The organism is Microbulbifer sp. SE14, from assembly GCF_059834885.1.
In genome coordinates this window covers 1-44,191 of the sequence record NZ_JCBAJA010000040.1, presented here as the reverse complement: position 1 = coordinate 44,191, position 44,191 = coordinate 1, and the positions used below count along the sequence as shown (strand labels likewise).

Here is a 44,191-nt window from a genome sequence, read left to right as displayed (position 1 = left end):
TGAGCGACCACGTAGAGAAGCCTGAAACTCAGTAATGGTTGGACAGCGGAAACCAGATTAGTGGTTGACATCAGGAGCCGCTTTAGAGAAGCGGCCCATGGCCGCGATCGACGGTCGGCGAACCCGATCGCGGCCAACGGCCGCTCCTACAGGGGCTGTGTTGCAACTGCGGCGATCAGGCGACATTCTCCCCCAGCGCCCAGTCGCCGACCGTATTCGCTCGCAACAGGGACGCAATCTCCGGCTTGCAGGAGCCGCAGTTGGTGCCGCAGCCGAGGGCTTCGCCCAGGGCTTCGACCGTGTCGACGCCCCCGGCGATGGCCTCCTCAATCTGCTGCCGCGACACCTGCATACAGCTGCACACCATCTGCACCCCCGGGGCTATATTCTGCAGCAGCCGCGCTGGTGCCGCCGGCAGCGGCTGCACCAGGTGCTCCTCCAGCGCGCGCCTGTCCGGCAGTGTACGCCAGTCGCTGCCGGTAAAGATCAGCAGTTCCATCCTGTCCGTGTGCGCCAGCCAGCGTTGGCCCTGCAGCAGTTGCAGCTGTTGCCAGTGCAGATCCGCGGCGCGACCTGCGAACAGCTGTTCGCCAAGGGCGCGGCCGTCCAGCGCCTCGCCCGTGGTTTCGCCGAGGGCCAGCTCGTAGCGGTAGCCACCCTCGCAGGGCACCCGGTACCAGTGCACCAGGGCATCGCCCTGCTGCTCCAGCCACATTCGCACGGCTGCGGCCATCTCCTCCCGGCACAGCAGGGTGGCGTAGCCGCGCGCCGGCAGCGGGCACAGCTGCACCGGCAGCTGCTTGAATTCCGGCTGCCCCGAGTGGGGGTCCGTGGCCGGCCCGGCCAGGGCGCTGACGCGGGCATTCCGTGCCAGGGTCTCGCTCCAGTGGATGGGCGCGAACAGCTCGCCGGGCTTCTGCGCACCGGTAAGGGCGGCGCGGCCGCACATGCTGCCGCGGGGGCTGCGCACCTCCAGCAGCTGGCCGTCGTCGATCCCGTAGCGCGCCGCGTCCTGCGGATGAATCTGTATCTCCGGCATCTCGCTGTGGTCGAGCAGGTTGCGCGCACGGCCGGTGCGGGTCATGGTGTGCCACTGGTCGCGCAGGCGGCCGCTGTTCAGCCACAGGGGGTATTCCCCGCTGCGCTGCTGTTCCGGCGTGCGCGGCTGCACCGCTATAAAGCGCGCGCGGCCGCTGGGAGTGAAGAATCTGCGTTCGGTAAACAGTCGCTTGGTGCCCGCGGGATTTTTTTCGTTTACCGGCCACTGTACCGGCTGCAGGGCGTCGTACTCGCGCAGGCCGATCTCCGCCAGCGCGGAGATATCGAAGGCGCGGCTGCCGCCGTTCTCGAAGCCCGACAGGGCCGCGTGTTCGCGGAAGATTTCCACCGGGTGGGAATAGGCAAAGTGATCGCCGTACCCGAGGCGCGCGGCCAGGTCGCAGATAATCTGCCAGTCGTGGCGCGCCTCGCCGGGGGGCGCCAGGAAGGCGCGCTGCCGGGAGATGCGGCGCTCGGAGTTGGTGACAGTGCCGTTCTTCTCCCCCCAGGTAGTGGCCGGCAGCAGCAGGTCGGCACAGCGGGCGGTATCCGTATCGGCCACGCAGTCGGATACCACCACCAGCGGGCATTTTTCCAGTGCCGCGGCCACTCGCCCGGCGTCCGGCATACTGACCGCCGGGTTGGTGGCCATGATCCAGATGGCCTTGATCTGCCCGCGCTCGACCGCCTCGAACAGGTCCACTGCCTTGAGGCCCGGCTTTTGCGCCACCGAATCTGACCGCCAGAAGCGCCCGACCCGATCGATATCACCCGCGCTGAAATTCATATGGGCGGCGAGCATATTCGCCAGCCCGCCCACTTCGCGCCCGCCCATCGCATTGGGCTGGCCGGTAATGGAAAAGGGCCCGGCCCCCGGCCTGCCGATCCTGCCGGTGGCCAGGTGGCAGTTGATGATCGCATTGTTCTTGTCGGTGCCGCTGCTGGATTGGTTGATGCCCTGGGAATAGAAGCTGACGGTCTTCTCCGTCTCGGCGAAGAGACGGAAAAATTCCAGCAGTTGCTGCTCCGCAATTCCGCAGGCCGCGGCGGTCTTTGCCAGTGTCCAGTCCCGCGCTATTGCGACGGTCTCCTCAAAACCTTCCGTATGGTTCTGAATAAATGCAGGGTCCAGTTTGTCCTGTTCGACCAGGTAACCGAGCAGGCCGTTGAACAGCGCCGCGTCGCTGCCGGGCGTAATTGCCAGGTGCAGCTCCGCCATCTCACTGGTGGTGCTGGCGCGGGGATCTATCACCACCAGCTTTGTGCCGGCGGCCTGCATGCGCTGGAACAGGATCGGGTGGGTCCAGGCCGCGTTGGAACCGACCAGTACCACCAGCTCCGCCAGCTCCAGGTCCTCGTAGCAGCAGGGCACCGCGTCGGCGCCCAGGGCGCGCTTGTAGGCGGCCACCGCCGACGACATGCACAGGCGCGAGTTGGTATCCACATTGCCGCTGCCGATAAAGCCCTTCATCAGCTTGTTGGCGACATAGTAGTCCTCGGTCAACAGCTGCCCGGACAGGTAGAAAGCCACCGAATCCGGACCGTGCTCGACGATGGTGCGGGCGAACTGGCGGGCCATGAAATCCATGGCGCTGTCCCAGTCGTGCTCGCGGCCGTGCAGCCGCGGCTGCAGCAGCCGCCCACGCTCGCCGAGGGTCTCCGCCAGCGCCGAGCCCTTGACGCACAGGCGGCCGAAATTGGCCGGGTGCCGCTCGTCGCCGCTGACCGATACGGCCTCCCCGTCACCGCGGCGCTTGACGGTTGCGGACACGCCGCAGCCGACGCCGCAGTAGGGGCAGGTGGTGCAGGACCTGTGCGCGCGAAAGCGCTCCGTCAACGACATCTTCAGGCGGCGTCTGTCGCGATGCACACTGTGTCGCCGTCGAAGGCAACCGGGTAGCTGGCCAGCTGCACACCGTCGTCCTCGAGGCAGGCGCCGTCCGCCAGGCGGAAGTGGTGCTTGTACAGCGGGGACGAGACCGTCAGTTCGCCGTCTATCTCCGCAACGATGCCGCGGGCGATAACACCTGCTCCGGCTATGGGGTCCCAGTTGTCCAGGGCATAGAGCTGTGGCTCTGCGCCGGGAATAAAAAAGAGGGCGATACTTCTCTTGTCAGAGGCATCGCCCACAAGGGCACACACTCCGGAATCGGCAACCAGATCTGATCGCTGGCAGATCGGCTGCCACTGGGTGTGGGTTATGGCAACTTGGTTCATGGTTTGCTCCTAAAATACGGGACTCGGGACTCGGGACTCGGGACTCGGGACTCGGGACTCGGGACTCGGGACTCGGGACTCGGGACTCGGGACTCGGGACTCGGGACTCGGGACTCGGGACTCGGGACCCGGTCGTTGGGCTTCGCTGCGCTCAGCCCAACCTACGCATTTAAAAAACGGCTAAGTTGACGCGAAGGCGCTGGTGCCGGGGGCCGTTCGTGAAAAGCGCCTGCGGCTAGCAAACAGACCGATGAGGCTGTTGAGCGAACGGCCACCGGCAGCAGTGCCGCCACTGAGCCACATCACCTGCAACAACTCAGGCAGGCTCCGCAATCCTGGCGATTTCCTCTTCCCGCGCCGGCCGCGGCTGGCCGCGCTCCTCGACGAAGACGATCTTCTCGTCCGGCTCGTCGCTGTTGACGAACTGGCGGAAGCGCTTGACCATTTCCGGGTCCTCGATGGCCGTCTTCCACTCGCACTGGTAGGTGCCGACCACATTGGCCATCTGCGCCTCCAGTTCGTCACAGATGCCCAGCTTGTCGTCGATGATGACCTCGCGCAGGTAATCGAGACCGCCTTCCAGGTTTTCCAGCCACACCGAGGTGCGCTGCAGCTTGTCCGCGGTGCGCACGTAGAACATCAGGAAGCGGTCGATATACTTGACCAGCGTCTCGTCGTCGATATCGGTGGCGAAGAGATCCGCGTGGCGCGGGCGCATGCCGCCGTTGCCGCACACGAACAGGTTCCAGCCCTTCTCGGTGGCGATCACACCCACATCCTTGCTCTGCGCCTCGGCGCACTCGCGGGTGCAGCCGGACACAGCCATCTTGATCTTGTGCGGCGAGCGCAGGCCCTTGTAGCGGTTCTCGATATCCAGCGCCATCTTGACGCTGTCCTGCACGCCGAAGCGGCACCAGGTGCTGCCGACACAGGACTTCACCGTGCGCAGGGATTTTCCATAGGCGTGGCCCGTCTCGAAGCCGGCGTCGATCAGCTCGCGCCAGATTTCCGGCAACTGCTCCAGCCGCGCACCAAACAGGTCGATGCGCTGGCCGCCGGTGATCTTGGTGTAGAGGTTGTATTTCTTCGCCACCTGGCCCAGCACGATCAGCTTGTCCGGCGTTATCTCGCCGCCGGCCACCCGCGGCACCACCGAATAGGTGCCGTTTTTCTGCATGTTGGCCATGAAGGTGTCGTTGGTGTCCTGCAGGCCCACGTGCGGTTTCCTGTGGATATGCTCGTTCCACAGGGAGGCGAGAATCGAGGCCGCCGCCGGCTTGCAGATTTCGCAGCCGCGGCCGCTGCCGTGTTTCTGCAGCAACTCATCAAAGGTCTTTATTTCCTCCACCTGTACTATGTGGAACAGCTCCTGGCGGCTGAAGGGGAAGTGGGCGCACAGGTGGTTGTTCACCTCCACACCCAGGGCCGCCAGCTCCGTGTCGACGACATTTTTCAGCAGCGCCGCGCAGCCGCCACAGCCGGTGGAGGCCTTGGTCGCATCCTTGACCTCTGCCAGCGAACAGCAGCCGCCGGCCACTGCATCCACGATCTGGCCCTTGCTGACATTGTGGCAGGAGCAGATGGTGGCGGTGGCGGGCAGGGCGCCGGCACCCAGGGCCGGGGCGGCGCCGTCGGCCGCGGGCAGAATCAGTTGTTCCGGGTGTTCGGGCAGATCGATATCGTTCAGGTGGTGTTGCAGCAGCTGGTCGTAGTCGTCGGTATCGCCGACCAGCACTGCACCCAGCAGTTTTTTCCCGTCGCCGTCGGTGATCATGCGCTTGTAGACGCCGCTCTGCTCGTCGACGAAGGTGATGGCCGCGGCCCCCTCTGTGCGGCCGTGGGCGTCGCCGATGGAACCCACCTGCACGCCCAGCAGTTTCAGCTTGGTGCTCATGTCGGCGCCGGTGAAGACCTGGCTGGTTTCGCCGCAGAGCTGCGCCAGTGCGGTGCGCGCCATGGTGTAGCCGGGGGCCACCAGGCCGTAGATGAAATTGTTGTACAGGGCGCACTCGCCGATGGCGAAAATATTCTCGTCGGAGGTGCGGCAGGATTCGTCGACGGCGATACCGCCGCGCTCGCCCAGCTGCAGGCCGGCGGCCCTGGCCAGCTTGTCCTCCGGGCGAATGCCGGCGGAGAAGACGATCAGGTCGGTAAAGAGTTCGCGTTCACCCTTGAACTGCATGCGCAGGCGGCCGTCGACTTCCTCGATCAGTTCGGTGGCGGTGCTGGTGTGCACGGTAACGCCCAGGTCCTCGATCTTGTTTTTCAGCAGTTCCGAGCCGCCGGCGTCCAGCTGCACCGACATCAGGCCGGGGGCGAATTCCACCACATGGGCCTCGAGACCCAGCTCCTTCAGCGCGTTGGCCGCCTCCAGGCCCAGCAGGCCGCCGCCCACGACGACACCCACTGAACCGCCTTCACTGGCCGCGCGGATCGCATCCAGGTCCTCGATGGTGCGGTAGACGAAGCATTTTTCGTGTTCGTGCCCGGGAATCGGCGGTACGAAGGGATAGGAGCCGGTGGCGAGCACCAGGCGGTCGTAGCTTTTGACGGTGCCGCTGGCGGAGGTGACGGTCTTCTTTTCCCGGTCGATTTCGACGGCGGCGTCGTTCAGCAGCAACTCGAAGCCCCAGTCCCGGTACTGGTCGATCTTGCCCATGGCCAGGTCGTCGGCGGAGCGGCCGGCGAAATACTCGGACAGGTGCACGCGGTCGTAGGCGGGCCTGGGCTCGGCGCAGAAGACGGTGACTTCGAACAGCGCTTTCTCCGGCCGCGCGGCCAGTTGCTCGAGGAAGTGGTGGCCCACCATGCCGTTGCCGATAACGATGAGTTTTTGCTTAACCATAAGTCCTGCCATCTTTTTCTGAATTTTTCGGCAGGGGAGGGGAGCGCGGTGGACTGGCACGGGCGCCGCCTCTTCTCTGCCGAAGAGTCCGGGCGCCGTTGCCTCGTTAGGGGGATAAATTGTGTTGGTGGTTATTGATATTCAAGGTTTGTGCCAAGATGAAAACCGCGGGTTTTACGGGGTTTTCGACTCCTGCCTCAGTGCGGCTTGCGATAATCTGGTGCGAGATCGATTCGTCTGCACTCTGTTGGTGCTCGGTGTGACTTCGGTGGCGGCCCTGCTGCCGGTATTCGTTTGCGGGACACGCTGTGAATACATCCCTGTACGCTCTCCACGGTCATCCATGGACGCAGAAGGTCCCGCAAACGAATCCCGGCATCAGGGCCTTCGCCCATAACCTCGATCTTCTTCCTTAAAGCAGATGCAGCAGATGCGATAGCAACAGCAGCAGCGCCACCAGCTGCCAGAACAACAGCGGATTGCGCTCCATCAAAGGCAGCTCCCGCTCGCGGGTGAGCTCCGGATTCGGCGTCTGCAGGTCGTGCACGAATTCCGACAAGGCCGGATAGCGGTTGCGCGGATCCGGCGCGCAGGCCCGCTGCAGGGCGCCGTCTATCCATTCGGGGATATCGTCGCGGTGTTCCAGCGCACTGGTGTACTGCATGCCGGCGTAGCTCTTCAGCTGGTAGTGGCGGAATCCCGCGCGCTCGCGGTAGGGGTAGCGACCGGTGAGCAGTTCGTAGGCGATGACGCCGAGGGAAAAGATATCCGAGCGGTGGCTGGGGGCGTCGCCGAAGAAGTATTCCGGCGCGGCGTAGTTCTTGCTGCCCGGCGGCGCCTCTTCACCTGGATAGCCGCCCAGCTGCAGCTGCTCGCGCAGGCCGGCGCCGTCGGCACCGCCCAGGTCGATCAGTTTCAGGCGGCCGTCTTTCGCCACCATGATGTTTTCCGGCTTCAGGTCGCCGTGCACGATTTCCATGCGCTGCAGCCGGCGCAGCGCGCTGACCAGCTGGCCGATCATTTCCCGCACCTGCTCTATGTCCGGCCCGGGATTCAGCTGCATCCACTGGCGCAGGTTCTGGCCGTCGATATATTCCAGCACATGGTAGAGAAACTGCCGCGACCGTTTCGGCGGAAAGACTTTGATTATGCCCGGGTGATCGAGGCGGCGGCCGGTCCACTCCTCGGCGACGAAGCGCTCGATATAGACGGGGTCGTCGGCGAAGTTGATTGACGGTGTCTTGATTGCGCGCAGCTCGTCGCTGTCTATATCCCGCGCCAGGTACAGCTGGCTGCGGGGGCTGGCGTGCAGTTCCTGCAGAATCAGATAACCGTCGATTTTATTGCCCGGCCTCAGGTCCGGGGGAAAGGGCAGTTGGCGGTTGCGGGCCAGCAGGTCGTCGCCGCTCGGCTGCACCCGGTGGATGCGGCACACCGCTGCGCTCAGGTTGTCGCCGGAGCCGCCGGCCAGGGCCGCGTCGACCAGCGCCTGGGCGGCGGCGTCGCCGCAGTCCTGCAGTATCTCGATGACGGCTTCCGGCGGGAGAAAATCGTGCACCCCGTCGCTGCTCAGCAGGTAGATATCGCCGGCCTGCAGTTCTTCGCGGCGATAGTCCACCTCCACATGGGCGTCCATACCCAGGGCGCGGCTCAGGAAGGTGCGGCCGGGGCCGAGGGTGCGGCTGTGGTCTCGGGTCAGGCACTCCAGTTTGTCGCCGCGCAGGCGGTAGATGCGCGAGTCGCCGATATGGATCAGGTGTGCGGAGGCTCCCTTGAAGACGACGGCGGAAAAGGTGGTGAGCCACCCCTGGCGGATTTCATCGCCGCCGCCCTGGCGGTAGAGCCAGCTGTTCAGCGAGTGCAGCACCCGCGCGGCGGCCTGCTTTACCGGCCAGGTCTCCGGGGTGCTGTAGTAGTCGGACAGGAAGCCGCTGATGGCCGCCCGCGCCGCCTCGCCGCCGGCCTCGGCGCTGGCGACGCCGTCGGCCACCGCTGCCAGGGCGCCGCGGGCGCGCAGTTCGGAGGCATCCGGGTTGCAGACGGCGCAGGCGTCGTCGTTTTGCTGGCGGCGGCCGGCGCTGGAGGCGCTGGAGAATTCCAGGGCTTCGCTTGCCCCCTCCCCCGCAAGCGGGGGAGGGGAGCTTTCTGTCCCAGTCCCCAGTGATTCGTGCCGTCCCTGGCGCTCACCCGTTGCAGGGGCTTCTTCCCGAGCCCCGAGTGATTCGCGCCGTCCCTGGCGCTCACCCGCTGCGCGGGCGCCTTCGGCGTCCAAATCGGCAGTCCTGCCGATTTGTCCCGAGTCCAGAGTCCCGTGATCAGGCAACATCGATCAGCGCCACGCTGCCATCTGGCATGACCTCTGCCATCTGTCCCTCCGGCTCCTCCATCAGCAGCAATACCGCGAAACCGAGCACCGCAGTGGCGGCGATGACCAGGAAGAAGGTCTGGTAGGAGACCAGGCTCAGCACCGTCAGGTAGAAGACGGCACCCACATTGCCGTAGGCGCCGGTCATGCCGGCGATCTGGCCGGTGAGGCGGCGCTTGATCAGCGGCACCACAGCGAAGACGGCGCCCTCGCCGGCCTGCACGAAGAAGGAGCAGAGCATGGCCGCGCCTACTGCCAGGTACAGGGGCCACTCGGCATTGATCAGGCTCATCAGGAAGTAGCCCGCCGCCAGGCCGGCCACCAGGATCAGCAGGGTGGGTTTGCGCCCGAAGCGATCACTGAACAGACCGCCCGCCGGGCGCGATACCAGGTTCATAAAGGCGTAGGCGGAGCCGAGCAGGCCGGCCTTGACCGGATCCAGGGTGAAAGTCTCGGAAAAAAACAGCGGCAGCATGGAGACCACCGCCAGTTCGGAGCCAAAGGTGGCGAAATAGAGCAGGTTCAGTACGGCCACCTGCTTGAACTTGTAGCGGTGAATCGGCGCCGGCGGGTTGCTGAACATCTCGCGGTTGATGCTGAAGGTTTTCTTTGCATCCAGCGCGTAGAGCAGAGCGAGTCCGCAGTAGATCACCACAGCCCAGAATGCGGAAATAATGCCGACGCCGGCGGACAGCTTCCAGGTCAGCAGTGCCAGAGCCGCGTACATGGGGACTTTCATGATCAGCAGCAGCGCGAAGTCGCCCGGGCTGGTGACTTCCATGGCGCCGATCTTTTTCGGCTTGAAGTAGGTGGAGCCCTTGGGGGTATCGGTGACCGAGGCGTAGTAGACAAAGCTATAAATCAGTGCAATGACGCCGGTCAGGCCTATGGCCCAGCGCCAGCCGTCCTCACCGCCGAACAGCAGCGCCACGGTGGGCAGGGTCATGGCCGCGGCGGCGGAGCCGAAGTTGCCCCAGCCGCCGTAGATGCCCTCGGCGGTGCCCAGTTGTTTGTGCGGGAACCACTCGGACACCATGCGGATGCCCACCACGAAGCCGGCGCCGATAAAGCCGAGCAGGAAGCGACCCAGGGCCGCCGCCGCAAAGCTGTCGGCCAGAGCGAAGATAAAGCAGGGCACGCTGCCCACTGCCAGCAGCAGCGAGTAGGTCAGGCGCGGGCCGTACTTGTCGGTGAGCATGCCGATCACGATACGCGCGGGAATGGTCAGGGCCACGTTCAGTATCAGCAGCGTCTTCACCTGGTCCGGAGTCAGGGACAGGCTGCCGGCGATGGCCATCAGCAGCGGTGCGTGGTTGAACCAGGCAAAGAAACTGATAAAGAAGGCCACCCAGGTCAGGTGGAGGATTCTGATTTTCCCGCGGAAGGAAAACAGGTTCAGGGTATCGCTGGACATGCTCGTTTCCTTTTATCGATTTTGCCGCGGGCACAAAAAAAGCCCACGGGTGCGGTTTTTCCGCTGCCGGTGGACTTCGTTGTCCGTTCACTGGTTTTTTCGTAACTACTCCCCCCTGTTGCCGGTAAGAGAGGTCAGGGCGGCCCTGATACCGGTGGCCATTTGGGAAAAAGCCTCATCGGTCTGTTAATCAGCCGCCGGCGCTTTTCCCAAATGGCCCCCGGCATCAGGACCTTCGCATCTGGCTCCGGTATTCTTTACCGAGTCCGGAGAGGGTAGTTACCCATAAATTACATATTCAATTTGCGTGCCATTTTTCAGGGCGCGCCTGCGGCCCGCGCGGGCGAACACAAGGTTCGCCCCTACAGTTCGGCTTTTGCGCCGGTTATTTCTGTTTCTGCAGGAAATCGACCGCCTGCTGGTACAACTCCGGGCGGAAGGCCTTTTCCGCTCCGTCGGTTACCGGGGAGAAGTCGCGGCAGAGTTCCAGCAGCTGTACGGCCTTTTCCCCCGTCGGGCGGCCGTAGTCGTCGTCGCTGTGGGCGAACAGGTGCCAGCCGGGGTTGGCCGCGACCGCGGCGCCGCCGCGGCGACAGAGCTGGTCGCCCAGGGACGGCGCCAGCAGTTCCGCCGGCAGGTCCAGGTACTCTTCCCGCTCCAGCAGCGCCGTGGCCTCCCGGCGCCGGTCGCGCTCGGCCAGCCAGATGCAGGCCTGCAGCAGCGCCGCGCGCAGGGCCAGGTGCGCGATCGGGTTGGCGTCGTGCCAGCTGCCGGTCACCGCCAGCACTTTTTCCGGCATGGCCGGCAGCAGGCTGTTGCAGGGGGTGGCGATTGCGCCTATGCCTTTTTGCGCGGCCAGGGTATTCCAGGGTTCGCCCACGCAGTAGCCGTCGATATCGCCGTGCTCCAGGCTGTCCACCATCTGCTCCGGCGGCAGCACGACCATTTGCAGGTCCCGGTCCGGATCTATGCCCGCCGCGCGCAGCCAGTGGCGCAGCTGCAGTGTGTGGCTGGAAAAGGGATAGACGGTGGCGAAGCGCAGCGGCGCCTCGCCGCCGCGGCTGCGGATATGCTCGGCCAGGGCGCGGCCCACCCCGGCGCCGTCGCAATCCTCGTCCGGTAGCGGCAGCGCGCGGTACAGGGATTCCGCCAGGGTGATCGCATTGCCGTTGCAGCTCAATATCAGGCCGGAGAGCAGTTGCTCGCCGCACTGGGGCAGTGTCTGCGCCAGGGTCAGTGGCATGGGGGCGAGCATGGCGGCGGCGTCGGCGGCGCCGCCGATCAGCTTGTCGCGCAGCGTGGCCCAGGAGGTCTCGCGCTGCAGTTGTACTTTCAGGCCGTAACGGTCAAAGAAACCCATTTCCTGCGCGACGATCAGCGGCGCGCTGTCGGTCAGGCGCAGGTAGAGCAGTTTGATATGGTTCTTTTCCGGGCGCAGCTGTATCGACATGGAGGGCTCATTTTCCGGGCTGAAAGTACTGGATGATCTGTTCCGCCACCGTGCGCATGGTGGCGTTGCTGCTCATGGCCAGGTTGCGCAGTGTCTTGTGGGCGGCGTCCTCGCTGAGGTTTTTCTTCGCCATCAGCAATCCCTTGGCCCGCTCTATGGTCTTGCGCTCGTCCAGCTGTTTCTGGGTGCGCTCCAGGGACAGGCGCAGCTGCTGGTAGCCGCGGAACTGGGCCATGGCGATCTCGATGGCCGGCGCCACCCGCTCGGCGGTCATGCCCTCGGCCATATAGGCGCTGACCCCGGACTCCACCGCGCGGGCGATAAAATCCGCATTGCCGCGGGCGGAGAACATGGCCACCGGGGTGGGCGCCTGGCGGTTGATGATGGCCAGGCTCTCGAGAATATCCCGGTCCGGGGACTCGATATCGATCAACACGATGTCCGGCCTGTGCTTCTCCACCTGGTACAGCAGGCCCTCGGCACTCTCCAGCGCCGCCAGCAGGCGATAGCCGGCCGCGCACAGCTGTTCGCACACCATCTGCGCGCGTTCCGGCTGGTCGTCGACGAGCATAATGCCGAGGGGTTTGTTCATCGCTATTTATCTTTGTGCAGTTCACCGGACAAAAAAGCCCGGCCCCACCAGTCAGTGCAGCCGGGCTTCTTTGCCATTGCCCAATGGATAATCAAGACTTGTGCCAATTGCGATTCGCGGCCGCGGTGTCTATGGGTTGAACCGCTTTCGCGAAAGAACCGTCGGCGAAACCGCACGACGGTGGTGCGCAGGCGGGTGCGCCGGCCTGATTTTGGTGCGCTCTCGCACCTCTCCCCGGTGCGGGCCGCACCCGCCGGTGGCACGATGTTTGCGTCGCTGTATGGCAGGTGCCGTCCCCGGCGGAACCGCCGTTTCCAGATCAGCAATCGAGGCTTGCCATGTCCGAGAATCCGCAACTGCGCGTCTGCCCGGTGCTGCTGGCCGGCGGCCGCTCGCGGCGCATGGGCCGCGACAAGGCGCAGCTGCAGCTGGCGGACGGGCAGACGCTGCTACAGCGGGCCGAATCCCTGTTGCGCGGCCTGGACGACGAAGGCCTGCAATTCCTGCCACCGCTGCTCAGCGGCAACCGCCCCGGCGGCATTGCGGATCGGCTGGCCGACTGCGGCCCCCTGGGCGGCCTGCACTCGGTGGCGGAATACCTGGGCGAGGAAAGAATCCCCTGCGATGCGCTGCTGGCGATTCCGGTGGATATGCCGCTGCTGCAGGCGCGGCAGTTGCAGGATCTCTGCGCGGCGGGATTATCGAGCGGGGCTGCCGCCGCCTGTTTCGGCCGCTGCTATCTGCCCCTGTGGCTGCGCCTGGACGGGCGCAGCCACGCCTGCCTGCGGGAGCTTGTGCGGGAGCAGGCATCGGTGCGCGAACTGATCCGGCGGCTGGACGGGCGGCAGCTGGAGACGCCGCCGGGAGACTGGCATATCAATGTGAACAGGCCGCAGGAGTTCGCCGCACTGATCAGTTGAAGGCGCCATTGCCGCGCAGCCGCTCCACCGCCAGGTCCACGAAGGTGCGCACCCGCGCGGACTTGTGGCGGCCCTCGCGATGAATGACGTGAACCGGCAGGGGGGGCGTTTCATATTCGCTGAGCAGTATTTTCAGGGTCCCCGCCGCCAGGTGCGGCGCCACCTGGTAGGACATCAGTCGGGTGATGCCGAGGCCCGCCACCGCGGCCTCGATGGCGGCATCGTTGGTGGTGGTCGTCAGCCTGGGGCTTACGCGCACCGCGAGCGGTCTCTGGCCATGCATGAATTTCCACTCCACCGAGGGAGTCACGCCGCTGGCGGCGATGACGCAGTGTCGCTGCAGTGCCGTCGGGTCCGCTGGCAGGCCGTGTTTCTCGATATATTTGGGGGCCGCGCACATAACCCGCCGCACCTGTCCCACCCGCAGCGCCTTCATCGTGGAGTCCGGCAGTTCGCCGATGCGCACGCCGACATCCACACCCTCCTCCATCATGTTGACGACGCGGTCCAGGAACAGCGCCGCGACATCCATATCCGGGTATTTGCGCAGGTACTCGACGATCACCGGGGTCACGAACATCTTGCCGAAGAGCATCGGGGCGGTAACCGACAGATGCCCCTTGGGGACGCCGTTGATGCCGATCACCGCCTCGTCGGCCTCGTCCACCTCGGCGATGATCCGCCGCGCGTCGTCCAGGTAGCGCTGCCCCGGTTCGGTGACACGCACATGACGCGTGCTGCGGTCGAGCAGCTTGACCCCGAGGCGCGCCTCCAGCGCCGCCACGCAGCGGGTCACCGCCGGCGGCGACATGCCCAGGCGGCGCGCGCCGCGGGCGAAGCTCTCCTCCTCGGCCACGGCGACAAACACGGTCATCAGGTGCAATCGGTCCACGGAAGGCTCCGGTCAGCTTTTATTCCACTCAAGTTTCGGCGTTCACAGGGATTGGTAGCTCTGAAGGAAGGCACTTTCGAGCGGCCCAGCTCCCGGCGGCCACCTGGCAAAAAACCTCATCGGCCTGTTTACCAGCCGCAGGCGCTTTTGCCAGGTGGCCGCCGGGAGCTGGGCCTCGCGCAGTGCCACCTCGCAGCTTACTGCCTTCTGTGTGAACGCCGAAACGTGAATTATTCCATAGGTCGGAATAATCAATTGACAAATATGAATATTCTTCTTTTTCGTGCAGTTCTGCAATATGCCCCCATTCGCGAGCCACCAGCGAATTCAACCCAAACCCGAGTGAAACGAATGGAGGACTAACCCATGAGCCGTATCCCAACCGTCAACCCGGCCGAGGCCAGCGACGAACAGCGCGCGCTCTTCGACGCTATCCACGGCAAGCTGGGCCTGGTGCCCAACTTCCTCAAGGTCTTTGCCCAGTCCCCGGCCGCGCTGCGCGCCTTCCTGGGCCTGCACGGCATTGCCGAAGAGGGCAGCCTGGAACCGCAGACCCGCGAGCGCATCGCCCTGGCCCTGGCGCAGCAGAACAGCTGCGAGTACTGCCTGTCCGCGCACACCGCCATCGGCCGCAAGGCGGGCCTCACCGGCAACGAGATTGAGGCCAACCGCGCCGGCACCAGCGAAGATGCGCGCGCCGCGGTGGCGGTCAAGTTTGCCCGCGCGCTGGTCGAGCACACCGGCAATGTCACCACCGCCGAGATCCTGGAGATGCGCGAGGCCGGATACAGCGATGGGGATATCGTCGAGGTGATCACCCACGTGGGTATGAACATCCTCACCAATATCCTCGGCAAGGCCAGCCGCGTCGAGATCGACTTCCCGAAAGTCTCCCTGTAACCACAAGCCCCGGCCGCCGGCCGGGGCACGGAGAGCCGTCATGCCACGCGCATTTGCCGATATCACTTTCACCCCCTCGGTGCGCGCCGCGCAGACCCGCTACGGCAGTCGCGAGGCCAACAGCGGCTTCGAGCGGGCGGAGGACAGCCGCAGCCAGCTCAGCGGGCGGGAAGTCGAGTTCATCCTCGCCCGCGACAGCTTCTACCAGGCCACCGTGGCCGAGAACGGCTGGCCCTATGTGCAGCACCGCGGCGGCCCGCCCGGCTTCCTGCGCGTGCTGGATGAGCACACCATCGGCTATGCGGATTTCCGCGGCAACGTCCAGTACCTGAGCGTCGGCAACCTGAGTGTCGACGAGCGCGTCTCCCTGATCCTGATGGACTACACCAACCGCCGGCGCCTCAAGATATGGGGGCGGGCGCGTATAGTGCACGAGGCCGAGGAGCCGGAGCTGGTCGCCAGGCTGGAAATGCCCTCCTATCGCGCTGAGGTGGAACGCGGCATCGTTATCCGCGTCGAGGCCTGGGACTGGAACTGCCCCCAGCACATTACCCCCCGCTTCACCGAGCGCGAGGTCGAGGAAGTAATGCTGGCACCGCTGCGGGCCGAAAACGAGGCCCTGAAGACGCGCCTCGCGGGCGCGCCCGCGGCCCTCCTGTCGCCGGAACTGGGCGACGGGCCCTTGACCCTGGTGGTTTCCGGCGTGCGCCAACTGACACCGGAAATCCGTGCCATAGAGTTGCGCGATGCGGACGGCGGCGAACTGCCCGCGATTACGCCGGGGGCGCACCTGCGCCTGCCGGTGCTGCTCGAGGGCGGCGAACCCGGATTGCGGCACTACTCGATCAGCTCGAATCCGCACAGGCGCGACGCCTGGGAAATCGCGGTACTGCGACAGAGCGAGGGGCGAGGATCGGCCTTCGTGCAGGACGCCTATACCCTCGGGCGGCGGATCCGCTGCGAGGCGCCGCAAAACCATTTTTCCCTGCAGTCGGCCAGCCACCATCTGCTGATCGCCGGTGGTATCGGCATCACACCGATCAAGGCCATGGCCATGCACCTGAAGGCCCGCGGGGAAAATTTCACCCTTCATTACGCCGCCCGCTCCCCGCGCCACATGGCCTACCGCGACCGGCTGCAGCGGGAATTCGGCCCGCGGCTGCACACATGGTTCTCCGACCGCGGCAGCCGCATGGACCTGCGCGCGATCCTGCGGGGCCTGGGGGAGGGCGGCGTCGTGTACGTGTGCGGGCCGGGCCGCCTGATCGATGCGGTGCGCACCGAGGCCGCCGCGCTCGGTATCCCCGCGGACCGCATCAGGGCCGAGCGATTCGACGCCGGCGCGGGTGCGGACGACCAGCCCTTCGAGGTGGAGCTGGCGCGCTCCGGCCGGCGGCTGCGCGTAGCCGCCGGCCGCAGCCTGCTGGAGACACTGGAAGAAGCCGGGGTGCAGGTGCAGTCCGGTTGCCGTGCGGGCAATTGCGGCAGCTGCCAAGTCCGGGTGCTCGGCGGCGAAGCGGAGCACCGAGACAGCGCCCTAAATGAACGCGAGCGCGGGGCAGGCCTGATGTGTGCCTGCGTTTCCCGCAGCCGCTCACCCCTACTGAAACTGGAGTTATAAAAGCCATGGAACTGTATGAGTTCGCCCTATCCGGCCACAGCCACAAGGTGCGCCTGCTGCTGAGCCTGCTGCAGCTGCCCTGCGAAAGAATTGCCGTCGACGGCGGTGCCGGTGAGCACAAGTCCGAGGCCTTCCTGGCACTGAACCCTTTCGGGCAGGTGCCGGTCCTGATCGACGGCGAAACCGTTATCCGCGACAGCCAGGCCATCCTGGTGTATCTCGCGCATCGCTACGGCGGTCCCCGCTGGTGGCCGCAGGACAGTGCGGAGCTGGCGGGCGCAATGGCCTGGCTGGCCGTTTCGGCAAATGAGGTGGCCCGAGGGCCCAACGCCCTGCGGCTGCACCACAAATTCGGCCGCAGTATCGACCTGGACGCCGCCACAAAGGTCACACAGGAGTTGCTCGAGGTACTGGAGCGGACCCTGGCGAGCCGGGACTGGTTGAACGGCGACCGGCTCAGCATCGCGGATATCGCGATGTATCCCTATATCGCGCTATCGCCGGAGGGCCGGGTGGAACTGCGTTCCCGGCCCAATGTGTGTTCCTGGCTGCAGCGCATTCGCTCACTGCCCGGCTACCTGGATATGCCGGGCACCTGGCAACCCGTTTAACGTACAAACAGGAGATCGACATGACCCAGAATGAAACCCGGCCGCCGCTGCCCCCCTTTACCCTGCAGACCGCCACGGAAAAAGTGCGCCTGGCGGAGGATGGCTGGAACAGCCGCGACCCGCAGCGCGTCGCCCTGGCCTACACGCCGGACAGCGCGTGGCGCAACCGTGCGGAGTTTCCCCGCGGGCGCGACGAGATAGTCCAGTTCCTGACTCGCAAGTGGGCCCGGGAGCTGGACTACCGCCTGATCAAGGAACTCTGGGCCTATGGGGAGGACCGCATTGCGGTGCGCTTTGCCTACGAGTGGCGTGACGACGCCGGCAACTGGTTCCGCTCCTACGGCAACGAGAACTGGGAGTTCGATGAGAAGGGGCTGATGAAGCGCCGCCACGCCAGCATCAACGATCGGCCCATCCGGGAATCCGAGCGCCTGTTCCACTGGCCGCAGGGCCGGCGTCCCGACGACCACCCCGGGCTGAGCGAACTGGGGCTGTAGCGGTCAAAGTGGTGCGCGCGGGATCAATGCGGCGCCAAAATGGTGCATCAGGACAGGAGGTATGCACTCTGACGGCTTTGCGCCGTCAGATACGGAGATATCATTTGACGGTGCATCGGAATCTGGGCTGCAATGGCGAAAAACCGCTATCGGGGATGCCGGGCGACGGTTGTGTCGACTAGTGCGGCACGGAAATTGCTGCTATGGGCAGTGTTACTGGCAGTGAAAACCGGGAGCCAACGGAAAAACTGACAACCGAATCACCACAACAGCTACCGAGCCTTTGGGCCTAAGTTCGCCAATCAGCCAAGAGAGAGCGAATAGGGCCCACAGGCCGCAGGCGCCCTGGTCTGAAAGACCCGGAGGCCTGCCAGGGTCGGCGGAGAAATCCTCCGGCCTCCCGAATTTGGAAAGGTAATGCGAAATCACGACACTCAGCAAGACGGCCGCGGCGTCCTGGAAGACGGCCACGGCCGCCGCTTCTATTACCTGCGCCTGTCGGTCACCGACGCCTGCAATTTCCGCTGCGGCTACTGCCTGCCGGAAGGTTACAGGGCGCCTGCCGGCGAACCGGCCCCCCTCAGCGTCGCCGAGGCGGCGACCACAATGCGCGCCTTTGCCCGACTGGGCACCCGCAAGGTGCGCCTCAGCGGCGGCGAGCCGTCCCTGCGCGCCGACCTGCCGGACATCATCGCCGCCGCCCGCAACACCCCCGGCATCCGCCGCGTGGCGGTGACCAGCAACGGCTACAAGCTGCCCAAGGTCATCGACGAATGGCACCGCAGCGGCCTCGACCAGCTCAATATCAGCATCGACAGTCTGGATGCGGCGGAGTTTGCGCGCATCACCGGCCACGACTGCCTGCCGCGCATCCTCACCGGCATAGACCGCGCCCTGGCGCTGGGAGTGCAGACCAAGGTCAACGCGGTACTGCTCAGCGACGGCGCCGGCGAACGCCTGCAACAGTTCCTCGACTGGCTGAAGGACACCCCGGTGACCCTGCGCTTTATCGAACTGATGCAGACCGGCGACAACCGCAACTATTTCGCCAGCAACCACCTGCGCGGCGACACCATAGAGCGGCAACTGATAGAGAGCGGCTGGAAACTGCTGCCGCGGGTCATCGACGCCGGTCCGGCGCGGGAGTATGCGCACCCGGACTGCCGCGGCAGTATCGGCCTGATCACCCCCTATGGCAGGGACTTTTGCCAGAGCTGCAACCGCCTGCGGATCTCGGCCCAGGGCAAGTTGCACCTGTGCCTCTTCGCCGATGCCGGTCTGGATTTGCGCGAGGAAATCCGCCGCGGCGATGAGGCCGCACTGGCGGAGAGGATCCGCGAGCTGGTCGGCGGCAAGGCTGCCAGCCACTACCTGCAGCAGGGACAGACGGGCGCGACCCGCAACCTGTCCGTGATCGGGGGTTAAACGCACTGTTGAGATAGAACTCAGTACCCTGTAGGAGCCTGCTTGCAGGCGAAGAGGAACAGAACTCCGTAGCTGTTCGCCTGCAAGCAGGCTCCTACGAAAGTGATCGGCTCAACAGTATTGCGACTGAACGACAAAACTTTTAATGAGGTAAGGAACAGTGTCCCATCACACAGATAACGGCGGCGCGGCACTCAATATCGCGGTACTGACGGTCTCCGATACCCGCACCGAGGAAAACGACACTTCCGGCCAGTACCTGGTCGAGGCACTGCGCGCGAGCGGGCACCGGCTCGCGGATAAGGCAATCGTCCGCGATGACGTCTACCAGCTGCGCGCCCGGGTGTCCCAGTGGATCGCCGACGAAGGCATAGAGGTGATCATCACCACCGGCGGCACCGGTTTTTCCGGCCGCGACTCCACCCCGGAGGCGCTGGCGCCCCTGTTCGACAAGACCGTCGAGGGGTTCGGCGAGCTGTTCCGGGCGATTTCCTACGGGGAGATAGGCTCCTCGACCATCCAGTCCCGCGCCCTGGCCGGACTCGCCAACGACACCCTGATCTGCTGTGTGCCCGGCTCCACCGGTGCCTGCCGCACGGCCTGGGAAAAGATACTGCGCGAGCAGCTGGACGGCAGCCACCGGCCGTGCAATTTCGTCACCCACCTGCGCCGGAGGTGAGCATGAGCCTGACCCATCTCAACGAGCGCGGCGAGGCCAGCATGGTGGACGTCACCGACAAGGCCGTCAGCGAGCGCAGCGCCCGTGCCCAATCCCTGGTGACCATGAGTGCCGAGGCCTTTGCGCAGCTGCTGGCGGGGCAGAACAAGAAGGGCGATGTGCTGGCCACGGCGCGCATTGCCGGCATACAGGCGGCGAAGAAGACCGCCGACCTGATCCCGCTGTGTCACCCGCTGGCGCTGACCAAGGTGCAGGTGGATTTCGAGCTGGAGCCGTCGCTGAATGGCGTCAGGATTTCCAGCTACTGCCGCCTGGCCGGGCGCACCGGCGTGGAGATGGAGGCGCTGACCGCGGCTTCCGTGGCGGCCCTGACCATCTACGATATGTGCAAGGCGGTGGACCCGGCCATTGTCATCAGCGATACGCGCCTGATGGAAAAACTCGGCGGCAAGCGCGGCCACTGGCAGCGGGGCGGCGAACAGGGGCCAAGTGAAAAGGAGAGAGGTACGCAGTGATACGGGTACTCTTCTTTGCCAGCCTGCGCGAGCAGCTGGACTGCGCCGAACTGCAGGTGGAAGCCGGCGAGTGCAAGACCCTGGCCCAGCTGCGCGAGCTTTTGAGCGGGCGCGGCGAAAGCTGGCGCCGCGCCCTGGCCGACCCCAGCCTGCAGACGGCACTGAACCGCGAGGTGGCCTTCGGTGAAGCCGCGCTCAACAGCGGCGACGAAGTGGCCTTCTTCCCGCCGGTAACCGGGGGCTGACAGTGACCATTTCCATATCCGTGCAGGAAGGAGTCTTCGACGTCGGCGCCGAGTACTCCGGCCTGCGCGCCGGTAACACTGTCGATGGCGCCACGGCGATCTTTGTCGGCTCGGTGCGGGACTTCAATCTGGACAGCACTGTCAGCCGCATGGAACTGGAGCACTATCCAGGCATGACCGAGCGGGTGCTGGAGGATATCGCCGGTGAGGCGCAGCGGCGCTGGGAATTGAGCCGGGTGCGCATAGTGCACCGGGTAGGAAGCCTGGGCGCCGGTGAGGATATCGTCTTCGTCGGCACCTGCGCGCCGCACCGCCAGGCGGCGCTGGACGCCTGCGCCTATGTGATGGATTTCCTCAAGACCCGGGCGCCTTTCTGGAAAAAGGAAACCGGGCCGGATGGCGAGCGCTGGGTGGAGGCGCGGCAGAGCGATAGCGATGCGCTGGAAAAATGGTAGGGCGCAATTCCGATTGCCGGCGTCACCTATAAACGACATCAATCCCGGCTATTGCAACCCGTCTCTTTTCATCCAAGCGGTGTGGGTTTACACTCCATTCTCCTGAATTGGTCAGGCCAATAATAACGAATGCAACTATAACAAATGTAACTAAAAGGATAGATGTAGCAGTAGTCCACTAACAGCAATTGAGAGGGAGCAAAGCGGTGATCATAGCCATACCGAGAGAGACCGCTCCGGGGGAGTCGCGGGTAGCGGCAACACCCGATAGCGTGAAGCGTTTGCGCGATTTGGGATTTTCCGTCGCGGTTGAAAAAGGGGCGGGCGCAGCGGCCAGCTTTACCGACGAGGCCTATATCGAGGCCGGTGCCGAAATCCGCGACGATATCAAACAGTGCCTGGAGGGCGCCGGCCTGGTGTTCAAGGTCCAGGCTCCCACAGATGAGGAACTGGCGCTGATTCCGCAGGGCGCGACCCTGGTCGCCTTCCTCAAGCCGGCGCAGAATGCCGAGCTGCTGCAGAAACTCGCCGACAGGAAGATCAACGCCCTGGCGGTGGAGTCCATTCCGAGAATTTCCCGCGCGCAGAAGATGGATGCGCTCAGCTCCATGGCCAATATCGCCGGCTACCGCGCGGTGATCGAGGCGGCGCACAATTTCGGTCGCTTCTTTACCGGGCAGATCACCGCCGCGGGCAAGGTGCCGCCGGCCAAGGTGCTGGTGATCGGCGCCGGTGTCGCCGGCCTGTCCGCCATCGGTACGGCGAAGAGCATGGGCGCAATCGTGCGCGCCTTCGACACCCGCGCCGAGGTGCGCGAGCAAGTGGAGTCCATGGGGGCGGAATTCCTCACCGTGGAGATCGAAGAGGAGGGTTCCGGTACCGGTGGCTACGCCAAGGAGATGTCGAAGGCATTTATCGACGCGGAGATGGCGCTCTTCCGCGAGCAGGCCAGGGAGGTGGATATCGTCATCACCACCGCCCTGATTCCCGGCAAGCCGGCGCCCAAGCTGTGGCTCGCGGATATGGTCGACAGCATGGCCGAGGGCTCTGTGGTGGTGGACCTGGCCGCGGAGATGGGCGGCAACTGCGACTACACGGTGGCCGATGAAAAGATCGTCAAGAACGGCGTGACCATTATCGGCTACACCAACCTGCCCAGCCGCGCCGCCACCCAGGCGTCCAGTCTCTACGCCACCAACCTGGCGCACCTGCTGAGCGACCTGGCGCCGGAGAAGAACGGCGAGATCAATATCAATTTCGACGACGAGGTGATCCGCGGTGCAACCGCGGTGAAGGAAGGCGAGATCACCTGGCCGCCGCCCGCGCCCAAGATCACTGCGCAACCGAAACCCGCGGAAAAGAAACCCGAGCCGCAGGTGACGGTGGTCGAGGAAAAACCGGCGAAGAAAAAATCGCCGCTTTCGATACTGGCCTTCTGGCTGGTGGCGGGCGGCCTGCTGCTGTGGCTCGGCCGCGTGGCGCCGCCGGATTTCGTGTCCCACTTCACCGTGTTCGTGCTGGCGATCTTCGTCGGCTGGCAGGTGATCTGGAATGTGACCCACGCGCTGCACACGCCGCTGATGAGTGTGACCAATGCGATTTCCGGCATTGTCATCGTCGGCGCGCTGTTGCAGGTTGGCGCGACCGGCTCGGGACTGGTGACCCTGCTCGCCTTCGTCGGCGTGCTGGTGGCCAGTATCAATATCTTTGGTGGCTTCTTCGTCACCTACCGCATGCTGAAAATGTTTCGGCGCTAAGGGAGGAGAGTAATGATGAACGGTATGATTTCCATGGCTTATCTCTTCTCCGCGGTGATGTTCATTCTCAGCCTCGGGGGACTTTCCAGCCACGAGACGGCGCGGCGCGGCAATATCTACGGCATGGTGGGCATGGCGGTGGCCATTATCGCCACCGTGGCCGGTATCGTCGCCGGCGCCTATTGGATGGTGGCCATCGCCATGGCGGTGGGCGCGGCCATTGGCCTGGCGCTGGCCAAGCGCGTGGCCATGGCGCAGATGCCGCAGATGGTGGCGCTGCTGCACAGCTTCGTCGGCCTGGCCGCAGTGCTGATCGGCTGGGGCGGCTTCCTGGATCCGCGGATATCCCTCACCGGTGCCGAGCACTTGGTGCACAATACCGAGATCTACCTGGGCATCTTCATCGGCGCGATTACGCTGACCGGTTCCCTGGTGGCCTTCGGCAAGCTGCAGGGCCTGATCTCCGGCAAGCCGCTGATGCTGCCCGCGCGCCACTGGCTGAACCTGGCTGCGATCATCGGCTGTGTGGTGCTGGGTGCGCTGTTTATTCCTGCGGACCTGAATGCGGGCACGGTAACCAACCTCCTGGTCATGACCGCCATAGCACTGCTGCTGGGCATCCACCTGATTGCCGCCATCGGCGGCGCGGATATGCCGGTAGTGATCTCGATGCTGAACAGCTACTCCGGCTGGGCCGCGGCGGCCACCGGTTTCATGCTCAGCAACGACCTGCTGATCGTGGTCGGTGCTCTGGTGGGCTCCTCTGGTGCCATCCTGAGCTACATCATGTGCCGGGGCATGAACCGCTCCTTTGTCAGCGTAATCCTGGGCGGCTTCGGTTCCGACGGCGGCGAGGTGGCCGAGGGAGATATCGACGGCGAGGTGGTGGCCACCAACTTCGACGAGATGGCGGAGGAGCTGGAAAAGGCCGAGAGCATCATCATAGTGCCCGGCTTCGGCATGGCCGTGGCCCACGCCCAGCAGGCGGTCAGCGACCTGACCGACCGGCTGCGCAAGATGGGCAAGACGGTGCGCTTCGGCATTCACCCGGTAGCCGGCCGCCTGCCCGGGCATATGAACGTGCTGCTGGCGGAGGCCAATGTACCCTACGATATCGTGCTGGAGATGGACGAGATCAACGGCGACTTCCCCAGCACCGACCTGGTACTGGTGATCGGCGCCAACGACACCGTCAACCCGGACGCGGTGGAGAAGCCCGGCTCGCCCATCGCCGGCATGCCGGTACTGGAGGTCTGGAAGGCCGGCAAGGTGGTGATCCTCAAGCGCTCCATGGCCTCCGGCTACGCCGGCGTGGCCAACCCGCTCTTCTACAAGGAGAATGCGCGGATGCTGTTCGGCGACGCCAAGGAGAGCCTGCAGGCGGTGCTGGGTAAGCTGAGCAAATCCGAGCGGCCGGTCGCTGCCGAGGCCTAGGCGCCCTGCGCCCGGCCCGGCTCCTGCCGGTCGGAAAATTCGGTCGAACCAATCGAGCGGCGGTGGTAATCTCCCGGACTTCGAAAACTAATTAGAAAATGGAGTTCGTTGTCATGGGGGCCGGTCACCGCCGCTTGTTCTTATCTTCCATTCTTTCGCTGAGTGCTGTCTGTCTCGCTGCCTGTGGTGGCGGGGGTGGCAGTGGGAATGACGACAACAATAACAACAGCAATAACAACGAGCCTGTGGGTTGGCAGGCCGGCGTCTTCCAGCCTTCGCAAAACTTCGCCAACCAGTGCAGTTCGGCACTGCCGCAGAACAACTGGCTGCGTTCCTGGAGTCACGAGACCTACCTCTGGTACGACGAAATTGAGGATCGCGACCCGGCCGCTTACAGCGATTCCACCGAGTACTTTGAACTGCTCAAAACCGAGGGCGTCACCCCTTCCGGCAGCCAGAAGGACAACTTCCACTACTGGATGTCCACCGAGGATTGGGACCGACAGTCCCAGTCCGGCGTGTCCATGGGCTATGGCTTCCAGTGGGCGGTTTTGAACCGCGACGCGGAACAGGTGTACGCTGTCTACAGCGATAGTGCCGACTGGCCAGCCGGGGTGGAACGCGGCATGCGGGTGGTGCGTATCGCTGATCTCTATACGGCAAGTGCCAGCAGCGAAGCCGATTTCGACTTTATCAACGAAGCCTTGTGGCCATCTGCCGAGGGCGCGAGCTACGAATTTGAGTTCGAGCGGCAGGACGGCACACGTTATACGGTTGAGCTGGTTGCCAAAAAGATAACGTCGGATCCGGTGCAGAAGGTACAGGTGCTGGAAACGGGAACCGCCCGAGTGGGTTATGTGCTGTTCAATGACCATATAGGCACCGCAGAGAAGGAACTGAAGCTGGCGATGGAGCAGTTAAGTGCGGACGGCATCGATGAATTGGTGCTGGATCTGCGTTACAACGGCGGTGGCCATCTGGCCATCGCCAGCCAGCTGGCCTATATGGTCGCCGGCCCGGAGCGCACAGAAGGCAAGACTTTCGAGCAGCTGCAGTTCAACGACCAGCACCCCACCCACGACCCGGTCACCGGCCAGCCGCTGGACCCGATTCCCTTTATCGACGTCACCCTAGGCGAGTGGGAGCTGACTGAAAACCAGCCGCTGCCGAGCCTGAACCTGGAGCGGGTCTTCGTGCTCGCCGGCCCCAATACCTGTTCTGCCAGCGAGGCGATCGTCAACGGCCTGCGCGGCGTGGACGTGGAGGTGGTGTTGATCGGTGCGAACACCTGCGGCAAGCCCTATGGTTTCTATCCCACGCCCAACTGTGGCACCACCTGGTTCACCATCCAATTCAAGGGGGTGAATGAGAAGGGCTTTGGCGAATACTCCGATGGCTTCGCGCCGAACGAGGAGTACGACGATGGCTACGCGCTGGTGAAGGGCTGTGAGGTCTCCGATGATTTCTCCCGGCCGCTGGGTGATCAGAATGAGGCGCGCCTGGCAACGGCGCTGAACTATATTGACAGCGGGACCTGCGACGGTCTATCCGCCAGCGGCTTCTCCGCCGAGCCGCAAATGGGCGCGCGGCTCTCCAGCGGAGAGGGCAAGGTCTCCAAATCCGTGTGGCGGCAGAACCGCATAGTACTGTTGGGCAGGTGATCCTATGAAAAGAGCAAAAATGAGCTTTTTATTGTGCGGACTGCTACTCGGCGCCTGTAACTCGCAGTCGGCCATGGGCGGCGACAAGCCGGCGCTGATCGCCGAAGCCACGCCCGGGAGCCGCGCGGAACTTCAGCGCCTGGTGAGTGAGGCACTGGGGGTCGATAAAGTGACCCTGGCGGACGATGCACTGACCCGCGACAGCGTGCTGATCATCGAGCGCAACCCACCGCGCACCCTGGAGCAGCGCCCGCTGCAGGGGCGCAATCTCGAGCCGCCGAAAAAATTCCAACTGCTGCTCAGCGACAGCCGTTGCTGGCTGGAGAGGGTGTCGGACGGCGAGCGCTGGGAGCTGGTGGAAGCCAGGTGCGTGCCTGCCGGCGGTTAGAGAGTTCTTCCAACTGTGTAGGAGTGGCCCACGACCGCGATCGATATTCGAGGTGGTCCTGGGGGGCACGCGGCCATGGGCGGATGGCCGCCCCGCCCCTCCTGCAGGTAAGGGAAGGCGCTTCAGCGCAGCAGGTTGGATTTCCTGGCGTCAGGCTTCTCTGCAGCCCGGTAGACCAGCGCTATCTTGCCTATCTCCTGCACCAACTCGGCGCCGCTCTTCCCGCAGAGCTCGCCGATCACCTGGTGGCGCAGCTCGCGGTCGGCGATCATCAGTTTGACCTTGATCAGCTCGTGGTCCTCAAGGGCCCGGTCCAGTTCCTCCATGACCCCCTCACTCAGGCCCTTGCCGGCGACTGTCACCACGGGCTTGAGGTTGTGGCCCAGGGTGCGCAGGGCTTTTTTGCGGTCGGCGGTTAAAGGCATACAATACTCCGTTACCACTCTGTGGATATCTATATAGTAGGAGCGGCCCATGGCCGCGATCTCGCCAATTACCGGCATCGATCGCGGCCATGGGCCGCTCCTACGGAAAACTTAGGAAGTATTGTACCCGATGGGCCGATCCAAGAGCAGCCATCGCTGGCTGCGTGAACATTTCAGCGACCAGTACGTCAAACAGTCCCAGAAGGAGGGCTACCGTTCCCGCGCCAGCTATAAGCTGCAGGAACTGCAGAAGAAGGACCGGCTGTTCAAGCCGGGCATGACTGTGGTGGACCTGGGCGCGGCGCCGGGCGGCTGGTCCCAGGTGGCGGCGGAACTGGTGGGTCACAATGGGCGGGTGCTGGCCTCGGACATACTGCCCATGGACCCGCTGCCCGGGGTCGAGTTCGTGCAGGGGGATTTCACCGAGGAGTCGGTGCTGAACCAGCTGCTGGAACGCCTGGGGGAGGACAGGGCGGACCTTGTGATTTCCGATATGGCCCCCAATATGAGTGGTATACGCGATGTGGACCAGCCCGCTTCCATGTACCTGGTGGAGCTGGCGGTGGATATGGCGCGCCAGGTGCTGAAGCCCGGCGGCGCCTTCGTTGCCAAGGTGTTCCAGGGCGAGGGTTTCGACGAGCTGATCCGCGACCTGCGCGGCAGCTACAATAGCGTGGTGACCCGCAAGCCCGGCGCATCCAGGCCCCGCTCCCGCGAGGTCTACGTGGTGGCGCGGGGCTTCAAGGGCTGATAAAAGGCAGTGAATATATCCGGGTCATTTCTGACCAATGCCCCCGATATGGTATAAGCGTGGCCTGTGCCGGAGAGCGCGGGTATAAAGGCATGCGTGCCTATAATGGTGTGAACGCCTGGTGTTAATGGATTTGAACGTGAGTGCGAAAGCGAGAGGGCTATCCCTTTGAACGATATGGCAAAGAACCTTGTACTGTGGTTGATCATCGCGGCGGTGCTGCTGATGGTGTTCCAGAACTTCAAACCGCAGTCACGGGATGAGGCGCTCAGCTATTCCGACTTCGTGCAGGATGTGCAGTCGGGCCAGGTGAAGAGTGTGCTCGTGGACGGCCTGGTGATCACCGGCGAAAAGGCCGACGGCAGCCGCTTCAAGACCATTCAGCCGCAGATCATCGACGACGAGCTGACCAACGAGCTGGTGCGCAGCAATGTGCAGTTCGTCGGCCGCGAGCCGGAATCCCCCAGTATCTGGCAGCAACTGCTGGTGGCCAGTTTCCCGATCCTGATCATCATCGCCGTATTCATGTTCTTCATGCGCCAGATGCAGGGAGGCGCCGGCGGCCGCTCCGGCCCCATGGCCTTCGGCAAGAGCAAGGCGCGCCTGCTGGGCGAAGACCAGATCAAGACCACCTTCGCCGATGTGGCGGGCGTGGACGAGGCCAAAGAGGACGTGCAGGAACTGGTGGAGTTCCTGCGCGATCCGTCCAAATTCCAGCGCCTGGGTGGCAATATCCCCCGCGGCGTGCTGATGGCGGGCCCCCCCGGCACCGGTAAGACCCTGCTGGCCAAGGCCATCGCCGGTGAGGCCAAGGTGCCTTTCTTCTCTATCTCCGGTTCCGACTTCGTCGAGATGTTCGTCGGCGTGGGTGCGTCCCGCGTGCGCGACATGTTCGACCAGGCCAAGAAACAGGCCCCCTGCATCATCTTTATCGACGAGATCGACGCTGTCGGCCGCCACCGTGGCGCCGGCGTGGGCGGCGGTCACGACGAGCGCGAGCAGACCCTGAACCAGCTGCTGGTTGAGATGGACGGTTTCGAGGGCAACGAGGGCGTCATCGTCATCGCCGCCACCAACCGCCCTGACGTGCTCGACCACGCGCTGCTGCGCCCCGGCCGCTTCGACCGCCAGGTGTTCGTGGGCCTGCCGGATATCCGCGGCCGCGAGCAGATCCTCAAGGTGCATATGCGCAAGGTGCCGGTGGACGACAAGGTGTCCGCGCAGACCATCGCCCGCGGTACCCCTGGTTTCTCCGGCGCCGACCTGGCCAACCTGGTCAATGAGGCGGCGCTGTTCGCTGCCCGCGCCAACCGCCGCGTGGTGACCATGGACGAATTCGAGCGCGCCCGCGACAAGATCATGATGGGCGCCGAGCGCAAGTCCATGGTCATGAACGAGAAGGAGAAGGTGAACACCGCCTACCACGAGGCCGGCCACGCCATCGTCGGCCGCCTGGTGCCGGAGCACGACCCGGTGCACAAGGTCACCATCATCCCCCGCGGCCGCGCTTTGGGCGTGACCCAGTTCCTGCCCGAGGAGGACAAGTACAGCATCTCCAAGCGCGCCATCGAGTCGCAGCTGTGCTCCCTGTTCGGCGGCCGTATAGCCGAGGAGATGACCCTGGGTGCAGACGGCATCACCACCGGCGCTTCCAACGATATCGAGCGGGCCACCCAGCTGGCGCGCAATATGGTCACCAAGTGGGGGTTGTCGGAAAAGCTCGGCCCGCTGCACTACGGCGAGGATGACAGCGGTCAGCCCGGCCAGGGCAACCCGGTGTCCGGCAAGACTTCCTACGAGATCGAAGCCGAGGTGCGCCGCATCATCGACAGCTGCTACGGCCGTGCCCACAAGCTGCTGGAGGAGAACCGCGATATTCTCGAGGCGATGAAAGATGCGCTGATGGAATACGAGACCCTGGATGCGGAGCAGGTGGACGACCTGATGGCGCGGCGCAAGGTGCGCCCGCCGCGGGACTGGCACGACAGCGACTTTGGCGGCGGCCCCGGCAAGTCCAGCGGCGAGGCCGGCACCGACGAAGCGGAGAAGCCCATCGGCGGGCCGGTAAGCGGTCACTGACGCCGGGAGCCCACTTTCCTGTAGGAGCGGCCCATGGCCGCGATCGATGTTCGGGGTCTCCCCGCAAGCCCGATCGCGGCCATGGGCGGATGGTCGCCCCGCCGCTCCTACAATTACCATCCGCACGCAAATAACCACTTTTCAATATGCATCTCACCTGCGGCAAGCACACCCTCGACCTAACCCGCCCGGTCGTCATGGGCATCCTCAACACCACCCCGGACTCCTTCTCCGACGGCGGCAGCTACTATGCCGGCGGCGCCCTGGATCTGGACCTGGCGCTTCGGCGCGCCGAGCGAATGGTGACGGAAGGCGCGGCCATCATCGATGTCGGCGGCGAGTCCACCCGCCCGGGCGCGGCGCCGGTATCCGAGCAGCAGGAACTGGAGCGGGTGTTGCCGGTGGTGGAGGCCATCAGTGCGAACCTGGACGCGGTGATCTCCGTCGACACCAGCACCCCGTCGGTCATCACAGAATCCGCCGCCGCCGGTGCCGGCATGATCAACGACGTACGCGCCCTCGAGCGCCCCGGCGCACTGGAGGCCGCGGTATCTACCGGCTTGCCCGTATGCCTGATGCATATGCAGGGACAGCCCGGCAGCATGCAGCGGGCCCCGCACTACGAGGACGTGGTGGCGGAAGTGGGCGCTTACCTGCTGGAACGGATGGGGGCCTGCGAGGCCGCGGGCATCGCGCGCGAGCGGATCATCCTTGATCCCGGTTTCGGCTTCGGCAAGAACGATGAGCACCACCTGGCGCTGATGCGGAACCTGGCGCGGCTGGCGCCGTCACATATCCCGCTGCTGGTGGGTGTGTCGCGCAAATCGATGATCGGCCGGCTGCTGAACCGCGAGGTCCACGAACGCCTGCCTGGCAGCCTGGCCCTGGCCATGCTCGCCGCCCAGCGCGGCGCGAAGATACTGCGCGTACACGACGTGGCCGCGACGGTGGACGTACTCAAGATGCAGCAGTTGGTAGACAACCCGGGGTAATCCCCGGGAGTAGATCCGTGGGGGGCGAAGGCGCCGCGAATACCTGGAGCGGCTGGAACGAACCTTGTGTTCGCCCGTGCCGCGGCGGCCACCGGGAATCCGGGCGAACCGAGGTTCGCCCCACGCAAAAAATGACGAGAAGAGAAGTAAATATGGCGAGACAGTATTTCGGCACCGACGGCATCCGCGGCCGCGTAGGTGAGGGAGTCATCACTCCGGACTTCATGCTGCGCCTCGGCTACGCCGCCGGCAAGGTACTGGGGGGGATGGCCGGCGGCAAGCGCTCCGGCCGCCGCAGCATCCTGATCGGCAAGGACACCCGGGTGTCCGGCTACATGTTCGAGGCCGCCCTGGAGGCGGGCCTGATCAACGCCGGCGTGGATGTCGGCCTGCTGGGCCCCATGCCCACCCCCGCCATCGCCTACCTGACGCGCACCTTCCACGCCCAGGCCGGCATCGTCATCAGTGCCTCCCACAACCCCTACCAGGACAACGGCATCAAGTTCTTCAGCGCCGATGGCAGCAAACTGCCGGACCAGGTGGAGCTGGATATCGAGGCGGCGCTGGACCTGCCGATGAGCACCTCCGCCGACCTGGGCAAGGCCTGGCGCATCGACGACGCCGCCGCCCGCTATATCGAGTTCTGCAAGGCCTCCACCCCCTGGGGCTTCTCCCTGGAGGGGCTCAAGATAGTGCTGGACTGCGCCAACGGCGCCACCTATCACATAGCGCCCAAGGTGTTCCGCGAACTGGGCGCCGAAGTGTCCTCCATAGGCGTCAGCCCCGACGGCCTCAATATCAACCTGGAGTGCGGTTCCACCAAACCCGGGCAGCTGCAGAAGGCGGTGCGTGAGGGGGGCGCCGACCTGGGTATCGCCTTCGACGGCGATGGCGACCGGGTGCTGTTCGTGGACAGCAACGGCGAACTGGTCGACGGCGACCAACTGCTGTTCATGATCGCCATGCACCGCCAGCAGTTCCTCGGTGGCTGCAACGGCGTGGTCGGCACGCTGATGAGCAATTACGGTTTCGAACTGGCCCTGCGCGAGCGCAACATCCCCTTCGAGCGCGCCAAGGTGGGTGACCGCTATGTGCTGGAGAGGATGCACGCCAACGGCTGGACCCTGGGCGGCGAGTCCTCCGGCCACATCATCTGCGCCGACGCCACCACCACCGGCGACGGCATAGTGTCCGCGCTGCAGGTGCTGCGCGCCGTCTGCGACTTCGGCGAACCCTTACACGAGCTGAAGGGGCGCATGAAGATGCTGCCCCAGCACATGATCAACGTGCGCCTGGCGCACCGCGATGGTGTCCTTGACCATGCCGATGTAAAGGCGGCGGTCAGCGAAGCGGAGAGCCAACTGGCGGACAGCGGCCGGGTGCTGCTGCGCCCGTCCGGTACCGAGCCGCTGATCAGGGTCATGGTGGAGGGGCGGGACAGCGCCCAGGTGGAGACGTTGGCGAGGCAGATCTCCACCGTCGTCGAGCGCGTCGGCAACAGCTGACCCGCGGGACCGCCAGCATCGCGGAATGTGGATTTTCTGTTGTATGTTGGCGGCAATATCGCTAAGATTTGCGCCCCTTGAAGGAGCACACATGCGCACACCGCTGGTAGCAGCTAACTGGAAAATGAACGGCAGCCGCGAGTTTGCCGGACAGTTTTTCGCGGCGCTCGATCTCGAGGGCGTTGGTTGCGAGGTGGTGATCTGTCCCCCCTTCCCCTACCTGCCGCTGGTGGCGGAAAAGGTGGGAAAGGGCTTCGCGGCCGGGGCACAGAACCTCAGCGCAGAGGCCTCCGGGGCCTTTACCGGCGAGGTGTCCGCAGCCATGCTGCTGGACTGGGGTGTTCGCTACGCGATAGTTGGGCACTCCGAACGTCGCAGCCTCTACGGCGAGAGCAGCGAGCTGGTAGCGCGCAAGTTTGTCGCCGCCCAGGCGGCCGGGCTGACCCCGATCCTCTGCGTGGGTGAAACCCTGCAGGAGCGGGAGGACGAGCGCACCCTGGGTGTGATCGCCGCACAGCTGCAGGCGGTTATGGATGCCGGGGAAGGCGATATCTGGAGTCGCGCAGTCGTCGCCTACGAGCCGGTCTGGGCCATAGGCACGGGAAGGACCGCGACTCCGGAGCAGGCGCAGGAAGTGCACCGGTTTATCCGCGAGAGCCTGGGCGATGCCGGCGCCGCGGTGCAGATTCTGTACGGCGGCAGTGTAAAGGCGGACAATGCTGAAGCGTTGTTTGCCCAGGCGGACATTGATGGCGCCCTAGTTGGGGGAGCCTCGCTGGACGCGGAAGAATTTGCGAAGATCTGCCGCGCGGCCGGTTAACGGCTCAATCGGCGAAATACAGAGAATACTGAATAACGGGTTTGCGGAACCCAGATAGAGAGTTTCCATACAATGGAAAAGTTGGTTTTAATCCTACACGTCCTGACCGCGCTCAGCATTATCGGCCTGATTCTGCTGCAGCAGGGCAAGGGCGCTGAGGCGGGTGCCTCTTTCGGTGCCGGGGCCTCCCAGACCGTATTCGGCAGCCAGGGCAGCGGCAACTTCTTCTCGCGCCTGACCGCCATCATGGCTACGGTTTTCTTCGTGACCAGTCTCGGCCTGGCGCTGCTGGCCAGGCAGGGTGCCGAGGCCGATATCGATGCGGACCTGCCGCAGATCCCGGAAGCGGTCGAGCAGCCGGGCGAGCTGCCGCAAATCGACAGCGACGTCCCCGGCGATATCCCGCAGCTGGATGCGCAGCCGGAGGCCGACGACGTTCCGGAGATTCCGGCAGCGGAATCCGGAGAGGTCCCGGCAGCGGATTCAGAAGAATCCCCGGCCGAGGGTGACGATCAGTCGTAACAGTTTGTTTGTTTTTTTGCCCAGGTGGTGGAATTGGTAGACACGCTATCTTGAGGGGGTAGTGGCCTCTGGCCGTGCGGGTTCAAGTCCCGCCCTGGGCACCATTCTCAAAGGCACTTCGCGAGAGCGGGTGCCTTTTTTTATGCCGCTATCCCGGCTGACGCCGCGAGCGTGTCGCTATTCGATTGCCCTGCCGGAAGCTCCGCCGAATATTTCTTCTCTCCGGGCTCCGGCCCAGTATGCGCACTGGTTCGAAACGTTCCGCCCAACCCAATTCACATTTTTAGAAAATCCTCCCGGTGAACTGAGCAGGCGATCACTGTTTCGAGTCGTAGTGGATGCCATGTCGCTGCAGATAACACCGCCGAATTTATCTCCCGCTAAAACTTTCCCCGCATGGGCCAAATAAAAATCTATCGCGCCCGGATGCGCGAGATTTGACCTGTCTCACATTTGGCCGTGCCCGGATTGCAATACAATCCCGCTGACTGAAAGTCCCCTGTTTACAGGCTTTTCCAAGCGGCCGGTTCGCGGCCGCGGCGTCGCCGGCGTTCATTGTTAGAGGTAGGGTCAGAGGTAAATAACATGGTCAGAATTCTACAGTTAACAATTTTGCTACTGCTGGCGTGCACCGCAATGGCGCAGGGCGTGAGCCGCGATGAGATCCGCGGGCTCGATGAGCAGATCCAGGATGTCAAAAAGGACGTGATAAACCTGACTGCCGAACTGGCGCAACTGGAGGAAAAATTACTCTTTCCCTCCAACACCCAGGTCTCTTTTTTTGTCTCCCTTGCAGATGCGCAGCCTTTTGACCTGGAGGCGGTGCAGCTCAAACTCAACAATGAGATAGTTGCCCACCACCTCTACACCTTCCGCGAAATCGAAGCGCTGCAAAAGGGGGGCGTGCAGAGGATCTACACCGGCAACGTACAGGCCGGAAGCCACCCGCTGGAGGTGGTTTTTATCGGCAAATCCCCGTCGGGCAGGGAGGTCAAGGCCAATGCCAGCTACCAGGTGGACAAGGAGGTGGGACCCAAATTTGTCGAGATCAAGATTGCCGGAGGCGAGTCCGCGATTAACTTCAAGGACTGGTAGCCATGTATCCCCGACTGGTATCCGCTTTGCGCGGCGCTGCACCGGCATCGCTGCGGGCTGCTCTACCCGCGCTGTGGGCACTTGTCGCCGCGCTGTTTTGTAGCCCCACCGCGGCCGCCGATGGCGAGAGCGACAAGCTCGAGGACCTGTTCTTCGGCGAGGCCATGTTCCAGGCCTATCAGGAGAAGTATTTTGACGCGATTGTCGGGCTGGACACAGAGCTGGACCAGTACCGCCGCCTGGACGAGCCGGGGCTGGATCCCTTCAGCGCGCACCTGGGGCAGGCGGAATTCTCCGTAGGCGACCTGGAGCTCTCCTACCGCATGCACCGCGAGGCGGGTCGGGCCATCGAGGCAGTGCTGAAGGGCAATGTGCCGCAGCCGGTGCGCAACGAGGCCGCCTATCGGCTGGCAAAAATTCACTACCACAAGCAGCAGCCCCGCAATGCCCTGCACGCCCTGGAGATGATCGAGGGGCGGGTGCCCGAGCGCGTGCGCGCCGAGGAGCAGTTCCTGCGCGCGCGGGTTTACATGGAGCTGGGCCGCTTCGACGAGGCGGTGGAGCTTCTAAAGGACCTGAAGGGCGAGGAATCCCTCGACGGATTCGTGCAGTACAACCTGGGTATCGCCCAGTTGAAGGCAGGGCAGGAAGAGCGCGGCGTCCTGGAGCTGACCGCGCTGGGTAAAAACCGCAGCTCCGACACGGCCAAACAGGCGCTCTACGACAAGACCAACCTGCTGCTCGGCTCCTATCTGATGGAAGCCGACCAGCTGGAGCTGGCCAGGCCCTATTTCGACCGTGTGAATCTCGAGGGCCCCTTTTCCAACCGCGCCCTGCTCGGTGCCGGCTGGGTGGAGGCCAGGGCCGGACGCTACGACCGCGCGCTGGTGCCCTGGAAGCTGTTGCAGGGTCGCAAGGTCACCAACGAATCGGTGCAGGAGGCGATGCTCGCGGTGCCCTATGCCTACGGCAAGCTGGACGTACACAGTACCGCCGCAATCAACTACGGCCGCGCACTGGAAACCTTCGGCAACGAGATAGACACCCTCACCGCGTCCATCGAGAGCATCCGCGAGGGGAAATTCCTCGAGGCGCTGCGCCGCAAGGAGGCCACCCAGGTGCAAAACTGGGTGGTGGCGCTGCGCAACCTGCCCGATGCGCCGGAAACCCACTACCTCCTCGACCTGATGGCCTCCAATGACTACCAGGAATTCCTGCGCAACTACCGCGACCTGAACGACCTGTTCGAGCGCAACGAGGAGTGGCTGAAAAGTCTCAGTGCCTACGAGAACATTATCGAGCTGCGCCGCGCCTACTATGAACCGCTGCTGCCGGGCCTGGACCGGAAATTCCGCGAGCTGGACGCGCGCATCAAGCTGCGCGTCGAACAGCGGGACAAATTTGCCAGCCGCATCGAGCAGATGTTGGTAACCCGCCGCCCGGAATACCTGGCCAAAGCCGAGGAGCAGGAAGCGCGCCTGCAACTGCAGGGCATGCGCAAACTGCTCGGCCGTGGACCCCGTCACTACAGCGAGGAAACCGAAGCGCGTATCGCGCGCCTGGAGGGCGTACTCAACTGGCGCCTCGCCACCGAATACGATCAGCGCCTGACGGAAGCCTACAAGCACCTGCAGGAGCTGAACGAGGAAATCGAGCAGCTGCAGACCGTCTACCACTCCTTCGTGCGCAGCCGCCAGGCCGCCACCCACAGCTACACCGGTTACAACGACAGCATTCGCCGCCTGCGCGCGCAGCTGAAGGGCGTCCAGGACAGGCTGGATACCCTGATGGCGCGCCAGGGCAATATGCTGGAAGCCCTGGCCGTCAATGAACTGGACCGCCGCCGCGCACAGCTGGAGAGCTACCAGATCAAGGCCCGCTTCGCCCTGGCGGATAGCTACGACCGCGCCAACGAGCTGCAGGAACAGCGCGCCGACCAGCGGAAAATCGAACAGCACCGCGCCAACCAGCCGGAGCCTCTGCCGCAGGACAACCCGCCGGAACTGGAAGCGCCGGCGGAAGAGGGAGGTGAGCAGTGACAAAGTCTCCCCAGAATAGCCGCTCGGCATTTTCTGTAGAAAAAGCCACCTGTAGGAGCCTGCTTGCAGGCGCAAAGCTGCGGAGTGCGATCGGTTTCGCCTGCAAGCAGGCTCCCACAGGGCGTTCTGTCGCAACATGTGTGCAACGCTGCGCGACGCTGGCCTCCATGGCCCTGCTGCTGAACGCCTGTGCCGTCAACAGCGGCAAGACCATCGGCAGCCTGCAGAAAGTCGATATCGAAATCAGAGAGGAGTACATCGACGGCAGCCTGGAGAAGGCCCTGGCCAGCTACCAGAAATACCTGCAGGAAACCCCGGAAACCAGCCTGACGCCGGAGGCCATGCGGCGCATCGCCGACCTGAAGATCAAGCAGGCCCACCGCGCCGAAGACGCGGCCATCGACAGCGTCGCCGGGGCAACCGCCGACAGCGGTGCCGTGGTTTCCATCGATGCGGATGCCGCGGCTCCATCGAAGAAACTGGATGCACCGACTCCCTCCAGTGCACCCCTGGCCGTGGCATCGGCCGCTGCCGCGAACAATGTTGCCAGCGGTCCCGGGGAGTCGGACCGCGAGTTCGAGGCGCGGGCCACCGCGAGCGCGGATATCGCCGCGGACAGCACCGCGCCGGCGCTGCCCGGCGGCGACGCCGATGCGATGTTGTCCGCCAACGCCCGCGAGGCCATCGACCTCTACCGCGACCTGCTGGCCAAATACCCGCTGTACGATCGCAACGACCAGGTGATGTACCAGCTCTCCCGCGCCTACGAGGAAACCGGGCAGATCGACGCCGCCGTTGACGTGCTGCGACAGCTGGTGGCCAAGTACCCGAACTCGCGGCATATCGACGAGTCCTATTTCCGTCTCGGTGAATACTATTTCACCCGCAGGAAATACCTGGATGCGGAAGAGGCCTACGGCAAGGTCATCGGCATAGGGGAGGTCTCCAGTTTTTACGAACTGGCGCTGTACAAGCGCGGCTGGTCCCTGTTCAAGCAGGACATGTACGAGATGGCGCTGGACGACTATATCGCCATGCTCGACTACAAGGTTTCCAAAGGCTACGACTTCGAGCAACAGACCAACGACGTCGAGCGCAAACATGTCGAGGATACCTTCCGCGTCGTCAGCCTGAGCTTCTCCTACCTGGGAGGCGCCGAGTCGATCGTCGACTATTTCTCCCGCAAGGGCGGGCGCGACTACGAACCCCTGGTGTACAGCAGCCTCGGCGAGTATTACCTGGACAAGCGCCGCTATCAGGATGCGGCCAAATCCTACAACGCCTTTGTGGAGCGCAACCCGCTGCACAAGGTGTCTGCGGACTTTTCCATCCGCGTGATCGAGATCTACAAGACGGGTGGCTTCCCCAAATTGGTGCTGGACGCCAAGAAGGAATTCGCAACCACCTATGCGCTCGAGGCGGAGTACTGGACGGTATTCGATATCAATGAATACGGGGAAGTGGTCGAGTTCCTGCAGAGCAACCTGATCGACCTGGCCAGCCACTATCACGCCGCCTACCAGAATAAAAAGCTGAAGGACAAGAAGGCGGAACACTACAAAGAGGCGATTCACTGGTACCGCGGTTACCTGAAATCCTTCAGCGACAAGCCGCGCGCGCCGGAGATCAACTACCAGCTCGCCGGCCTGATGCTGGAAAACCGTGATTTCCACGGCGCGGCGCTGGAATACGAGCGCACCGCTTACGACTACCCGGCGCACAAGGACTCCAGCGAGGCCGGCTACGCCGCCGTGTATGCCTATCGCGAGCACCTGGCCAATAACCTCAAGGGCGCAGCTGCGGCCCAGCGCGCGCCACTGCTGCGGGAAATTATCCGGTCATCGCTCAAGTTTGCCGACACCTTCCCGGAGCACGGCAAGGCGCCGCAGATCATGGTGGGTGCGGTGGAGGACCTCTACGGCCTGAAGGATTTCCCGCAGACCATACACAACGGCCGCCTGCTGCTGGAGAAATTCCCCGCGGCGGAACAGGAGATTCGCCGCTCTGCCTGGATAATGGTCGCCCACGCCTCCTTCGATACCGAAGCCTTCGTCGATGCGGAATCCGCCTACGGCGAGGCCCTGGCACTGACCGCGGCGGAAGCAAAGGACAAGGCCGGGCTGGTGGACAACCTGGCCGCGTCCATCTACCAGCAGGGCGACCTGGCGCGCAAACAGGAGGATCACGCCACTGCGGCCGGTCACTTCCTGCGCATCCGCGAGGCCGCACCCGGCGCAACCCTGCTGGCCACCGCCGAATACGACGCGGCAGCCTCACTCATCGTGCTCAAGGACTGGACCCAGGCGGCGATAGTACTGAACGGTTTCCGTCGCAATTTCCCCGAGCACAAACTGGCCAAAGACGTCACCAAGAAGCTCGCCGTGGTCTATCAGGAGAGCGGCGAGATACTGTTGGCGGCGGCGGAATTCGAGCGTATCGAACGGGAATCGGAAGACGACGATGTGCGCCGCGAGGCACTGACCCAGGCTGCGGATCTCTACAGCGCGGCCAAGGACAACGGCAAGGCCCTGAATGTGCTGCGCCGTTACGTAAAACTTTTCCCCAGCCCGATGGAGCCGGCCCTGGAAACGCGACAGAAGATCGCCGATCTCTACAAGACCGCCGGCGACCAGAAACTCTATATGGACGAGCTGAGGGAAATGGTGCGCATCGAACTGCGCGGCGGCAATGCGCGCAACGACCGCACCCGCTACCTGGCCGGCAACGCGGCACTGCAATTGGCTGAGCCGAGTTTCGACGCCTTTACCCAGGTGCGTCTCGTTGCGCCCATCGAGCGCAACCTGAACGAGAAGCGCCGGCGCATGAAGGCCGCCATCAGCGCCTACACCGACCTGATCGACTACCAGGTGGCGGACGTGACCGCGGCGACCACCTTCTACCTGGCCGAGATCTACCTCCACTTCAGCCAGGCGCTGAAGGAGTCGGAGCGACCCACCAATTTGAGCGCGCTGGAACTGGAGGAGTACGAGCTGGCCCTGGAGGAGCAGATATACCCCTTCGAGGAAAAGGCCATCTCGGTGCACGAGAAGAACGTCGAACTGCTGGGTGTCGGTATCTACAACGCCTGGATCGACAAGAGCATCGGCAAACTCGCCAGCCTGGTGCCGGCGCGCTACGCAAGGGCGGAAGACGCGGGAGAGTATATGCAGAGCATAGTGCCCCTCCCACCGGCACCGGAAGCGCCGGAACAGGCCAGCGTCGGAGAGCCCCTGTCCGGTACAGAAGGTTGATAAGAAAGCTCCCCTCTCCCGCTTGCGGGAGAGGGGCCGGGGGAGAGGGCGCCGAACAGTGGCACCAAAGAGGATTTATGACCCAATTCCAAAGAACACTACAAGCACTCGTCGTTCTGGCGGTGGCAATGCTGCTGGCCTCCTGCGCCAGCACGCCCACCAGCAGCGGCAAGGCATCCGACTACTCCTCGGTACGCGTCTCCGGCAGCGTCAACCGCGACTTCGAGCGCTCCCTGGAATACCTGCGCGAGGAAAACTTCCCGGCTGCAATCGAGCTGCTGCAGTCCGTCGTCGAGCGCGAAAAGCGCCTGCCTGCCCCCTATATCAATCTGGGTATCGCCTACTACAAGAGCGGCGATGAAAAGAACGCGGAAGAGACATTCCTGCAGGCGCTGGAAGTGGACCCCGCCCATCCGGTGGCGACCAACGAGTTGGCGGTGCTGTACCGCAAGCAGGGCCGCTTCGCCGAGGCGAGAAAAATCTATGTGAATGCACTGGCAGAAAATCCGGAATATCTGCCGCTGATCAAGAACTTGGGCATATTGTGTGATCTGTATCTGCAAGATCTGCAGTGCGCTCTGGCACAATTCGATAAATACCTGAGCCTGGAACCGGACGATAAAGACGTGAGCATCTGGATAGCAGACCTGAAGAGGAGAGCGGGCCAGTGAAAACGCTAAATTCGAAAGTTTCAGTTTTCTTCGCCTTGTTGTTGTCGGGCGCCACCGCGCAGGCACAATCCGAGAGTTCTGAAGAGAAGAAAGTGGATAACCAGGTCAAGGAGCTTTCCGGTATCTCGATCATCGGCAACAAGGAAGCGCCAAAATCTCTCTACATAGTGCCGTGGAAGAGTTCCGAGGTGGGAGTGGAGAGCGACCTGGTCTCCAGCCTGATGGATGACAAGCTGAAGCCCCTGGACAAAGAAGTCTTTATGCGCGAACTGGAATTCTACGAGCTGAGTCTCTCAGGCGATTAAGAGACCCCTGTAGGAGCCTGCTTGCAGGCGAAAAAAAGAGGTGGAAAGGGCCTCAAGGATGTTCGCTTGCAAGCAGGCTCCTACAAAAAATCGTAGCATGGGCAAAGCGAAGCGTGCCCATCAACCAAAGATTCAACAACAAAATTACCGCGGTATTTATAAAGAGGGTTTGTAATGGACTTTTTCAACAGCGTAATCGCGTTCTTCCAGACAGGCGGTACCTTCATGTACCCCATTCTGGTGGTGGCCGCCCTGGGTATCGCAGTGGCGACCGAGCGCTATATCCGCCTGATCTACGAGCGTCACACCAATCGCGCCAAATGGGACCAGCTGCAGCCGGTCCTGGCCTCCGGTGACTTCGATCGCGCGCGCAACCTGGTCAAGCAGGACAACTCCAGCGTCAGCAAATTGCTGTCCATGGGCCTGGCCCGCCAGGGCACGGTGCGCCGCCGCGAGGATATCGAGATCGCGATGGAAGAGAGCATGATGGAAATCATTCCCCAGCTCGAAAAGCGCACCCCCTATGTGGCCCTCTTCTCAAATATCGCCACCCTGCTCGGTCTGCTGGGTACCATCATGGGCCTGATTGAGGCATTTACCGCGGTGGCCAACGCCAACCCGGCGGAGAAGGCCGACCTGCTGTCCGCCAGTATCTCCGTGGCGATGAACACCACCGCCTTCGGCCTGATGACCGGTATTCCGCTGCTGGTGGTTCACGCACTGTTGAACTCCCTGACCGGCGAGATTATCGATAGCCTGGAGATGGTATCGGTCAAGGCCCTCAACCATATCTCCGCCTCCACCCGCCGCCGCCACGAGATAGATGTTCCCGCCGGTGACGATAAGCCCACTGACAAGGTCGAGGTCCAAGGGGAGTCAGCCGGTACCGAGGAGAGCGTTGCCGTAACCGAAGACGGTGCCGAGACTGCTGAAAGCGTCGCTGAAGCGCAGCAAGTGGAAAAAGTGTAATGAGAAGAGGGCGCCACGCGAGAAACAAAGAAGCTCCGGAGCTGGATATCACCGCCTTCCTGAACCTGATGGTGGTGCTGGTGCCCTTCCTGCTGGTATCGGCAGTGTTTTCTCGGGTCACCATCCTGGAGTTGAACATGCCGAGCGGTGCCGGCGGCGGCGCGCCAGACGATCCCACTGTGACAGTGGAAGTGGTGGTGCGCCAGGAGGCACTGGAAATCAGTGATGGTGAAAAGGTGATCGCCCGCTTCCCAAACCTGAATACAGGAGAGCAGGGTGGAGAAGCCGAGGTACAGACCGAATCCGCCGGATCTTCGGAAGAGGGGGCGCAAGCGGGAGAAACTCTGGCCGTGCTGCCGACGGAAGAGGTTTACGACCTGAAAAAGCTGAGCCAGTTTCTGCTTCAGGTCAAGGGCAGCTATCCGGAGAAAACCGACACCATATTGCTGATGGAGCCGAACATTGCCTATGAGCACCTGGTCGGAGTCATGGACACGGTGCGCGGCGTCGACGTGCGCGAGGAAGGCGCCGATCCCGATGACCCGGATGCGGTAGAGCATGTGGTTCTGTTCCCGGATATATCCATAGGAGATGCGCCGTGAAACGTGAAAGCCGACGCATGAAGCGCATGGCCAGGAGCCACAAGCGCAAGAAGACCTCGGGCATGAACCTGACGTCCCTGATGGATGTATTCACCATCCTGGTGTTCTTCCTGCTGACTAACACCTCCAGCAACGAGGCGCTGGAGCCGCCCAAGGTGATTACCCTGCCGGACTCGGTGGTGGAGACCAAGCCGCGGGAAACCGTGACCCTGATGGTGACCGACAAGGAAATACTCGTTGAATCCACCCCGATCATTGCCATCGAGGAAGTGGTCAACAGTGAGGAAACAGTTATTGAGGCTATCAAGGAGGCGATGATCGCCGAGATGGGCAAGGCCCTGCTTGTTGCCCAGGGAGGCGACGCGGACGCAGCCGCAGGGGACGGAGCAGACGTAGCTGCAGAGGGGGAAGAGCAGGACCGGCTGCCGCCGGAAGTGAATATTCTCGCAGACAGGACCATCCCGTTCAGCTTGCTCAAGAAAGTCATGTCCAGCTGTACCGACGCGGGCTACACCAAGGTCTCCCTGGCGGTAATTCAGAAAGCATCTCAAGGTTAATGGAAGTTTGTGAGTAATTTTCTTCAACTACAGCAAGCGGTCAGCGGCGAACTGGAATCGGTTCGCCGGCGCCTGCACGTGCTCGAGGGTGAGCAGCGGCAGATCGACGAGAAGCTGGAAGAGCTGCGTAAGGACGGCACCAAGCATCAGCTTCTCGACGAGATTTCCGAGCGGCTCAACAGGCTGGAAGAAGTTGGTGCCGGAGATCTCTTTTGGGCCGATGACTACCGCGAGGATGCCTCCAGGGCGGTCATCCGCCGTATCCAGCATACGGTCAGCATCTACAACGCCAATCTCGACCTGCTGCAGGAGCGCCGCCGCCGCGTGCTCGAGAAAATCGAGGACTGCGAGGACGAAATTTTCGCACTGGACGAACGCGCGGAGAATCTTCGCCGCGAGGAGGAAGAATCCCGATTCGAGTTCGAGGTAACCCGCGAGTACGAGGCGCCGGAATACCGCCCGATGGTGATGCCCTGGCATACCCAGGGCGAGGACGAACGGCGCTTCCGCCGCTGCCTGTTTGCCTCCCTGCTGATCGCCCTGTTCCTCGGCTATATGGTACCCCTGTGGACACTGCCGGAGCCGGACAAGGATGAGGTGGTGGAAATTCCCGAGCGCCTGGCCAAGCTGGTCATCGAGAAGAAAACCAAGCCCAAACCGCCGCCAGAGCCGGAACAGCCGAAACCAAAGCAAGAGGAGAAGAAACCCGAGCCCAAGCAGGAAGTGGCCAAGCAGGATCCCAAGCCCACCAAGGCGGAGAAGAAGGAAGCGCGCAAGAAAGCCGAGCGTGCCGGCGTCCTGGCCTTCAAGGACAACTTCCAGGACCTTATCCAGGACGACCTGGACAACCGCCTCGGCCAGCAGACACAGCTCAGTACCGCGGGCAAGAAGGAAAACCGCAGCCAGCGCTCGCTGATCACCGCGGCCGCGACGGCGGGCAGCGGCGGCATCAACACCGCCGAACTCAGCCGCAACGCCGGCGGCACCGGCACGGCACTGGCAGGGGTGGCCTTCTCCCGGGTGGAGAGCTCCATCGGTACCGAGGGCGACTTCGCCGGCGAGGACCGGCCGCTCAGCGACGGCGTGGGCCCGTCCCGTACCGACGAGGAGATCCAGATCGTCTTCGACCGCTACAAGGCCTCGCTGTATCGCATCTACAACCGCGAACTGCGCAACAACCCGGCGCTGCAAGGCAAGATGGTCCTGAAAATCACCATCGAACCTGACGGCTCGGTGTCCCTGGCCAAGGTGGAGTCCAGCGATATGAATTCCCCGTCCCTGAACACCAAGATCCTGATGCGGGTAAAACGCTTCAACTTCGGTCCGAAGGAAGGTGTACCGACCATCACCATCCTCTACCCGATCGACTTCCTTCCCGCGGCCTAATACTCCCCTCTCCCGCTTGCGGGAGAGGGGCTGGGGGAGCGGGTATCCCGCGAAGCGGGTGAGCGCCAGGGATGGCGCGAGTCAATGGGGCCGGGGGAGAGGACCCCGGGACTGCCAAGCCCCAGTTCGGCAAACGGGCCGAAGGACCGCCGTAGGAGCCAGCCTGCAGCGAACAGATCCGGTCCCACCACCCTGTAGGAGATGTAATAAAGCGGCGAGGCATTGATCTAGCTTTGGAAGGGGTCAGTCCCCTAATCTGGTTGAGATTGAATCACAAGGTCGCTAAGCGCCTTAAACCAGA

General features: G+C 63.7%; 38 protein-coding genes, 1 tRNA gene and 1 riboswitch. Of the genes, 30 read left to right on the top strand and 9 right to left on the bottom strand.

Features of this window, described 5'->3' with window-relative positions:
- Positions 1-175: 175 nt before the first annotated feature.
- The 7 genes from AC6R19_RS20900 to AC6R19_RS20870 all read right to left on the bottom strand — a co-directional run bounded on the left by AC6R19_RS20900 (position 176) and on the right by AC6R19_RS20870 (position 11,921).
- Entirely contained in the window at positions 176-2,908 is a 2,733-nt protein-coding gene (locus AC6R19_RS20900) for a nitrate reductase (RefSeq protein WP_500581815.1), read from the bottom strand.
- Positions 2,884-3,255 (bottom strand): nitrite reductase small subunit NirD, encoded by a 372-nt coding sequence (gene nirD, locus AC6R19_RS20895; RefSeq protein ID WP_500581814.1) that lies wholly within the window; start codon positions 3,253-3,255, stop codon positions 2,884-2,886. The genes AC6R19_RS20900 and nirD overlap by 25 nt, the downstream gene beginning before the upstream one ends.
- Positions 3,256-3,571: 316 nt before the next feature.
- Positions 3,572-6,100, bottom strand: coding sequence for a nitrite reductase large subunit NirB (nirB, locus tag AC6R19_RS20890; RefSeq protein WP_500581813.1), 2,529 nt, complete (start codon positions 6,098-6,100; stop codon positions 3,572-3,574).
- 412 nt (positions 6,101-6,512) lie between these two features.
- Entirely contained in the window at positions 6,513-8,372 is a 1,860-nt protein-coding gene (locus AC6R19_RS20885) for a bifunctional protein-serine/threonine kinase/phosphatase (RefSeq protein ID WP_500581812.1), read from the bottom strand.
- A gap of 43 nt (positions 8,373-8,415) precedes the next feature.
- A complete protein-coding gene (locus tag AC6R19_RS20880; protein ID WP_500581811.1) occupies positions 8,416-9,879 on the bottom strand; it encodes a NarK family nitrate/nitrite MFS transporter in 1,464 nt (487 codons plus the stop codon).
- Positions 9,880-10,264: 385 nt separating this feature from the next.
- Entirely contained in the window at positions 10,265-11,329 is a 1,065-nt protein-coding gene (locus tag AC6R19_RS20875; RefSeq protein ID WP_500581810.1) for a CmpA/NrtA family ABC transporter substrate-binding protein, read from the bottom strand.
- A 7-nt stretch (positions 11,330-11,336) separates the two neighbouring features.
- A complete protein-coding gene (locus AC6R19_RS20870) occupies positions 11,337-11,921 on the bottom strand; it encodes an ANTAR domain-containing response regulator (protein ID WP_500581809.1) in 585 nt (194 codons plus the stop codon).
- A gap of 338 nt (positions 11,922-12,259) precedes the next feature.
- Between AC6R19_RS20870 and mobA the strand changes: the two genes are divergently transcribed.
- The gene (gene mobA, locus AC6R19_RS20865; protein WP_500581808.1) at positions 12,260-12,841 is read left to right on the top strand and encodes a molybdenum cofactor guanylyltransferase; all 582 of its coding nucleotides are present in this window, start codon (positions 12,260-12,262) and stop codon (positions 12,839-12,841) included.
- Here the strand turns inward: mobA and AC6R19_RS20860 are convergent.
- The gene (locus tag AC6R19_RS20860; protein ID WP_500581807.1) at positions 12,834-13,733 is read right to left on the bottom strand and encodes a LysR family transcriptional regulator; all 900 of its coding nucleotides are present in this window, start codon (positions 13,731-13,733) and stop codon (positions 12,834-12,836) included. The genes mobA and AC6R19_RS20860 overlap by 8 nt on opposite strands.
- A 366-nt stretch (positions 13,734-14,099) precedes the next feature.
- Between AC6R19_RS20860 and AC6R19_RS20855 the strand changes: the two genes are divergently transcribed.
- The 13 genes from AC6R19_RS20855 to AC6R19_RS20795 all read left to right on the top strand — a co-directional run bounded on the left by AC6R19_RS20855 (position 14,100) and on the right by AC6R19_RS20795 (position 25,921).
- Positions 14,100-14,633 carry a carboxymuconolactone decarboxylase family protein gene (locus AC6R19_RS20855; protein WP_500581806.1) on the top strand — a complete coding sequence of 178 codons (534 nt, stop codon included), beginning with the start codon at positions 14,100-14,102 and terminating at the stop codon, positions 14,631-14,633.
- 40 nt (positions 14,634-14,673) lie between these two features.
- Positions 14,674-16,254: a 2Fe-2S iron-sulfur cluster-binding protein gene (locus AC6R19_RS20850; protein ID WP_500581805.1), complete on the top strand. Its 1,581-nt coding sequence runs from the start codon at positions 14,674-14,676 to the stop codon at positions 16,252-16,254.
- Between the two features lie 5 nt (positions 16,255-16,259).
- Positions 16,260-16,865 (top strand): glutathione S-transferase family protein, encoded by a 606-nt coding sequence (locus tag AC6R19_RS20845; RefSeq protein WP_500581804.1) that lies wholly within the window; start codon positions 16,260-16,262, stop codon positions 16,863-16,865.
- A 20-nt stretch (positions 16,866-16,885) separates the two neighbouring features.
- Positions 16,886-17,362, top strand: coding sequence for a nuclear transport factor 2 family protein (locus AC6R19_RS20840; protein WP_500581803.1), 477 nt, complete (start codon positions 16,886-16,888; stop codon positions 17,360-17,362).
- Between the two features lie 261 nt (positions 17,363-17,623).
- Positions 17,624-17,791: riboswitch (molybdenum cofactor riboswitch) on the top strand.
- Positions 17,780-18,787 (top strand): GTP 3',8-cyclase MoaA, encoded by a 1,008-nt coding sequence (gene moaA, locus AC6R19_RS20835; protein WP_500581802.1) that lies wholly within the window; start codon positions 17,780-17,782, stop codon positions 18,785-18,787. Its footprint overlaps the riboswitch before it by 12 nt.
- Before the next feature lie 160 nt (positions 18,788-18,947).
- Complete coding sequence (gene moaB, locus AC6R19_RS20830) at positions 18,948-19,466, top strand: molybdenum cofactor biosynthesis protein B (protein WP_500581801.1); 519 nt, start codon at positions 18,948-18,950, stop codon at positions 19,464-19,466.
- 2 nt (positions 19,467-19,468) lie between these two features.
- Positions 19,469-19,981: a cyclic pyranopterin monophosphate synthase MoaC gene (gene moaC, locus AC6R19_RS20825; RefSeq protein ID WP_500581800.1), complete on the top strand. Its 513-nt coding sequence runs from the start codon at positions 19,469-19,471 to the stop codon at positions 19,979-19,981.
- Complete coding sequence (gene moaD, locus AC6R19_RS20820; protein ID WP_500581799.1) at positions 19,978-20,226, top strand: molybdopterin converting factor subunit 1; 249 nt, start codon at positions 19,978-19,980, stop codon at positions 20,224-20,226. Before moaC ends, moaD begins: the two co-directional genes overlap by 4 nt.
- Positions 20,227-20,228: 2 nt before the next feature.
- Complete coding sequence (moaE, locus tag AC6R19_RS20815; protein WP_500581798.1) at positions 20,229-20,681, top strand: molybdopterin synthase catalytic subunit MoaE; 453 nt, start codon at positions 20,229-20,231, stop codon at positions 20,679-20,681.
- Between the two features lie 206 nt (positions 20,682-20,887).
- Positions 20,888-22,438 carry a Re/Si-specific NAD(P)(+) transhydrogenase subunit alpha gene (locus AC6R19_RS20810; RefSeq protein ID WP_500581797.1) on the top strand — a complete coding sequence of 517 codons (1,551 nt, stop codon included), beginning with the start codon at positions 20,888-20,890 and terminating at the stop codon, positions 22,436-22,438.
- A gap of 15 nt (positions 22,439-22,453) precedes the next feature.
- Positions 22,454-23,872 (top strand): Re/Si-specific NAD(P)(+) transhydrogenase subunit beta, encoded by a 1,419-nt coding sequence (gene pntB, locus AC6R19_RS20805; RefSeq protein ID WP_500581816.1) that lies wholly within the window; start codon positions 22,454-22,456, stop codon positions 23,870-23,872.
- Positions 23,873-24,117: 245 nt separating this feature from the next.
- Positions 24,118-25,533, top strand: a complete 1,416-nt coding sequence (locus AC6R19_RS20800) for a S41 family peptidase (RefSeq protein WP_500581796.1) — start codon at positions 24,118-24,120, stop codon at positions 25,531-25,533.
- Positions 25,534-25,552: 19 nt separating this feature from the next.
- Positions 25,553-25,921 carry a hypothetical protein gene (locus tag AC6R19_RS20795; protein ID WP_500581795.1) on the top strand — a complete coding sequence of 123 codons (369 nt, stop codon included), beginning with the start codon at positions 25,553-25,555 and terminating at the stop codon, positions 25,919-25,921.
- Between the two features lie 122 nt (positions 25,922-26,043).
- Here AC6R19_RS20795 and AC6R19_RS20790 read toward each other — a convergent pair whose 3' ends face one another.
- Complete coding sequence (locus AC6R19_RS20790; RefSeq protein WP_500581794.1) at positions 26,044-26,346, bottom strand: YhbY family RNA-binding protein; 303 nt, start codon at positions 26,344-26,346, stop codon at positions 26,044-26,046.
- 130 nt (positions 26,347-26,476) lie between these two features.
- On the opposite strand from AC6R19_RS20790, the gene rlmE reads away from it, so the two are divergent.
- From rlmE to AC6R19_RS20710, 16 genes are all read left to right on the top strand, one after another.
- Complete coding sequence (gene rlmE / locus AC6R19_RS20785) at positions 26,477-27,097, top strand: 23S rRNA (uridine(2552)-2'-O)-methyltransferase RlmE (protein WP_500581793.1); 621 nt, start codon at positions 26,477-26,479, stop codon at positions 27,095-27,097.
- A 177-nt stretch (positions 27,098-27,274) separates the two neighbouring features.
- A complete protein-coding gene (gene ftsH / locus AC6R19_RS20780) occupies positions 27,275-29,176 on the top strand; it encodes an ATP-dependent zinc metalloprotease FtsH (protein ID WP_500581792.1) in 1,902 nt (633 codons plus the stop codon).
- A 146-nt stretch (positions 29,177-29,322) separates the two neighbouring features.
- Complete coding sequence (folP, locus tag AC6R19_RS20775) at positions 29,323-30,168, top strand: dihydropteroate synthase (protein WP_500581791.1); 846 nt, start codon at positions 29,323-29,325, stop codon at positions 30,166-30,168.
- A 152-nt stretch (positions 30,169-30,320) separates the two neighbouring features.
- On the top strand, positions 30,321-31,673 hold the full coding sequence (gene glmM, locus AC6R19_RS20770; protein ID WP_500581790.1) for a phosphoglucosamine mutase: 1,353 nt from the start codon (positions 30,321-30,323) through the stop codon (positions 31,671-31,673).
- 91 nt (positions 31,674-31,764) lie between these two features.
- Positions 31,765-32,493, top strand: coding sequence for a triose-phosphate isomerase (tpiA, locus tag AC6R19_RS20765; protein WP_500581789.1), 729 nt, complete (start codon positions 31,765-31,767; stop codon positions 32,491-32,493).
- 72 nt (positions 32,494-32,565) lie between these two features.
- On the top strand, positions 32,566-33,015 hold the full coding sequence (secG, locus tag AC6R19_RS20760; protein WP_500581788.1) for a preprotein translocase subunit SecG: 450 nt from the start codon (positions 32,566-32,568) through the stop codon (positions 33,013-33,015).
- 18 nt (positions 33,016-33,033) lie between these two features.
- Positions 33,034-33,119, top strand: a tRNA-Leu gene (locus AC6R19_RS20755).
- 481 nt (positions 33,120-33,600) lie between these two features.
- Positions 33,601-34,110 (top strand): hypothetical protein, encoded by a 510-nt coding sequence (locus AC6R19_RS20750; protein ID WP_500581787.1) that lies wholly within the window; start codon positions 33,601-33,603, stop codon positions 34,108-34,110.
- Between the two features lie 2 nt (positions 34,111-34,112).
- Positions 34,113-36,149 carry a tetratricopeptide repeat protein gene (locus AC6R19_RS20745; RefSeq protein ID WP_500581786.1) on the top strand — a complete coding sequence of 679 codons (2,037 nt, stop codon included), beginning with the start codon at positions 34,113-34,115 and terminating at the stop codon, positions 36,147-36,149.
- A 140-nt stretch (positions 36,150-36,289) separates the two neighbouring features.
- Positions 36,290-39,400 (top strand): tetratricopeptide repeat protein, encoded by a 3,111-nt coding sequence (locus AC6R19_RS20740; protein ID WP_500581785.1) that lies wholly within the window; start codon positions 36,290-36,292, stop codon positions 39,398-39,400.
- 77 nt (positions 39,401-39,477) lie between these two features.
- On the top strand, positions 39,478-40,071 hold the full coding sequence (locus tag AC6R19_RS20735; protein ID WP_500581784.1) for a tetratricopeptide repeat protein: 594 nt from the start codon (positions 39,478-39,480) through the stop codon (positions 40,069-40,071).
- On the top strand, positions 40,068-40,376 hold the full coding sequence (locus AC6R19_RS20730; RefSeq protein ID WP_500581783.1) for a hypothetical protein: 309 nt from the start codon (positions 40,068-40,070) through the stop codon (positions 40,374-40,376). The genes AC6R19_RS20735 and AC6R19_RS20730 overlap by 4 nt, the downstream gene beginning before the upstream one ends.
- Before the next feature lie 174 nt (positions 40,377-40,550).
- A complete protein-coding gene (locus AC6R19_RS20725; protein WP_500581782.1) occupies positions 40,551-41,345 on the top strand; it encodes a MotA/TolQ/ExbB proton channel family protein in 795 nt (264 codons plus the stop codon).
- Entirely contained in the window at positions 41,345-41,947 is a 603-nt protein-coding gene (locus AC6R19_RS20720) for an ExbD/TolR family protein (protein ID WP_500581781.1), read from the top strand. The genes AC6R19_RS20725 and AC6R19_RS20720 overlap by 1 nt, the downstream gene beginning before the upstream one ends.
- Positions 41,944-42,504, top strand: a complete 561-nt coding sequence (locus tag AC6R19_RS20715) for an ExbD/TolR family protein (RefSeq protein ID WP_500581780.1) — start codon at positions 41,944-41,946, stop codon at positions 42,502-42,504. Before AC6R19_RS20720 ends, AC6R19_RS20715 begins: the two co-directional genes overlap by 4 nt.
- Positions 42,505-42,513: 9 nt before the next feature.
- Complete coding sequence (locus AC6R19_RS20710; RefSeq protein ID WP_500581779.1) at positions 42,514-43,890, top strand: AgmX/PglI C-terminal domain-containing protein; 1,377 nt, start codon at positions 42,514-42,516, stop codon at positions 43,888-43,890.
- Positions 43,891-44,191: the final 301 nt, after the last annotated feature.

Excerpts from the sequence above, each read along its gene's own strand:
- nirD (WP_500581814.1), bottom strand. The coding sequence starts at position 3,255 with ATGAACCAAGTTGCCATAACCCACACCCAGTGGCAGCCGATCTGCCAG.
- nirB (WP_500581813.1), bottom strand. The coding sequence starts at position 6,100 with ATGGTTAAGCAAAAACTCATCGTTATCGGCAACGGCATGGTGGGCCAC.
- AC6R19_RS20880 (WP_500581811.1), bottom strand. The coding sequence starts at position 9,879 with ATGTCCAGCGATACCCTGAACCTGTTTTCCTTCCGCGGGAAAATCAGA.
- AC6R19_RS20875 (WP_500581810.1), bottom strand. The coding sequence starts at position 11,329 with ATGTCGATACAGCTGCGCCCGGAAAAGAACCATATCAAACTGCTCTAC.
- AC6R19_RS20870 (WP_500581809.1), bottom strand. The coding sequence starts at position 11,921 with ATGAACAAACCCCTCGGCATTATGCTCGTCGACGACCAGCCGGAACGC.
- mobA (WP_500581808.1), top strand. The coding sequence starts at position 12,260 with ATGTCCGAGAATCCGCAACTGCGCGTCTGCCCGGTGCTGCTGGCCGGC.
- AC6R19_RS20855 (WP_500581806.1), top strand. The coding sequence starts at position 14,100 with ATGAGCCGTATCCCAACCGTCAACCCGGCCGAGGCCAGCGACGAACAG.
- AC6R19_RS20850 (WP_500581805.1), top strand. The coding sequence starts at position 14,674 with ATGCCACGCGCATTTGCCGATATCACTTTCACCCCCTCGGTGCGCGCC.
- AC6R19_RS20845 (WP_500581804.1), top strand. The coding sequence starts at position 16,260 with ATGGAACTGTATGAGTTCGCCCTATCCGGCCACAGCCACAAGGTGCGC.
- AC6R19_RS20840 (WP_500581803.1), top strand. The coding sequence starts at position 16,886 with ATGACCCAGAATGAAACCCGGCCGCCGCTGCCCCCCTTTACCCTGCAG.
- moaA (WP_500581802.1), top strand. The coding sequence starts at position 17,780 with ATGCGAAATCACGACACTCAGCAAGACGGCCGCGGCGTCCTGGAAGAC.
- moaC (WP_500581800.1), top strand. The coding sequence starts at position 19,469 with ATGAGCCTGACCCATCTCAACGAGCGCGGCGAGGCCAGCATGGTGGAC.
- pntB (WP_500581816.1), top strand. The coding sequence starts at position 22,454 with ATGAACGGTATGATTTCCATGGCTTATCTCTTCTCCGCGGTGATGTTC.
- AC6R19_RS20795 (WP_500581795.1), top strand. The coding sequence starts at position 25,553 with ATGAGCTTTTTATTGTGCGGACTGCTACTCGGCGCCTGTAACTCGCAG.
- AC6R19_RS20790 (WP_500581794.1), bottom strand. The coding sequence starts at position 26,346 with ATGCCTTTAACCGCCGACCGCAAAAAAGCCCTGCGCACCCTGGGCCAC.
- rlmE (WP_500581793.1), top strand. The coding sequence starts at position 26,477 with ATGGGCCGATCCAAGAGCAGCCATCGCTGGCTGCGTGAACATTTCAGC.
- ftsH (WP_500581792.1), top strand. The coding sequence starts at position 27,275 with ATGGCAAAGAACCTTGTACTGTGGTTGATCATCGCGGCGGTGCTGCTG.
- folP (WP_500581791.1), top strand. The coding sequence starts at position 29,323 with ATGCATCTCACCTGCGGCAAGCACACCCTCGACCTAACCCGCCCGGTC.
- glmM (WP_500581790.1), top strand. The coding sequence starts at position 30,321 with ATGGCGAGACAGTATTTCGGCACCGACGGCATCCGCGGCCGCGTAGGT.
- tpiA (WP_500581789.1), top strand. The coding sequence starts at position 31,765 with ATGCGCACACCGCTGGTAGCAGCTAACTGGAAAATGAACGGCAGCCGC.
- secG (WP_500581788.1), top strand. The coding sequence starts at position 32,566 with ATGGAAAAGTTGGTTTTAATCCTACACGTCCTGACCGCGCTCAGCATT.
- AC6R19_RS20750 (WP_500581787.1), top strand. The coding sequence starts at position 33,601 with ATGGTCAGAATTCTACAGTTAACAATTTTGCTACTGCTGGCGTGCACC.
- AC6R19_RS20745 (WP_500581786.1), top strand. The coding sequence starts at position 34,113 with ATGTATCCCCGACTGGTATCCGCTTTGCGCGGCGCTGCACCGGCATCG.
- AC6R19_RS20735 (WP_500581784.1), top strand. The coding sequence starts at position 39,478 with ATGACCCAATTCCAAAGAACACTACAAGCACTCGTCGTTCTGGCGGTG.
- AC6R19_RS20725 (WP_500581782.1), top strand. The coding sequence starts at position 40,551 with ATGGACTTTTTCAACAGCGTAATCGCGTTCTTCCAGACAGGCGGTACC.
- AC6R19_RS20720 (WP_500581781.1), top strand. The coding sequence starts at position 41,345 with ATGAGAAGAGGGCGCCACGCGAGAAACAAAGAAGCTCCGGAGCTGGAT.